At 57.9% G+C, this 56116-nt stretch carries 43 protein-coding genes and 1 pseudogene; 33 read left to right on the forward strand and 11 right to left on the reverse strand.

The features are described 5' to 3' along the window. Positions 1-206: 206 nt before the first annotated feature. The 3 genes and pseudogenes from ACSFE6_RS15195 to ACSFE6_RS15205 all read right to left on the reverse strand — a co-directional run bounded on the left by ACSFE6_RS15195 (position 207) and on the right by ACSFE6_RS15205 (position 3808). Entirely contained in the window at positions 207-1046 is an 840-nt protein-coding gene (locus tag ACSFE6_RS15195; RefSeq protein ID WP_435428418.1) for a methyl-accepting chemotaxis protein, read from the reverse strand. Positions 1047-1061: 15 nt separating this feature from the next. Beyond that, a pseudogene (locus ACSFE6_RS15200) lies at positions 1062-2333 on the reverse strand (HAMP domain-containing protein); the annotation flags it as partial. 152 nt (positions 2334-2485) lie between these two features. Continuing rightward, a complete protein-coding gene (locus ACSFE6_RS15205; RefSeq protein WP_435428377.1) occupies positions 2486-3808 on the reverse strand; it encodes a hypothetical protein in 1323 nt (440 codons plus the stop codon). A 1144-nt stretch (positions 3809-4952) separates the two neighbouring features. Between ACSFE6_RS15205 and ACSFE6_RS15210 the strand changes: the two genes are divergently transcribed. Both ACSFE6_RS15210 and ACSFE6_RS15215 read left to right on the forward strand, forming a co-directional pair. Beyond that, positions 4953-5342, forward strand: coding sequence for a c-type cytochrome (locus ACSFE6_RS15210; protein WP_435428378.1), 390 nt, complete (start codon positions 4953-4955; stop codon positions 5340-5342). 47 nt (positions 5343-5389) lie between these two features. Beyond that, positions 5390-6880: an aldehyde dehydrogenase family protein gene (locus tag ACSFE6_RS15215; protein ID WP_435428379.1), complete on the forward strand. Its 1491-nt coding sequence runs from the start codon at positions 5390-5392 to the stop codon at positions 6878-6880. A 125-nt stretch (positions 6881-7005) separates the two neighbouring features. Here the strand turns inward: ACSFE6_RS15215 and ACSFE6_RS15220 are convergent, their stop codons facing one another. Continuing rightward, positions 7006-9390: a DUF3772 domain-containing protein gene (locus ACSFE6_RS15220; protein WP_435428380.1), complete on the reverse strand. Its 2385-nt coding sequence runs from the start codon at positions 9388-9390 to the stop codon at positions 7006-7008. Positions 9391-9780: 390 nt separating this feature from the next. Here ACSFE6_RS15220 and ACSFE6_RS15225 point away from each other — a divergent pair, with 390 nt between their 5' ends. From ACSFE6_RS15225 to ACSFE6_RS15235, 3 genes are read left to right on the forward strand one after another with little or no spacing between them, the layout of a single operon-like run. After that, positions 9781-10746 (forward strand): tripartite tricarboxylate transporter substrate binding protein, encoded by a 966-nt coding sequence (locus ACSFE6_RS15225; protein WP_435428381.1) that lies wholly within the window; start codon positions 9781-9783, stop codon positions 10744-10746. Between the two features lies 1 nt (position 10747). Continuing rightward, entirely contained in the window at positions 10748-11230 is a 483-nt protein-coding gene (locus ACSFE6_RS15230) for a tripartite tricarboxylate transporter TctB family protein (RefSeq protein WP_435428382.1), read from the forward strand. Positions 11231-11254: 24 nt separating this feature from the next. Next, a complete protein-coding gene (locus tag ACSFE6_RS15235) occupies positions 11255-12763 on the forward strand; it encodes a tripartite tricarboxylate transporter permease (protein WP_435428383.1) in 1509 nt (502 codons plus the stop codon). Positions 12764-12833: 70 nt separating this feature from the next. Here the strand turns inward: ACSFE6_RS15235 and grxC are convergent, their stop codons facing one another. Further along, positions 12834-13085, reverse strand: coding sequence for a glutaredoxin 3 (gene grxC / locus ACSFE6_RS15240; protein ID WP_435428384.1), 252 nt, complete (start codon positions 13083-13085; stop codon positions 12834-12836). A gap of 53 nt (positions 13086-13138) precedes the next feature. Beyond that, a complete protein-coding gene (locus tag ACSFE6_RS15245; protein WP_435428385.1) occupies positions 13139-13657 on the reverse strand; it encodes a carboxymuconolactone decarboxylase family protein in 519 nt (172 codons plus the stop codon). Positions 13658-13791: 134 nt separating this feature from the next. On the opposite strand from ACSFE6_RS15245, the gene ACSFE6_RS15250 reads away from it, so the two are divergent. The 13 genes from ACSFE6_RS15250 to ACSFE6_RS15310 all read left to right on the forward strand — a co-directional run bounded on the left by ACSFE6_RS15250 (position 13792) and on the right by ACSFE6_RS15310 (position 31218). Next, positions 13792-14607 carry a cupin domain-containing protein gene (locus ACSFE6_RS15250; protein WP_435428386.1) on the forward strand — a complete coding sequence of 272 codons (816 nt, stop codon included), beginning with the start codon at positions 13792-13794 and terminating at the stop codon, positions 14605-14607. A 268-nt stretch (positions 14608-14875) separates the two neighbouring features. Beyond that, entirely contained in the window at positions 14876-15025 is a 150-nt protein-coding gene (locus tag ACSFE6_RS15255; protein ID WP_435428387.1) for a hypothetical protein, read from the forward strand. Between the two features lie 298 nt (positions 15026-15323). Then, a complete protein-coding gene (locus tag ACSFE6_RS15260; protein ID WP_435428388.1) occupies positions 15324-16496 on the forward strand; it encodes an EAL domain-containing protein in 1173 nt (390 codons plus the stop codon). A gap of 207 nt (positions 16497-16703) precedes the next feature. Beyond that, the gene (locus ACSFE6_RS15265) at positions 16704-18329 is read left to right on the forward strand and encodes a methyl-accepting chemotaxis protein (protein ID WP_435428389.1); all 1626 of its coding nucleotides are present in this window, start codon (positions 16704-16706) and stop codon (positions 18327-18329) included. Positions 18330-18473: 144 nt separating this feature from the next. After that, on the forward strand, positions 18474-18860 hold the full coding sequence (locus ACSFE6_RS15270) for a hypothetical protein (protein WP_435428390.1): 387 nt from the start codon (positions 18474-18476) through the stop codon (positions 18858-18860). 64 nt (positions 18861-18924) lie between these two features. After that, the gene (locus ACSFE6_RS15275) at positions 18925-19239 is read left to right on the forward strand and encodes a hypothetical protein (RefSeq protein ID WP_435428391.1); all 315 of its coding nucleotides are present in this window, start codon (positions 18925-18927) and stop codon (positions 19237-19239) included. 121 nt (positions 19240-19360) lie between these two features. Further along, entirely contained in the window at positions 19361-22177 is a 2817-nt protein-coding gene (locus ACSFE6_RS15280) for an ATP-binding protein (RefSeq protein WP_435428392.1), read from the forward strand. After that, entirely contained in the window at positions 22167-23357 is a 1191-nt protein-coding gene (locus tag ACSFE6_RS15285) for an EAL domain-containing response regulator (protein ID WP_435428393.1), read from the forward strand. Before ACSFE6_RS15280 ends, ACSFE6_RS15285 begins: the two co-directional genes overlap by 11 nt. 81 nt (positions 23358-23438) lie before the next feature. Beyond that, positions 23439-26666: an ATP-binding protein gene (locus ACSFE6_RS15290; RefSeq protein WP_435428394.1), complete on the forward strand. Its 3228-nt coding sequence runs from the start codon at positions 23439-23441 to the stop codon at positions 26664-26666. A gap of 31 nt (positions 26667-26697) precedes the next feature. Continuing rightward, on the forward strand, positions 26698-27351 hold the full coding sequence (locus ACSFE6_RS15295) for a response regulator (protein WP_435428395.1): 654 nt from the start codon (positions 26698-26700) through the stop codon (positions 27349-27351). A 335-nt stretch (positions 27352-27686) separates the two neighbouring features. After that, a complete protein-coding gene (locus tag ACSFE6_RS15300; protein WP_435428419.1) occupies positions 27687-29246 on the forward strand; it encodes a methyl-accepting chemotaxis protein in 1560 nt (519 codons plus the stop codon). Positions 29247-29295: 49 nt separating this feature from the next. Further along, a complete protein-coding gene (locus ACSFE6_RS15305) occupies positions 29296-29601 on the forward strand; it encodes a hypothetical protein (RefSeq protein ID WP_435428396.1) in 306 nt (101 codons plus the stop codon). Positions 29602-29670: 69 nt separating this feature from the next. Next, on the forward strand, positions 29671-31218 hold the full coding sequence (locus ACSFE6_RS15310) for a diguanylate cyclase domain-containing protein (RefSeq protein WP_435428397.1): 1548 nt from the start codon (positions 29671-29673) through the stop codon (positions 31216-31218). A gap of 53 nt (positions 31219-31271) precedes the next feature. Here the strand turns inward: ACSFE6_RS15310 and katG are convergent, their stop codons facing one another. Next, complete coding sequence (katG, locus tag ACSFE6_RS15315; protein ID WP_435428398.1) at positions 31272-33527, reverse strand: catalase/peroxidase HPI; 2256 nt, start codon at positions 33525-33527, stop codon at positions 31272-31274. A 400-nt stretch (positions 33528-33927) separates the two neighbouring features. Between katG and ACSFE6_RS15320 the strand changes: the two genes are divergently transcribed. Continuing rightward, positions 33928-35055, forward strand: coding sequence for a diguanylate cyclase (locus ACSFE6_RS15320; protein WP_435428399.1), 1128 nt, complete (start codon positions 33928-33930; stop codon positions 35053-35055). Positions 35056-35205: 150 nt separating this feature from the next. Here the strand turns inward: ACSFE6_RS15320 and phnE are convergent, their stop codons facing one another. The 4 genes from phnE to ACSFE6_RS15340 are packed head-to-tail and all read right to left on the reverse strand — an operon-like array spanning position 35206 to position 38436. Beyond that, positions 35206-35973 carry a phosphonate ABC transporter, permease protein PhnE gene (phnE, locus tag ACSFE6_RS15325; protein WP_435428400.1) on the reverse strand — a complete coding sequence of 256 codons (768 nt, stop codon included), beginning with the start codon at positions 35971-35973 and terminating at the stop codon, positions 35206-35208. Next, the gene (locus ACSFE6_RS15330) at positions 35970-36797 is read right to left on the reverse strand and encodes a PhnE/PtxC family ABC transporter permease (protein WP_435428401.1); all 828 of its coding nucleotides are present in this window, start codon (positions 36795-36797) and stop codon (positions 35970-35972) included. Before ACSFE6_RS15330 ends, phnE begins: the two co-directional genes overlap by 4 nt. Further along, a complete protein-coding gene (locus tag ACSFE6_RS15335; protein WP_435428402.1) occupies positions 36791-37588 on the reverse strand; it encodes a phosphonate ABC transporter ATP-binding protein in 798 nt (265 codons plus the stop codon). Before ACSFE6_RS15335 ends, ACSFE6_RS15330 begins: the two co-directional genes overlap by 7 nt. Further along, complete coding sequence (locus ACSFE6_RS15340; protein WP_435428403.1) at positions 37585-38436, reverse strand: putative selenate ABC transporter substrate-binding protein; 852 nt, start codon at positions 38434-38436, stop codon at positions 37585-37587. Before ACSFE6_RS15340 ends, ACSFE6_RS15335 begins: the two co-directional genes overlap by 4 nt. 278 nt (positions 38437-38714) lie before the next feature. On the opposite strand from ACSFE6_RS15340, the gene ACSFE6_RS15345 reads away from it, so the two are divergent. The 14 genes from ACSFE6_RS15345 to ACSFE6_RS15410 all read left to right on the forward strand — a co-directional run bounded on the left by ACSFE6_RS15345 (position 38715) and on the right by ACSFE6_RS15410 (position 55881). Continuing rightward, positions 38715-39857 (forward strand): acyl-CoA dehydrogenase family protein, encoded by a 1143-nt coding sequence (locus ACSFE6_RS15345; protein ID WP_435428404.1) that lies wholly within the window; start codon positions 38715-38717, stop codon positions 39855-39857. 351 nt (positions 39858-40208) lie between these two features. Further along, positions 40209-42890, forward strand: a complete 2682-nt coding sequence (locus ACSFE6_RS15350) for a LuxR C-terminal-related transcriptional regulator (RefSeq protein ID WP_435428405.1) — start codon at positions 40209-40211, stop codon at positions 42888-42890. A 258-nt stretch (positions 42891-43148) separates the two neighbouring features. Next, entirely contained in the window at positions 43149-43970 is an 822-nt protein-coding gene (locus ACSFE6_RS15355) for an SDR family oxidoreductase (RefSeq protein ID WP_435428406.1), read from the forward strand. Between the two features lie 618 nt (positions 43971-44588). After that, complete coding sequence (locus tag ACSFE6_RS15360; protein ID WP_435428407.1) at positions 44589-45587, forward strand: GlxA family transcriptional regulator; 999 nt, start codon at positions 44589-44591, stop codon at positions 45585-45587. Between the two features lie 160 nt (positions 45588-45747). Next, positions 45748-46890 (forward strand): aromatic ring-hydroxylating oxygenase subunit alpha, encoded by a 1143-nt coding sequence (locus tag ACSFE6_RS15365; RefSeq protein WP_435428408.1) that lies wholly within the window; start codon positions 45748-45750, stop codon positions 46888-46890. After that, positions 46887-47642: an SDR family NAD(P)-dependent oxidoreductase gene (locus ACSFE6_RS15370; protein WP_435428409.1), complete on the forward strand. Its 756-nt coding sequence runs from the start codon at positions 46887-46889 to the stop codon at positions 47640-47642. The genes ACSFE6_RS15365 and ACSFE6_RS15370 overlap by 4 nt, the downstream gene beginning before the upstream one ends. 8 nt (positions 47643-47650) lie before the next feature. Continuing rightward, the gene (locus ACSFE6_RS15375; protein ID WP_435428410.1) at positions 47651-48580 is read left to right on the forward strand and encodes a 3-keto-5-aminohexanoate cleavage protein; all 930 of its coding nucleotides are present in this window, start codon (positions 47651-47653) and stop codon (positions 48578-48580) included. 20 nt (positions 48581-48600) lie between these two features. Further along, positions 48601-50022 (forward strand): aminobutyraldehyde dehydrogenase, encoded by a 1422-nt coding sequence (locus tag ACSFE6_RS15380; protein WP_435428411.1) that lies wholly within the window; start codon positions 48601-48603, stop codon positions 50020-50022. A gap of 5 nt (positions 50023-50027) precedes the next feature. Continuing rightward, complete coding sequence (locus ACSFE6_RS15385; RefSeq protein WP_435428412.1) at positions 50028-50777, forward strand: SDR family NAD(P)-dependent oxidoreductase; 750 nt, start codon at positions 50028-50030, stop codon at positions 50775-50777. Continuing rightward, positions 50777-51709 (forward strand): 3-hydroxyacyl-CoA dehydrogenase NAD-binding domain-containing protein, encoded by a 933-nt coding sequence (locus ACSFE6_RS15390; protein ID WP_435428413.1) that lies wholly within the window; start codon positions 50777-50779, stop codon positions 51707-51709. Before ACSFE6_RS15385 ends, ACSFE6_RS15390 begins: the two co-directional genes overlap by 1 nt. Before the next feature lie 57 nt (positions 51710-51766). Continuing rightward, complete coding sequence (locus tag ACSFE6_RS15395; RefSeq protein ID WP_435428414.1) at positions 51767-52720, forward strand: PDR/VanB family oxidoreductase; 954 nt, start codon at positions 51767-51769, stop codon at positions 52718-52720. 32 nt (positions 52721-52752) lie between these two features. Next, a complete protein-coding gene (locus tag ACSFE6_RS15400) occupies positions 52753-53226 on the forward strand; it encodes a thioesterase family protein (RefSeq protein ID WP_435428415.1) in 474 nt (157 codons plus the stop codon). Between the two features lie 98 nt (positions 53227-53324). After that, a complete protein-coding gene (gene choX / locus ACSFE6_RS15405; RefSeq protein ID WP_435428416.1) occupies positions 53325-54272 on the forward strand; it encodes a choline ABC transporter substrate-binding protein in 948 nt (315 codons plus the stop codon). 199 nt (positions 54273-54471) lie between these two features. After that, on the forward strand, positions 54472-55881 hold the full coding sequence (locus ACSFE6_RS15410) for a purine-cytosine permease family protein (RefSeq protein ID WP_435428417.1): 1410 nt from the start codon (positions 54472-54474) through the stop codon (positions 55879-55881). Positions 55882-56116 lie beyond the last annotated feature (235 nt).

Genomic DNA, 56116 nt, shown 5'->3' on the forward strand with positions numbered 1-56116 from the left:
GGTGGGCAGGGACACCCTCTCTTGGTGGGATTTTGTTGCCTGGGGGTGGGGGGGTCTCGGCTCTTGTTGGTTTTATTTTCTCCCCCCCCCCCCCCCCCCCCCCCGCTCCCACAGGGATCTGCGGTGAACACACGAACTGTGTTTAATGCAGATCCATTGTGGGAGCGGGCTTGCCCGCGAAAGCGGCAGTTCAGGCGACATCAATCTTAAATGCGGAAACTCCCCACCAACTGATTCAACCGCGCCGCCTGCTGCTCAAGCTCGGTGCACGCCCGCAGGGTCGATTGCAGGTTTTCCACGCCTTGCTGGTTGAGGGTGTTGATCTGGGTGATGTCGACGTTGAGAGCTTCGACCACGGCGGTCTGTTCCTCGGTGGCGGCGGCCACCGACTGGTTGACGTTGTCGATCTCGCCGATGCGCAGGGTCACGCTGCCCAGGCGGCTGCCGGCGAGGTTGGCGATGTTGACGCTTTCCTCGCTGTGCTGCTGGCTTTCGGTCATGGTGGTGACCGAATCCCGGGCGCCGACTTGCAGCTCTTCGATCATCTGCTGAATCTCCAGCGCCGAGGTCTGGGTGCGTCCGGCCAGGCTGCGCACCTCGTCGGCCACCACGGCAAAACCGCGTCCTGCTTCACCGGCCCGCGCCGCTTCGATGGCCGCGTTGAGCGCCAACAGGTTGGTCTGCTGGGAGATGCCCTTGATCACTTCGAGGATCTGCCCGATGTTCACCGTCTTGTCGTTGAGCACTTCGATGTTGGCGCAGGACGCGCTGATCTTGCCCGACAACTCGTTCATCACCTCGATCGTGCGTTGCACCACCTGACGTCCGTCTTCGGCCTGCTGGCGGGCGTTGGACGCCTGATGGGAAGCGTCGCTGGCGTTGTGGGCAATCTCTTGGGCGGCGGCGCCCAACTGGTTGATCGCTGCGGCCACGCTGTTGGTGCGGGTGGATTGATCGTCGAAATTGCTCAGCGACGAATTGGACGCGTTCAGCACGCGACGCGCGCCTTCGTTGACGCCCAGCGCTGCCGACGACACCTCGCGCATCGACTGATGGATGCGCTCGACAAAGCGGTTGAACGCCGTCGCCAACTGGCCGATTTCATCCCGTGATTGCACTTGCAGGCGCCGCGTCAGGTCGCCTTCGCCCAGGGAGATGTCTTCCATGACCCGGGTCAGCACTTGCAATGGGCGAGTGATGCGCTGCGCCGTGTACCAGATCAACAGCAGGCCGAGCAGGGCGGAGCCGCCACCGAGCAACAGTTCCAGCGCGGTGCTTTGCACGCCTCGGGCTTCGAGTTCCTTTTGCAGGGTGGTGACCGGTGCCAGCAGCACTTCTTGTGGCACACCCACCAGCACACCCCAGGGCGCGGCACCGGCAATCGGTGCCAGGGGTTCGAGGACCTTGATCTGTTGCGGGTCGACAAACACCTTTGGCTGACCGTTACGTAGTGCATCCATCACGTCGGCGCTGTCCATCGGCTGGCCCAGGCGACTGACGTCCTGACTGTTGGCCGAAATCACGCCACGGGGGCTGACGATGCTGATCTGGCCATGGCCGTCGAAGAGTTGCTGTGCACTGGTTTCACTGCTCTTTTGCAGCGCGGCGAGGTTGATATCGAGGCCCACGATGGCGATGACCTTGCCGTTCTCCAGCAGCGGGAAGGCGACGCTGGTCACCAGTTTGCGACTGCCGGACGCCTCGTCGAAGTAGGGCTCCAGCACACAGGCCTGGCGGGTGTCGCGGGCGCAGGTGTAGAAGGCGTTGTAGGGGGCGCCGCTCGGGCCCGGCTCGGTGTTGGCGAGCAGGCCTTCGTCGCCGATCACCGCTTGCAGTTCACCGGGTTTGCTTTGCACCCAGTACAGCGAGAAACGTCCTTTTTCGTTGCTGCCCAGATCGGCCTTGTCGACGAAACCCGAATCAGCACCATCCAAAGCGTCAGGTTCAAAAATGACATAAAGCCCGAGCAGGTCGGGCTTGTCGATGAGGGCCTGATGAAGCTGGGAACTCAGCTCCTGGCGCAGTTGTTGGCGGGTCAGCGTCCCCTGATGCTGGAGTTGCCGCAGATAGAGCAGGTACCGCGATAACCCCTGGCCAAATTCATGGGTCTGCATGAAGGTGCGTTGCACCTGCATCGCCTGAACCTTGGCCAACGCTTGCATGTGCTCCTTGGCCGCGTCGGCGAGCATGTCGCTGCTGGCCTGGGCCACTTGCTGGCTGCTTTTGTGGGTCTGGTAAAGCGACAGGCCCATCAGCAACCCCACCACCAGCAACAGGCAGAGGCCGGCGAGCAGGGCGATCTTGCTCTGGATCGTCAGGAATGTCTTGCGCATTGGAAATGCCCTTTTCCTAGAAGTGAACCCGATCCCCTGTAGGAGCGAGCTTGCTCGCGATGGAGGCCGGGGCACCACGGGAGTCCAGGCACCCCGCGTTTTCGTTGACGTCCATCGCGAGCAAGCTCGCTCCTACAGGAGTTGCGTTGGGCTTAGAACGTCGTGGCGAAAATCACCTGGCTGTAGAGGTTCTTGTCGTTGTTGCCCAACTGTGTGCCGCCCTGGTCAGCGCTCTTGTCCGGCTGGAACAGGCCCACCAGCGGCATGATGCTCAGGTGGTCGTTGACGTGCCATTCGGCGTACAGGTCGGTTTCGTGGCCATCGGTATTGCCCAGGCTGCGGTCGATGGTGTCGAAGTTGAAGTGCATCACGCCGACGCTGAGGTTCTCCAGCGGCGAGACGGACAACTTGACTTGCTGTATGCGCGAGTTGGTGTTGAACGGGCCGGCATAGTTGCCCGCCACTTCGCCCTGGAACCAGGTACCGAAACCACGGCTGAAACCGTAGAATAGGGTGTCGTAGTTTTCCGAGAAGCGGCTGTAGCGGTAGCTGACGTATGGCGACCAGGTCACGTCGGAGAAGGTCCAGCCGGCTTCCAGGTACCAGGCGTCTTCGCTGTCGGTGTGAGGCTTGTCCTGCTTGGCGTATTCGCCGGAGAGGAACAGGTCCTTGACCCCGGCATTGCCGGTGGCGCGCAGGCTGTAGGTCTTCATGCCATCGCGTTCGAGCTGGATCGGCGAGGCGAATTCTTCGTTGACGTCGGTGGTGTCGATGTAGGTCAAACCGACGGTGCCGGCTTCGGCCACGTGCTCCAGGGTGCCGACGTACATCTCGGTCTTGGCCTGGGCGCGGTTGTTGGATTTGAGCCACATCAGGTCGCTGCGCCAGCCTTCCTTGCCACCAATGCGCAACACGGCGGTCTCGTCGAAGGCCTTGCGTGCCGCCAGCCAGTAAGCGCCGCCACGGTTGAACTCACCGTCGGCGATGCCTTTGCCCAGGTTCAGCGCGTCGCCATTAATCAGGAAACCATCACCGACCATAATGTTCTGGCGACCAAAGGACAGGTCGATACCGTCGCTGCCCAGCACCGGGAACAGATCGGCCGAACGCCAGCCGAGGTAGGCGTCTTCGAACTTGGTGGTGCGTTCCGAGCCGTCGCTGAAGCCGGCGGCATCGCCATCACCCCAGGTGCCGGAGCTGAGCATGTTCGCCGCACCGTAAGCGGTACCGACACCGCCCAGGCCCTGGTCGAAGGCCAGGCCGTATTTGATGTAACCCTCGCGCCACGACGACGAACCTTCGTCGAGACGACCCGACAGGGCGTAGTTTTCCTGGCTGTGGAAAATGCCGAAAACCGCTTCCAGCGTGGCGTTCAGGTGACTGTCGTCATCGGCGTAGAGTTCATAAGCTCCGGCCTGCCCGGCACTGATCATCAGCGCGAGCGTGGAAAGTCGAAGCAAGGGGGACTTGAGCATGGCATGACATCCGTTCTTGTTCTAAGGCGCAGGGTTGCGGTCTTTTTAGATACTAAGGGCCGCGTTTTTTCGGGCCTTTTGTCTGTTTGCCAATTTGTTGGTTGTGCATGCCAGATTGCATGGCAGGGTGATGGCACCTACGTCTCAGCGACGAATCCACTTTTTGTAGGAGCTGCCGAAGGCTGCTCCTACAGGGGAATGATGGTGTTGGCGGGATTACCGTTCGTCGTTTTTTATCGAGAAGAGCGCCGGTTAGAGCAAAGCGCTCTTCGGCCGTTGAAGGACCGTTCCTACTGCTTCCTACAGTTATTTGAATCGACAAATAACGTGTGCCGCGTTTTGGGTAAATAGGGCTTCCTGTTTTCCTGTGGGAGCTCTCTGTTAATGCAGAGCGAAACTTCCTACGTGTCGAAAATACCTGCTTGTGAGTTGGTGCAAAAAATAATAACCATGGGCACGGCATTTTTCTGACTGAACGGGTATTTAACAATGAAGGTTAATTTTCTACGTGACAGTTTTTTCAACTACGACGAAGAGTTGGAGATCAGCGCTTGCCCACCTCAGATTGAGGGTTTCAGAGCTGCGGGCAAGGATTCAAAGCCCATTTGGCATGGTTGTTCTGGCATTGAACAGAACAGTCGTGGAAAGGACTGTCATGAAGTTATATCCACGCAAGTACGAGGTGCTCAATCTTCCAGTTGATAGTTTCGTTGTTTCAATGCGCGAGACATCAAGAGCACAGGATTCACCTTTGTTGTCGGCAATCAATGAGCTAAGGGATTCAAAGCTATCAAGGGCTGAGTTTGACGAAGTTCTATTGTTGTACGGCTTGATTCCAGAAACTGACGATGACCTGTAGGAGCGAGCCTGCTCGCGAAAAACGCCCTGGCAACGCAGTCATTCAGATAGCCCGCGTCATCGTTGACGTCCATCGCGAGCAGGCTCGCTCCTACAAGGGACGGGCGTAACCATAAGGTTCTAGTGATCTGGCAGAACCGCCAACACAACTGGCACGCAGGGCAAATCCTGCGCGCCGCCGACCGCCGACAATCCTTTTCAACCTGCCGGGGCTCCGTTGCCCTGGCACTTTCTGTGTTGGCGTTCGTCTGCGTGACGGGCGCGTGGATTTTCAAGGTCGTTTCTTATGTTTACCGCTCTGCGTGTGTCTCTCTTTGGTTTGTTGTCCGTGACCCTGGCCCAGGCGGCCGTGGCGGCTGATTGTGCGCCGGTTCAGAGCCGTGGCGCCGAGGTGTTCGCCAATGAATGCGGGGTTTGCCATTCGGTGAGCAAGGGCATGGCCGGGATGATGGGGCCGAATCTGGCGGGTGTGGTGGGGCGCAAGTCCGGCTCGCTGGAGGGTTTCAATTACTCCCAGGCCATGCGCAGCAAGAACATCGATTGGCAGGCCGAGAACATCGAGCAATTGATCACTCAACCCCAGGCTTATGTACCGGGCACCTACATGCCGTACATGGGGCTGGCCTCCGCCGACGATCGTCAGGCGGTGGTGTGCTACCTCAAAGAACAACACTGATCGGGCCGGCTGTGCGCCTGAACAATTCGTCTGAATAAAGGTGATTTATGAGCAACGTTGAAATCCTGCCGCAGGTGGCTGCATTCCTCGAGCGCCGTCATGGCTGCTTTATCGATGGTCAGTGGGTATTTGCTGAGGGCGAGACAATCGCCGTGGTCAACCCGGCCACCGGGCAAACCTTGTGCGAAACCCTGGACGCGCCGCTGTCGATCGTCGAGCAAGCCGTGCAGTCGTCGCACAAGGCGTTCAAGTCCGGCGTCTGGTCGTCGCTGCGTCCGGCCGACCGTGAACGTATTCTGCTGAACTTCACCCGTCTGGTGGAAGAGCACGCTGAAGAGCTGGCACAGCTGGAAACCCTGAGTCAGGGCAAGTCGATCAACATGGCCCGCGCGCTGGATCTGAACGCCACCGTGGAATTCATGCGTTACATGTCCGGTTGGGCGACCAAAATCGAAGGCCAGACTTTCGACGTGTCGATCCCGCTGCCGCCAGGTGCCAAATTCACCGCGTTCACCAAGCGCGAGCCGGTGGGCGTGGTGGTCGGTATCGTGCCGTGGAACTTCCCGCTGCTGATCGCTGCCTGGAAGCTGATGCCGGCGCTGGCCACCGGTTGCACCGTGATCATCAAACCAGCAATGGAAACCCCGCTGACCGCCATGCGCCTGGCTGAACTGGCGCTCGAAGCCGGCATTCCGGCCGGCGTGTTCAACGTGGTCACCGGTGGCGGCGCTAACGTTGGCGGCGTGCTGACCTCGCACCCGCTGGTGAGCAAAGTGTCCTTCACCGGTTCCACCGCCGTGGGCAAGAGCGTCGGTGTGGCGTGCATGGAAAACATGACGCGCTTCTCCCTGGAACTGGGCGGCAAGAACCCGATGATCGTGCTCGCCGATGCCGACATCGAAAAAGCCGTGCAGGGCGCGATCCTCGGTGGCTTGCTCAACAACGGTCAGGTGTGTGCCGCTGCGTCACGTTTCTACGTGCATCGCTCGATCCATGACAAGTTCGTCGAAGCCCTGGCCGCCGCCGTCTCGGCGATGCCGATTGGCGCGGGCATGAACTGTGACGCGGCGATCAACCCGCTGGTGTCGCGCAAGCAGCAACAGAGCGTGCTCAAGCACATCGAGCTGGCTCGCCGTGAAGGCGCACGCGTTGTGACCGGTGGCGAACTGCTGGAAGGCGACGGCTTCTTCGTCCAGCCGACCATCCTGGCCGACATCGACCACAGCATGGCCGTGGCTCGCGAAGAGGTGTTCGGCCCGGTGCTGGGCGTGATGCCGTTCGACGATGAAGATGCCGTGATCGAATTGGCCAACGACAACCGCTACGGTCTGGCCGCGAGCCTGTGGACCAACGACCTGAGCAAGGCCATGAATCTGGTGCCACGCATCGAAGCCGGCACCGTGTGGGTCAACGCCCACGTGCTGCTCGACCCGGCGATGCCGTTCGGTGGCGTCAAGCAATCGGGCATGGGCCGCGAGTTCGGGCGTGCAGTGATCGAGGCTTACACCGAGCTGAAGTCGGTGTGCATCGCGCATTAACCAATGATTGACCTGTAGGAGCGAGCATGCTCGCGAAAAACGCCAGGGCACCGCGTTCATTCAGACTGCACGCGTTATCGTTGACGTCCATCGCGAGCATGCTCGCTCCTACAGGGGGATTTGCATCAGGCAGTTGGCGGTTTCGCCAATTCAATCCCAGCGGCCCCCAGCCGCTTGAGAATTTCAAACAGCAGCTCGCTCTTGATCGCCCCGACATTGCGCGGGCTGCCGACGTAACCGGTGATGGTCAAGGTGATGCCTTCGGGCTTGAGTTGGCTGAAACGCACGAACGGTGCCGGTTTATCGAGAATGGATTCGTGCTCGATGTAGGTGTCGTACAGCAGGTTGCGCACCTGTTCCGGGTCGATGTCCAGCGGGAACATCAATTCCAGTGTCGCCACCCCCTGGGCGCTGCCGCCGAGGGTGACGTTACGCAGGTTCTGCGAGATCAATTGTGAGTTGGGCACGATGACGATCGAGCGGTCGGCGAGCTGGATTTCCGTGGCCCGTACATTGATCCGGCGGATGTCGCCCTCGACGCCGCTGATGCTGATCAGGTCGCCGACTTTCACCGGGCGTTCGGTCAGCAGGATCAGGCCGGAGACGAAGTTTTTCACGATCTCCTGCAAACCGAAACCGATCCCCACCGACAGGGCACTGACGATCCAGGCCAGGTTGGTCCACTTGATCCCGAACGAAGACAGCGCGAGCAGGATGACCAGCAAGTAAGCGATATTGGAAAACAGCGTACTGAGCGAGGCACACATGCCGGGGTCCATTTCCGTTTTCGGCAGGAATTCGTTGTCCAGCCAATGGCGCAGTGTGCGGACCAGGTAGATGCCGATGACCAGGGCGAGAACGCCTTGCAGCAGGTTGCCGGGGACGATGTTCAGTTTGCGCAACCCGTCGCCGCCGAGGATGGCCAGAATGTTGGTGGCCAATTGGCCTAGCGTCGATCCCACACCACCCACCATCAGTGTGATAAACGCGATAAGCATCAATGCAGCCCGACCGAGACCGGACAGGATGGTCGATATCTGGTCCAGGCGTGCGTCGCCAATGCCCAGCAATTGTTTAAGGGTCTTGCCGGTGGAGTGCCGGGGCGAGAACAGGTATTCACAGCCGTCCTTGAGCAGCTGGATCAGCAAATAGAAACCGGCAACAATGATGAAGAGCCAGACCAGTTCGTAGGTGATGAAGCGCGACAGCGACACATAACCCAACAGCAAGGCGAGCAGGGAAATCACCACTGCGATGCTGGCGAACGCATAAATGACCCCGGCCAGTGTCGTGCCAGCTTCGGGGGTCTCGCCCGTGGCGATAAGGCCCCGGCGAATCCTGCTGACGCGCAACAGCAGCGTACCGATCATCACCGTGACGACCAATGCGACAAACCCTCTGACCGAGATCACCACTGGCGAGCTCATGCCCGTGGCGTTGGTCATTTGCGCCAGCGCAACCAGAATCAGCAGCGCCCAGGCCAGGCGAATGGGGAAGGGTTTGATCGCCAGTGCCACCGGATCGGCGATGGCCGGCAAACGCCACGAAGGGTGTTTGGTAGACAGCAAGGCGCGGCTCAGGCCGGTGATCAGCACGCAGGTGTAAACGATCTTTTCGAAATCCTGGGAAAACCCCGCCAGTTGCGGCGACAGCGGCATTTGGCGGGTGAGGGCATAAAACAGCAACTGCAAGGCAAACCACGCCGCCAGTATCGTGGCGAATACCGACGACAGCGCCAGGGCACTGCGCCGCAATCGACCTTCAGGCATACGATGAATACACAGCCACGTCAGCCCTTTGTCGGTGAGCCTGTGACCGACAAACCACAGGGCAAGGGCCAGTGCGAGTAACACGGTGGTGTAGAAGCGCTGGCCAGGTTGCCAGGCGGCATCGAGGGTGGCGCTCATTTGCTGGATAAAGTCACTCAGGCGCTGGCGGTCTTCCGCGGGCGGATTGAGCAGTGGTGCCCAGAACCAGGGGTTGAGGATGCTGTGGGTCTGCTGGGTCACTTCGGTTTCCAGCAGGCCACGACGGATGACGGCGATTTGCGTCAGCAGTTCGGCCGCGCTGGCCTTGAGTGTTGCCAGCGTTTTGAGCTTGTTATCGACCTGGGTTTTCTGTTCGGTGAGCTCAGCCCTTTGCCGGGTGATTTCAGCCTTCTCCAGCGGGGACCCGCTATCAGGTGCCGGTCCCAACACGCTCAACTGCGATTGCAGTTGAGCCTGCGCGGGTAGCAGCAGCGCCGACAGCCGGGCGATTTCCTGGATCAACGCCTGGAGCAGATCCTGGGGGGCTTCCAGTTGGCTGTAATTGCTGGCCTGGGACACCTGTTGTTTCAGGTTGTAGAGCCGAAGCTGCAAATCCTGCAGGTCGTTGTCGGAAATGCTGGCGGAGGCAGCCGTTGCAGTGGCGGCCGGCGTGTCCGACAGTGCCGCCGCCGACAACATGGCGCCACTTGCCCCGAACAGCGCGAAAACCACGACCATCATCCACTTCAAGGTATTGCGCATAGGCGTGCTCGACAGGTTGTTAGTCACCCAGCCTATGAGGTTAGGTCATGACTCGCGTTGTTGGGGGTTTATTGGTCGGATGTGGTTTTCGGGGCGCAGCCTTTGATTCCTGTGGAGGCCCCACCATCCACTGTGGGAGCGAGCCTGCTCGCGAAAAACGCCGGGACACCGCGGGCATTCAGGCCGCCGGCGTCATCGTTGACGACCATCGCGAGCGAGCTCGCTCCTACAGACGCGGCAATCTCGGGGCTCGACAGGGCCTGGATTGAAAGACCTTCAATAAGCGCAAGCATGTCCTACGCTTATGCGCAGGCCAAAGCTCATTGAGCAGGGATCGCCCCCTGATCGACGGGCGACGGCACCCATAAAAACAATCCAGGGAGAAACACCATGTCCGCTTTGTTCCATCGCTTCAGTCGCTTTCTGGCGGTTGGCATGACCGCCGCCGCACTCACCACGCCTGCGCTTGCACTGGACACCGTCAAGTTCATGGCCCCCGGCTCCGTAGGCGGCGGTTATGACCAGACCGCACGGGTCCTGGGTAAAGCCTTGGTCGAAGCCAATGCGGCCAAGTCCACCACGTTTGAGAACAAGGGCGGCGCTGGCGGAACCCTGGGGCTGGCGCAGTTCGCCAACAGCACCAAGGGTGACCCGAACGCGTTGCTGGTGGTCGGCGCGATCATGGTCGCGGGGATCGAACAGAACAAACCGCAAATCACCTTGAAGGACGTAACGCCGATTGCCCGGTTGTTCACCGAATACAACGTGATTGCCGTGCGCAAGGAATCGCCCTACAAAACCCTCAATGACCTGATCAAGGACTTCAAGGCCAAACCCACCAGTGTCACCTTTGGCGGTGGTTCCAAAGGCTCGATCGATCACATCGGCATTGCTGAGCTGGCCGGCAAGCTGGATGTGCCGGTCAACAAGGTGAATTACATCGCCACCGGTGGTGGGGGTGAAGTCGTGGCGCAGACCCTGGGCGGGCAGATCAAGGTGCTCACCGGGGGCTACGCCGAGCTGGGCCAATACATCAAGAACGGCCAGATCCGCGTGTTGGCCATCGGTGCGCCCGAGCGCGTCCCGGGGATCGATGCGCCGACCCTCAAGGAAAGCGGTTACGACATGGTTATCGGCAACTGGCGCGGTGTGTACGGCGCCGCCGGCCTCACTCCCGAACAGCGCAAGGAAGTGACCGATGCGGTGGTGGCCGCCAGCAACAGCAAAGTCTGGCAAGACAACATCCAGACCAACGCCTGGACGCCGAGCGTGCTGACCGGTGATGACTTCGGCAAATTCGTCGACGAAGAGCACGTGCGCCTGCGGGCGATGCTGGTCAAGGTCGGGCTGCTTTGAGATGGCCGGGGCACGGGCAGTTAAGCCGACGCAACTGGCGATCGGCCTTGGCCTGATCGCCCTGAGCGCACTGTTGGCGGTGGGGGCCTACCGCTTTCCACCCGAGATGGGGTTTGTGATCCTGCCGGCCTATGTCTATCCCTACCTCGTCGCCGGGTTTCTTGGCGTGGTAGGGGTGTTGCTGAGTTATCAAGCGCTCACGGGTGGATTTCGTGAACTGAACAATGATAACGGCACGATCCCTGGTGGCAAAACCGGAGCGGCCTGGGTGACGGGCGGGCTGCTGGGGGTGGCCTTGTTGATCAACCTGATCGGTTTTGTGCTGGCCGCCGGGTTGCTGTTTGCCTGTTCGGCGCGGGGCTTTGGCAGTCGTCATCCGCTGCGTGACCTGGCCATCGGCATCGCCTTGACCCTGCCGATTTACTGGCTGTTCAACGCCGGACTGGGGGTTTCCCTGCCGCCGCTGGTCAATGCCTGGATCTGATCCGGCGTTAAGGAGATCGACAGCGTGGATATTCTCTCAAACCTGATGATGGGGCTTTCTGCGGCGCTGACGCCGATCAATCTGATGTGGGGGTTCATCGGTTGTCTGTTGGGCACCGCCATCGGTGTCCTGCCCGGCATCGGGCCGGCGCTGACGGTGGCCCTGCTGCTGCCGATCACCGCCAAGGTCGATCCCACCGGGGCGTTGATCATGTTTGCCGGGATCTATTACGGCGCGCAGTTCGGCGGTTCCACCACTTCGATTCTGCTCAACACGCCAGGGGAATCGTCCTCCATGGTTACGGCCCTGGAAGGCAACCGGATGGCTCGCAACGGGCGCGCCGGACCGGCGCTGGCCACGGCGGCAATAGGTTCTTTCGTGGCCGGGACCATTGCGACGATTCTGCTGACCCTGTTTGCGCCGGTCGTGGCCAGGCTGGCGCTCAACTTCGGCCCGGCGGAGTATTTCGCGATTCTGGTGTTGTCCTTCACCACGGTGTCGGCGGTGCTCGGTGCTTCCATGCTGCGCGGTTTCGCATCGCTGGGGATCGGGTTGACGGTCGGCATGATCGGTCTGGACTCGACCTCGGGGATTGCCCGCTACACCCTAGGCGTTCCGGAGTTAGTGGACGGCATTGAAGTGGTGCTGGTGGCGGTGGGCTTGTTTGCGGTCGGGGAAGCGCTGTACAGCCTGCTCTATCAACAGGAAATAACGGAGGGCCGGCATCGCCTGTCCTCATTGTGGATGACCCGCGCGGATTGGAAGCGTTCGGTTCCGGCCTGGTTGCGCGGCACGCTGATCGGTTTTCCATTCGGTTCGATTCCGGCCGGTGGCGCGGAGATCCCGACGTTCCTGTCGTATTCCACCGAGCGCAAACTGTCCAAATACCCGAAAGATTTTTCCGCGAACAAAGGCGAGGGCGCCATCGAAGGCGTCGCAGGACCGGAAGCGGCAAACAATGCGAGCGCGACCGGGTCTTTGGTGCCATTGCTGACCCTGGGCATACCGACCTCGGCGACGGCGGCGATTTTGTTGGCGGCATTCCAGAACTACAACCTGCAACCGGGGCCGTTGCTGTTTGAAACCTCCGCCGAGCTGGTCTGGACCCTGGTGGCTTCGCTGTACATCGGCAACGTCATCCTGCTCGTGCTGAACCTGCCGTTGGTGGGGCTGTGGGTCAAGTTGCTGCAAATCCCCAGGCCCTACCTGAATGCCGGGATTCTGGTGTTCGCCACCATCGGCGTGTACGGCATGCGTCATTCCTCCTTCGATCTGCTGTTGATGTTGGCCATTGGCTGGTTCGGCGTGTTGATGCGCCGTTTCGACTTCCCGGTGGCGCCGGTGATCGTGGGCATGCTGCTGGGGCCGATGGCCGAGAAGCAATTGCGCAATGCCCTGTCCATCAGCGAGGGCGACTGGATGATCTTCCTAACGCAACCCATCTCGGCGTTTTTCATGGCGCTGACATTGCTGGTGCTGCTGGTGCCGCCGCTGCTGCATGCAAGGGGGATCAAGTTGCATGAGGATGATTGAGTATTGCGGATAGACACAGATCCTGTGGGATCGCCGCACCGCCGCTCCCACAGGGTTTTGTACAAACCTCTCAGGCCAACATCGACATCAAGCCACCCTGGCGATCCAGCTTGGCCAGGTCGTCGAAACCGCCGATGTGCACGTCGCCGATGAAGATCTGCGGCACGCTGCGCCGCCCGCTGCGCTCGAGCATTTCTTCCAGTTTGCCAGGTTCGCGCTGGACGTTGATCTCGTGCATTGCGATGCCTTTGCTGGCCAGCAGCGATTTGGCGCTATGGCAGTAAGGGCAGGTGTCGGTGGTGTACAGGGTCACGGTGTCCATTTTCAGTCTCCACATTGAGGTTAAGGCCGCCATCCCACAGAAATTGCCCGCCATCAGGCGTCGATGGCCGGGAAATCGATATCGGTCAGCGCAACGTTATTCAGGTAATTGGTCAAAGTCTGCGAGGCTACGTGGGCAACCACTTCGATGATCTTCGCGTCATTGATCCCGGCGGCGCGGGCTGCGGCAATCTGCTCGCTGTTCAAATGGCCACGGTTTTCGGTGATCTGACGGGCGAGCAGGGCGAAGGCGTCGAGCTTGCCTTCACGGGCACTGAGAATCTCCTGGCCGGACAGCCCGGCCTTGCCGGCGAACAGGGTGTGCGCCGCCAGGCAGTAGTCGCAGCCATTGACCTGCGAGGTGGCGAGGAAGATCGCTTCTTTCTCCTTGGCGCTCAGGGACGTCTTGCCCAGTGCCGCCGAGTTCTGCAGGTAAGAAGCAAGCACGGCAGGGGCGTGGGCCAGTACACGGAAGACGTTGGGCAGGAAACCGATTTTCATCTGCACGCCTTCCAGCAAAGGGCGGGTTGTGTCGGTGGCGTGTTCCAGGTCTACAGAGGTAATGCGCGTCATGGTGATTCTCCGGGGTTTAGAGCGCGACAGGCGCTGGGTTCGGAGTCCATGCTAGTGATTCGTTCTGGTCAATTGGGTGCAAATCGTCGACGATATGCGACAGATCGTCCAAATCTGTTCCCGGGAGTCGCCCCATGGATCGCTTGTCCACCTTGCTCACGCATTTCGGCGTCAACGCCGGCACCTTTCACAGCGGCACGTTTTGCGGCACGACGGCGTTTGATGGCAGTCAGACGTGTGGTCACCTGCATTTGCTGCAGGCCGGTGAAATCACTTTGAAGCTGGCCGATGAGCGAGAGTTGCACCTCGTCGAGCCGACGCTGATCTTCTTCCCTCGGCCGTACCGGCATCGCCTGTTTGCCACTGAAGCGTCGTCCACTCAATTGGTGTGTGCGTCCCTGAGCTTCGACGGCGGGTCGGGTAATGCCCTGGCCGCGGCGTTGCCGGAGTATCTGGTGCTCAAACTCGATGAAATCCCGACCCTGGCGGGCACCCTGGAATGGCTGTTCAACGAGGCCTTCGACGGCAGTTGTGGCCGTGAAGCGATGATGGACCGGCTGTTCGAGCTGTTGGTGATTCAGTTGCTGCGCTACATCCTGAGCACGGGCAATCAGCAGCCGGGGATGATGGCCGGGCTGGCCGATGCGCGTTTGGCGCGGCCCTTGAGCCAGATGCACGAGGCGCCGGCCAAGGCCTGGAGCGTGGCCGAGTTGTCGGCGCTGGCGAACATGTCCCGGGCCAGTTTTGCCGAGCACTTCAAACGCGTGGTTGGCCAGGCACCGGTGGACTATCTGGTGAGCTGGCGCATCAGCCTGGCGCAGAAACGCTTGCGTGAAGGCAAGCCGATTGCCCTGATCGCTGAAGAGGTCGGCTATGAAAGCCCGTCGGCACTGGCCCGCGCCTTTCGCCGCAAAACCGGCGTGAGTCCGCGAGAGTGGAGGGGTGAGTGATCTTGAACGTGCGTCAATTCGGTTTATCGGGGCGATCCCGCGCGCAGGTTATGCGACTGCTTCGCCACCGGGTCCAGGCTTCGCCAGCGGCTACAAGGGAGTCGCTGAGACAGCGATTTCTTGCCCAGTGGCGGGAGGAAGTTGAGCGTTACCCAGGCTCCAGTTCGCCGGTGTGTTATCGGGATGAGTTTCCAGAGTATTGAGCCGTGAGGTGGGTGCACCGGGCTAGCTCGATGTGTTCTCCCGGAACATCGGGTTCACGCCAAACATGATGTCGATGTTCGCGCAGAGCCCGATCGCGTTCAACGCTTGGGCGACACTGCTCGGTTCCCTGAGCAAGGCGCTCGATGTGAAAACCCGTGACAGCACCGGTCTTGCTGTTTCCGAAGCGAACGGCTGCAGCTACTGCCTGACGTAACGACCCTTTCTTAAGGTAGCTGTAGGAGCGAGCTTGCTCGCGATGGACTCAAGAGCGCCGCGATGAGCCAAACAATACGCGTCATCGTTAACAACCATCGCGAGCAAGCTCGCTCCTACAAACGAAACCACTACATGTTTTGCGTGCCCTCAAGCCAATACGCTGATTTTTAAGGATCCTCTTATGGATTGTGAAAAATCCATGAAAGAGAATTCATTGCATCGCACGCCCATTGCCGCAATGGCCAAACAGGGAAAGTGGAAGTGGGTCGTTGTTGCATGGGTGGGGGAAACTGTTTGTGTCTTACAGCATCCTGGTTCTCGAGGGAGGTGGACTCAAGAAGAAGTTTTTGCATGCGCTCCAGGTGAACATGGAGGGCGTGGTATTGCGGGCGGCCAAAAATAGTCATGAAGCCTTTGAGTTATTCAATGCGTATTCATTCGACATGGTGTTAAGCAGTTTGACGATGTTGGAAGTGAGTGGCGCACAACTGTTCAGGAAGGGTGTGGATTGCAGGCCACTGCCGGCATTGGCCATTCTCGATGATTCTCCCCGGCAAACAGCGGTGAATGCCTGTCTGGCGGCCAGGAACTTTGGATTCACCGTTGTCGGTCTGGTCTCCAAGCCACTGGATGTCATCGATTTACGCGCCCTGCATGGCAGGCTTATGGGGCTGAGCGCTGGCGATCCCGAGGAAAACCCGGTTCCACATCACCCACACGCACTGCTGGATCACCAGCACAAGTATCCAGTTCAAATCGGGTTCCAGGTCAGGAAAAACTTACGCTCCGGTCGTATTACAGCGGTCAAGGCGCAAGCCTTGCAGCATCATCTGCAATCGAATGCGCAGTCGTTGTTGCCTGCGAATGCAGGAAGTGAGGTCGAAGAGGCCTTTCTGGTTCATGTGGTGAGCCAGGTCATTAGCGCTCAGCGCGCCTGGCGCGAGCAGGGGTGCAGGGTGATCGTATGGATCCAGCTCTTCATGTCGGTATTGAGGCGCAGTGGCTTTGCGGAGCGGATGCACCAGTTCGTGGTCAGTCGGGAGGGTGAGCCTGAATGCATCGGATTTGAATTGGCCCGGACGTCTAAAAAAGAAAACCTGACTCACCATCTTGGATCGATTTACAAGTTGCGGCTCAAAGGCTTCGCTGTCGCCCATGATGACGTTGGTCAAGGTTATAGATATTGCTTGAATTTAAAGTTGACGCCGTTTACAGACGTCAAGATTTTTCCGCCGCTGGTACGCAGCGCGGTGAAGAATGAAAAGCTCGCTTCTTCATTGGCCTGCATTATTACGGAGAGTCAACAATTGGGGTTGACGGTGCTGGCGGAGGGGGTTTCAACACAAGAAGAATGGGCGCTGCTACAACGACTCAATTGTGATGAGGCTCAAGGTCCGTTGGTCTCGGAAACCATGCAACAAGATGAACTTGCCCGGTTATTGGTGAAAAATCGTAGGGAGTGTATTTAAGCCGCTTCAAGACCAGTCTGGCTATTTTTAAGGTTCGCCTGATGGGCTGCCGACTTTCCAGTCAATAAACTAAATGCTGATAAATGCACATGCCTGTTGTGTTCGCGCATGACGCTCCTCCTGAAGCTGTCGGTGGTCGGGAGATGGCTGTATTCAGAGTCAGTGAATTGGAAGGTCGGGCAACGGGTCTAAAGTAGGGTTTCAAATATGCTGCTCAGAAATTTCAGAATGGCGCATCGTGCGGCATTGATATTTTTAATCATTAATCTTCTGGTGGTCGCTCTCGGCGGTATTTCGCTATGGCAGATGGGGCGGGTTCGCGCTGCAGCCGTGGAAATCGAAAAGAACTGGATGGAGAGTGTGCGCCAGGCGGGCGTGATCGATGCAATGGTGCTTAAAATGCGCCTGGAAAGCTTCCGGCTGATCAATACAGTCAACGCCGATGTAAAGAAGATTTCGGCCGATACAATTGCCGATACAAGAATCAAACTAAAGCAGATGGTTGACGGGTATCAAGAGCAGGTCAGCAGCCCTGAAGAAGGGCAGATTTATAACGATGTAAAAATCGGTGTCGCTACCTATGACAGTAAACTGGATGGATTGCTGGCATTGGTTCAATCAGGTGATTTGGCGGGTGCTGCAAAATATATAGATGACAATATTCGTAAACCCACCAATGAGCTGCAGGCATCCGTTGAAAAGCTGGTCGAATTAAACCGTTTGGGTGGGCAGCAATCCGGCATCGAATCCGAAGGGATCTATCAAAGTTCAATCAAGACCGTGATCGGGATTGGCATTCTGGTCATTTCCCTGAGTTTGGTGCTCGGTACTTTGTTTTCTCGAAGCATCACGGTTCCGTTGTTGGCCGTGCTGGGGGTCAACCAGAGAATTGCCGACGGTGACCTGAGGGCTGAACTTCAGGTCGACGGCAAGGATGAATTGACGGATCTGATGAAGTCCACGGCTGCCATGCAGGCCAGTCTGCGCGACACGATTCGCCATATCGGCGACTCGTCCACGCAATTGGCGTCGGCATCGGAGCAAATGTATTCCGTGACCGAAGAGTCCAGTATCGGCATGCAGCGTCAAAACAATGAGATCGAACAAGCGGCCACGGCGGTGAACGAGATGACGGCAGCGGTGGAAGAGGTCGCGAGAAACGCGGCGTCCGCTTCGGAGTCTGCCCAAATGTCGGAACGCTCTACCCGGACAGGTTCCGATCGGGTTGCGGAAACAGTCAAGGCTATCCAGAACCTGGCATCGACCGTGGAAAAAACCAGCGATGAGGTGGAAGGGCTGGCAAGCAAGGCCCAGAACATCACTAAAGTCCTCGATGTGATTCGGTCGATTGCAGAGCAGACCAACCTGCTGGCGTTGAACGCGGCCATCGAAGCAGCGAGGGCGGGTGACCAGGGCCGAGGCTTTGCGGTGGTTGCGGACGAAGTCAGGGCGCTGGCCCATCGTACGCAGGAGTCGACCAAGGAAATCGAAAGCATGATTGCCGACATTCAGTCAGGTGCCGAGCAGGCGGTGCTGGCCATGTCGCATAGCTGTACCAATGCTCAGGATACGTTGGGGGTTGCTCAGGAGGCCGGCACCGCATTGGCGGACATTGCGAAGTCGATTACCGAGATTAACGAAAGGAATTTCCTGATTGCCACGGCTTCCGAGGAACAGGCCCAGGTGGCGCGTTCGGTCGATACCAACCTGGTCAGTATTCGGGATCTTTCGATTCAAACGTCTTCAGGTGCCAGTCAAACCGCGACAGCCAGTAATGAACTTTCGAAGTTGGCAGTTGAAATGGCGGAATTAACCCGGCGATTCCTGACCTGATGTGATGTCGGAGGGGTTTTTGTAAGTGTCGGGCAGGAATGTTTATTGTTACTTGCTTATTTGTAGTATTTCATCTGAATTAAACTCGTGACCCCAGTGCGTGATAATTATGATGAAAGTTGTGCGGTGTCTTGGAGGTGTTAAATGGAGGCGATAACAACGACTGAACCACTCATGAAGGAAACAGCACCCATTGGTGAGGAGGTGCTGGTCGAAGCCAAAAAGATTGTTACCGAAGTCAGGAAAGCGGTGGTACTTGCTGCCGCTGTCGAGAAGTCAGTCGCCACGGCCGCGACTAACCTTGGTGTAAACATGTTGTCGGCCAATGAGGAACTGGTACAGGCGCACCGTCAACTGTGCAGTGTATTGAATATTGCCGAAGTCAAACAACGCGCCGCCGTGGAGCGCCAGGAAAAGCAATCGCGAAGGGTGCTGCGGGCGGTACTCGAGCGTGTGGTGCTGATCGTAGGGGTTTCTGCTGCCATTGGCGGAGCCATCGGCGGAGGCATTGCAGCGCTGCTCCTTCGATGACAGGCGGTGAATGTTAAAGGTTAAATCGTACCGGGCCGATGGCAGGACTTGAAAAGGGGGAGCAATGAAAATAGCCGATTTGGACATGCGAGAATTGATCGACGCTATCGGCGTTGCCGTTGTTCCCGTGATTTTCAAGGATGTAAACAACGAAACGCCTCCTTACGTTTTGCGTGAGCGCTTTCGCCTCAATGCCGAAATCATGGGGCGTTTCGCCGCCGTACTCTATTGCGGCGACGAAGTGGGTCTGGAAACGCTTGATCTGATCAATCTTTTTACGACGCATATGCAGCTCGAGCATCTGCAATCGATGAATCAATTGCTGGGGCCGGAGGGGGACTTGAGCAAGTTTGGCGGTGCATCAGTCAGGTCGATCTGAGCCCGCAACGTTTCACCAGACAATGAATGCAAGCCGATACCCTTTGAAGGTGAGAATCAACTCTCCATTTTTAAGGTTTGGCTGATGGTTTGCGCCCGGGTAAGGCACTTACCCTTGTGTGATGAAGCTAAAGCAGTTTTTACAACCCGCCGACTCTTACTTTTCCACGCCTAAAGCCGCGCGCAGGTTGTTGCGTCTGTTCGCCCAGGTTCTCGTTCTGGGAACGATTGTCGGCGCGATCATTATTGTCAGCTCGATATTCAACAGTGAAATCTCTCGTCGGCAAGGTTACATGAGTGACGCGATTACCGATGCGCGCGTGTTTTTTACGCAGCGGGAAGTCTTTCTCGGGTCCCTTGTCCTCTCCGCTGTCAGCAGCCCTGACGAATTCAGCGAAAAAAAACCTGCGCCGGCAGATTCGTCAGGTGGGAACAATGCTGCGCAGAGTGAATGGGGTGTGCACCTGTCTGAGCGCATGACCGATTTTCTCCGGGACAAACGCGTCAATCTGGTTTATGTCGCGCAAAAGTCCGATGCCCGGCCTGTTTATTTGAGCAGGGCCTCCACTTGGTCGGCGCCCATCTCCGAAGACATCCTGCGAAGACTGCATGGGTTCAATGGCCAGTTGCCTGGCATCGCCCAGGAAGTCTGGCTCAGCGATCAAACCACGTCTCCCGCCCGTTTGTACCTTTTTGCGCTGGCGGATGCGCATCGACCGCAATATGGCTGGATAGGCCTGGAAATGGATGCCGCCGACGTCACCCATACGCTCCATGATGACACCGCAGGGCAGTTCGTGATGGTCAATCCGAACGGTGAGGTGATGATGAGCAGTGTCCCCATCGATCAGAATGCACCGTCGGCCATGAGACTTGAGTTGGGTCAGAATTTCGGGTTCGCCGGTGACGGTTTTTTGCCTGATCGATTGGTCATGCGCAAACAACTGGGGTATTCGAACTGGAAAATTTTCTATCGGATCGACCTTTGGTCATTGTTGAAGGTGCTGTGGTGGCCCCTGGCGATTTGTATCTTCTTGATTCTGGTCGTTGCGCTGCTGGTCTATCGCCTGGTGTCGCGAATAGAACGACGGTTGATTACCCCGGCAACGGAACGCATCGATGCATTGATAGAAAGCGAGGCATTCAGTCGGGCTGTCATTCAAACAGCCCCGGTTGCCCTGTGCGTACTGCGTCGCGCGGATGGTCAGGTCGTCCTGGAAAACAGGTTGTCGGAACAGTGGCTGGGCGAATGCAATGAGCGTGAGCGGTTGTGTCACGGCTGGATCGAAAAGGCATTCGATGACAATGAGTCGAATCAAACGGATGAGTTCCAGGCCGGCAATGGTCGTCATCTTTACCTGAGTTTTGTCCGCACCCGATACAACGGCGAAGATGTTCTGTTCTGTGCGTTCAGTGACATCAGTTCGCGCAAGCAGGTTGAAGCGGCCATGGCCATGGCCAAGCAATTGGCGGATGCCGCCAACGAGGCCAAGACGCTATTTCTGGCCACCATGAGTCATGAAATCAGGACCCCGCTCTATGGCGTGCTGGGCACTCTGGAGTTGCTGGGTAAAACCGAGCTCAAGGCTCAGCAAAAGGCTTACCTGCATGCCATCGAGAGCTCGTCTTCGGCCCTGTTGAACCTGGTGTGCGATGTGCTGGATGTGGCGAAAATCGAGGCCGGTCAATTGGCGCTTGAGTTGGGTGAGTTCTCTCCCATCGAGTTGGTCAATGGTGTTGTTCAAAGCTATCTGGGCGCGGCACGCAGCAAAGGACTGACGCTTTACTCCTATATTGATCCTGCTATCCCGGCGATGCTGCGTGGAGACCTGACCCGCATCCGGCAGATACTGAATAACCTGCTCAGTAACGCCGTGAAGTTTACGGAAAGCGGGCAAATCGTCTTGCATGTCAAGCTGGGCGCGGTGACCGCAGAGCGAGTCAACATCCAGTGGCAGGTTTCGGACAGCGGTCCGGGTATCGCCCGCGAAGCACAGGCCTTTTTGTTCGATCCGTTTTATCAAACAGGCAGTAGCGCGAATGTGATCGCTGGCACCGGTTTGGGCCTGTCGATCTGTCAGCGCCTGGCGGAGTTGATGAGCGGCAGTATTCGAGTGGTCAGCACGCCGGGGCTGGGCAGCAGCTTTACGCTGAATGTGGCCCTGGAGCCTTTGCAGCCGATGACAAATGTGACGGCCATGTCCGAGGGGTTGCACAGGACGGTGCATGTCTATTCGCCCACGCTGGAGATGGCGGAGTACCTCGCGAGCTGGTCTCGTCACTGGGGCGCGAAGACGCGGGTTGGCAAGCCGGCTGACAACGATCCTGGTCATGGTTGCGTATTGATCGAAGTTTATCCCCATGAGCGACGGCGTATTTGCCCTGAATGGAAAGGGGCGAGAATCATCGTCAGTCCACAGGGATGTCCGGAGGATCACCCCTCAGACGGTCAGTGGTGTGTCGAACTGAATGATCTTGGCAGGCTGTATGAAGCGCTTGGCCAGGCGCAAGGCGTTGTGACGTCAGCTCCAGGCCTCGCTGACGTTGAAGCCCCTGACAAGCTGGATCTGAAAGTACTGGTGGCTGAAGACAACGTGATCAATCAGTTGATTCTAAAGGACCAATTGGAAGAGTTGGGATGTGAGGTGGTGTTGGCGGGCGATGGCGCTGAAGCGTTGGCGCTCTGGGGCAAAGATGACTTTGATGTGGTGCTGACCGACATCAATATGCCAGGGATCAACGGCTATGAGTTGACCCGCAAGTTACGCAGCATTGGTTGTAATGCCCCGATTATCGGTGCGACGGCAAATGCCATGCGCGATGAGAGTGATCGTTGTCTGGGCGCCGGAATGCAACAGTTGTTGGTGAAGCCTTTCGGTTTGGGTGCGCTTTTCAACTGTCTGCAACAATACGAAAGGGTGAGCTTCGGTGGCATATAACATTTTAGTGGTCGAGGATCACCTCTTTCAGCATAAGTACCTGCTTGATTTGTTTGACTCGCTGGGAGACGTGTCGGTCAGTTCTGCATTCAACGGTCATGAAGCGCTGGCGTTGTTGAAAGAACAGCGTTTCGACCTGGTGCTAAGTGATTTGATGATGCCCAGTATGGATGGCTTGCAGCTTGTGCAAAAAATGGGTGAGTTCAGGCACAAGCCCGCCATGGCCTTTATGAGTTCGGCACCGGGGCGAATCATGGTCAGTGCCAGCCTGGCGGCAAAGAATCTCGGCTTCAGGGTGCTGGGACAAATAGCGAAACCTGTGAACCAGAGTTCACTGCGCAAGCTGCTCGATAAGTTGGTGGCGTTTGGCTCGGATGTCGTTGCAACGGTCAGGGTACCGCCGGAGCACAGTTTCGTTGACCTGAGCCATGCATTGAGTTCAGGGCAGATACAGCCGTGGTTTCAGCCGAAAAAATCCTTATCCACGGGACGAATCGTTGCCGCCGAGGCCTTGGCAAGATGGGACCATCCCCGCTTGGGCCTGCTGCTGCCCAGAGATTTTTTACCCAACATCATTCGCCATGATCTGGAAGAAACGTTGCTGATGGAGTTCGTGACCCAGACCATTTCTGCTCAGTCCTTGTGGCGCGATCAGGGATACGACATCCCCGTCACGATCAATCTGCCGACCCATCTGCTCGGCAGCGACGATTTGCCCGACCGCCTGCATGAGCGGGTCGCCAGCGTTGGAGGCCTGCATTCGAAGATCGGATTCGAATTGATGGAGAGTTCAGTTACAGAAAACCTCGGGCACTATTTTTCGGGGGTTTGCCGCCTGCGGTTCAAGGGCTTCGGTTTGGCCCAGGATGATTTCGGCAAGGGTTACAGCTCCTATTTCAATCTGGTTTCCACGCCTTTTACCGAGCTGAAGATCGATCGTTCACTGGTATATGGCTGTGTCGAGAATGAAAACCTGGAGGCCGCGCTTTCCAGCATCGTTGCGCTGGGTAAAAAGCTTGGACTCAACGTGGTCGCCGAAGGGGTCGAGACGCCAGGCGAGCTTGCGCTGCTGAGTCGACTCAATTGCGATCAGGCTCAAGGCTTCCTCATCTCGAAAGCAATAGACCCGCAGCGATTTTCTAGCCTGCTGACTGAAGACGGCCCTGCAAATTCCATTTAACCGTCAGCGCCACCTGGAACCTGAACGTTGACTATCGTTCACCCAGTACGTCGAGCGTTGTACAACCTTTCGAGACGCGTAATGAAAGCCGACTCTCTCTTCGGATCGCTGGCAAACAGCTCAATGCGCCTGAGTACCGGGCTGTTGCTGTCATTGGGTCTGGTGGTCCTGCTGATAGTGACCAATTTCAGGGCGATCGTGCTTTTACTCGACAGCGAGCAGGAAAAGGCCAATTCCCATTTCGCGCGGGTGATGGAGAATGTGCGGGAGCAGGAAGTCTTTCTGCAAGCCATCTCCGATCGACTGGCAGCACCTTCCGATCAAATTCCGATGGCGCCCGCCAGCCTCAAGCGAAAAATGCAGTTCAGTGACTTGGGCAACAGCACGTTCGATATTTCCGAGAGCGCATTTTCTCTGCCCTTTACCGTGACGGTGCCGGATGGCGAATCAGAGCAGGGGCTGAACGCGATACTGACACTGGGCTGGCATTTGACGAACTATTACAGCTGGTTTTGGGCCCAGTCCAATTACTTATCCCCGCAAGTGTTTTTGTTTAGCCCGGAAAGTACGGCCAGCGTTGCCATGCCGGCTATCGGCAAGTTTCGCAATGAAAATCTGCTGACACGCCAAAACTACAGCCTGATCTCCCGAAGCGTCGCTGGGCAAACAATGAAACAGTCTGCGCCCTTGCAGGACCGCAAGGTGCATTGGACGCAACCCGGGCCACCGTCGCAGCCGTCTGAGGACAAGATGGAGGTTGTGGCTTACATGATGGGTGAACTTCCGATCCATCCTGTTCGCGTGGATAGCGGCATGGATCATGTGGTGGTGGCTTCGTTGTTTGATCTACGCCATTTAAGCGCAAGTGCACTGGATTCCGATTTGCCGTTTCATGGCCAATTCACCTTGATTTCCCCCAAAGATGAGGTGTTGACCGGCCGTCTCGAAATGCCCGTGCAACGTCCGGGAATCTCCCTGTCGAAAAACGGCTTGCTGATTTCGACCGTGAACGTGTCCATCAAAAACGAGCGGTGGGCAGGCCAGTACTTTGTTGATTACGGAGTGCTTGCGCGATGGGCGGCGTTTCCCTTGCTTCGCCTGTTGGGGTTGTCGCTGTTGCTGTTTTTCTGTTTTCGATGGCTGTATCACTACTACCGCACGCAAATCGTCATGCCCGCCAGGCATGCGCAAGCACAATTGGTTGAAAGCCAGGCCTTCAACCAGGCCATCATCGAAAGCGCGCCTGCTGGCCTGGTGGTCATCCGGCGTTCCGACGGCAAGGTCGTGATCGAGAACCAGCGCGCGCAGACGCGTCTGGCCGTGTCTCAAGCGATCGTGAAAATGCTGCGTAAACCTGGCGTGACGCTGAGCGGGGAGGCCTGCATGGCCCTTCAGGACCGCTACTATCTTGTGAACTATGCTTCGACTCGCTATCAAGAGCAGGACGTGCTGCTGTGTGCCTTTTCAGATGTCACCGAGCACCAGCAACGCTCGGTCGCCCTGCATCAAGCCAAGCGTGAGGCAGAAAAGGCCAACGAAGCCAAAACCATCTTTCTGGCCACCATGAGCCATGAGATACGCACGCCGCTTTACGGCGTATTGGGGACGCTGGAACTCTTGGGCTTGACCCGGCTGGATAAACGACAGCATGAGTATTTGCAGACCATGCAGACGTCCTCGGCCACGGTGCTGCAAATCATCAGTGATGTATTGGATGTATCGAAGATTGAGTCCGGACAACTGGCCTTGGAGTCTGTGCCGTTCTGCCCTCTGGACCTCATTGAAAACGTGGTGTCCTCGCACATTGCCGGTGCGCGTTCCAAGGACCTGCAAATCTACGCCTGTATTGATCCTGCCATTCCGGTGGAGCTTCAGGGTGATGAAGTCAAAATCGGTCAGATTTTAAATAACCTGCTAGGCAACGCGATCAAATTCACCGCCATTGGCCGTGTCGTCGTTCGCTGCCGGGTATCGAAGGAAGAGGGGCAGGATTTGACCCTGGAGTTTCAGGTTGCCGATACGGGCATCGGAATCACTCCCGAACAACAAACCCATATCTTTCAGCCGTTTTACCAGGCGCATACCAGCAATCTGGTGAGTGGCACAGGGTTGGGTCTTTCGATTTGCAGCCGGTTTGTTGAAATGATGGGCGGGGACATTGCCGTCATCAGTGAGCAGGGATTGGGCAGCAGTTTTACGGTCAGCCTGCCCTTTAGGAGATTGGCTGCCTGTCTGCCAAAAACCGCTGATATCGAACTCAATGGCCGGCAGGTCTATGTCCGCGCGCCCGTACGGGAGCTGGCAGACAATGTCTGCGCCTGGCTGAACCGATGGGGGGGCTGCGCGGCGGTGGTTTCGGACAGGTCCAATGGAATGCTGGCCGATGCCTTGCTTGTCGATGTGCTGGGCGGGGGAGAGCGGCCTTTTACCTGGAAGGGCAAGCAGCTGATATGTGATCACAACGGACCGCAGGCCCCCGAGTTCAGTGAAACGGCCTATAGGGTCAGTGCACACCATGTCCGGGCTATTGCCGCGGGTGTATTGATGGCGACCAATGTCGCTTGCGCCAGTACCCGTCCGACGACCAACTCCTCGTTGCCGAGCCTGGACCTGCGCGTCCTGGTGGCCGAGGACAATCTGATTAATCAGGCTATTCTCAAGGAGCAACTCGAGGCCCTGGGTTGCAGTGCCGTGGTAGCGGGTAATGGCCATCAAGCGCTGCAAATCTGGGAACAGGACAAGTTTGATGTGGTGTTGAGTGATGTAAACATGCCAGTGCTCAACGGCTATGAACTCGCCCGGGCCATACGCGCAAAAAACGGCGAAATACCCATCATCGGCATTACGGCCAATGCGATGCGTGATGAAGGGGAGCGCTGTCAGTCTGCGGGAATGAACGCCTGTATGGTCAAACCGTTGAGCCTGACGGACCTGCTCGACGCCTTTGTCAGTCTGAAACTGAACAAACAAGACCCTGTGGTATCGACCACTGTCCCTGCCGTCACCGAGCCTGGCAGCATCCGTCCGACCACCCTTGCGTTGTCGGATGCAATGCGTCGTTTGTTTCATAGCACGATGGAAAAGGATATCGAGGCGATTCGCCAGGCGGTGACCACTCGAGCACAAGCCGATGCCGTGCACATCCTGCATTCGGTGAGTGGCGCGCTTTCAGTCGTGCGCGCTGATGAACTGTCAGCGGAGTTTGGGCGGCTGGAGTACAAGGTTCGTGACCAACCATTCGATTCTTTGCTGATCGCTGAAATAGACCGGGCGCTCGATAGACTGTCCGACTTGCTCAAATCAATTTAAAAGGCGTTAACCGATTCTTATGGAAACCGTAATGACCCCCCAGAAGATCACTGTCGTCATCGCTGATGATCATCCGATCGTCCTGCTTGGCGTACGCGAACTGATCGAACGTGATGACCGGTTCCAGGTGGTCGGGGAGGCCGTCAGCTCAAGCGAGCTGATTAAGTTACTGAATGACCGCGCACCGGATATCTTGATTACCGATTACAACATGCCCGAAAGTTCAGTTTATGGCGATGGGTTGAAACTCATAAAATATCTGGTACGCCATTATCCTTCCCTGCAAATACTTGTTCTGACCATGGTGTCCAATAGTCTGATTCTTTCTCGTCTTTATGATCTTGGTGTGGCAGGGGTGGTACAAAAGAGTCAGTTGCATGCCGAGATTCAAAAGGCCCTGGATGCCTTGAGTTTGAAACGGCAATATAAATGTCCGGGGTTGAAAAAAGCGTCAGTCGTTGAGGGCGCCCGTCAGGTTGATGAGCGACTGGCCCTGCTTTCCGTACGCGAACTGGAAATCTTGCGGCTGTTTGTTTCTGGAATGAGTTTGCGTGATATCGCCGTCGATCAGAACCGAAGCGCCAAAACCATCAGCACGCAAAAGGTGGCGGCCATGCGCAAGCTGGAGGTCAATAGCGATCAGGAATTGGTTGCTTATTGCCTGGCTGCGAATCTGTTTCAATAACAATTATTTTTTGATTTTTTATTTCCTCGAGTTATATGTCCGGAATTTCCTCGTTTAATGGCATTGCATTTTTCCCCCTCTCTCTCGGTTTTCAGGATTGCCTGATGGTGCGTCCTGTCGTCGCGGGGTTAATGTTCGCGAGAGTGGCGTTCATCTGATTTTATTGTGCAGCACCTTTATTCTGTCGTGGTCAATCTGATGACGAGCTGCTGGGTGTCAGATGTCGTTTGATGTGTGGTCTATCGAAACATTCGATCATGACGGTGGCGTAGATGTTTATCAGAAGTATGCGGTTGGTTCCACGAACCTTAATAAGCTTTGGTATCACCTGTTTATTGCTTCTTGCCCTGGGATGGCAATCGCTGTGGCGCATGGATAATGTGCAGTGGGCAATTAACGATTTGCAGGAAAACTGTTTGCCGAGTGTTCGACAGGCAGGGCGAATTGAAATAGCGGCTTATAAGCTTCGCGTGGCTAACTTGTATTTTGCCATGGATGACGACGTAGCGGTCAGTGAGCGGTCCGAGGCAGTAACGAAGCTGAAAGAGCAATTGAAGAAAGAGGCACTGGCTTACGTTCCTTTAATTTACGGGCCTGAAGAGCAAGCGTCTTTTGATATTGTCAATGCCAATGTTGAAACATTCGTCAAGCGCGTGGATCAGTTATTAACGCTGGGACGCAGCGCTTCGCAAAAAGAGCTGATTGGTTTCATCAAGTCGACGACAGCTCCCGCTGCAGAGGCCTTGATTAAATCCACCGGGGATTTACAGAAATTAATGACCGATCGGGCCAAGGCTTCCGGTGACAAGGCTCGTGATGAGGCACATGACAGTACCCTCGCCACGATCGTGGTTATCGTGCTCGCGCTGGCAGTGACATTATTGCTCACCCTGTTCTTCACTCGAAGCATCATCGTTCCACTGCGCCAGCTCCTGGCAGCGACAAAGAAAATTGCTGCGGGCGATCTCGTTGGAACAGTTGAAATCTCGGGCAAAGACGAACTCACCGAGCTGCAAGAATCAACGGCTGAGATGCTCGCCAGCCTGAAGAGCACCATTCACCATATTTCTGACTCGTCCTCATTGCTGGCCGCTTCGGCAGAGGAAATGAGCGCCATAACTCACGAGTCGAATGCGGGCGTTCAGCAACAAAGCATGGAAACCGAGCTGGCAGCGACGGCCGTCAATCAGATGACCGCTGCCGTCGAAGAGGTGGCGCGCAATGCCGTGGCGGCGTCCATGTCGACGCAACAATCGGAAAGTTCGGCTCGCATTGGCATGGACCGGGTGACCGAGACCATTGCTTCGATCGAGAACCTGAGCCATGCGGTTCAGGGCACGAGTGTCGAGATCGAACAGTTGGCAGCCCAAACCGAAAACATCGCCAAGGTGCTCGATGTGATCAGGGCGATTGCCGAGCAAACCAACCTGCTGGCGTTGAACGCTGCCATCGAAGCCGCGCGCGCTGGCGAACAGGGGCGAGGTTTTGCGGTGGTCGCCGACGAAGTCCGTGCCTTGGCGCATCGTACGCAGGTGTCGACTCAAGAAATCGAGCAAATGATCAAAAGTGTCCAGTCGGGCTCTGAGTCGGCCGTCTCTTCCATGAAGCAAACGGACATGGAAGCCATCGCGACATTGAAAATTGCCCGGGAGGCGGGGGTGGCCATCTCGGAAATTACCAAGGCAGTGTCGGACATCAATGAGCGTAACTGTTTGATCGCCACGGCTTCGGAAGAGCAAGCACAAGTTGCAAAATCCGTCGACGTGAACCTGGTCAGTATCAATAACCTTTCAGCACAAAGTACAGCCGCCGCGGATCAGATATTCATTGCCAGCAACGAGCTTTCCACGTTGGCCTCTGATTTGAATAAGTTGGTCGGTCGCTTCACCGTTTAACGCGTTTATGGTTGACAGTTTTACACCCCCGAATCGGTAGGAGTCGAGAATGACGCCCGAATTGAAAAGCCAGTATCCGGATTGCCTGGATACCATATTTATCTCGAAATATGAGACCTGTGATGTCAACTGGTTCATCAAGCAATATGTTGAAAGCAGAAGTCTGACCGAGCGCGCTCAGGCCGAATATGAAGTAGTGGCAGCGCTCAAGGACTATCCGGGTATGTCACCCGTACGGCTCTTTGAGCTGAATGCATGGTTGGATAAAAATTTTCGACCAAAAATTTTTTTTCGACCAGCCGCCCGAATGTTGAAGTTGATAGTCAGTAACGATCATATCCCTCAGCGAAAATAAATATAAAGTTGAGCCAGGTTTGGGGTAATTGCAGTGCGAACGTATTTAACCCGGAAAACAAACGCAAGAGTGTATGTCGTTATCGCTCTGTGCACTGTTTTGGCATCGGCGCTGATCATCGGGGGGCTGTTAACGGTCAGGAAGCTCGATAGCTACATTCGGGTTATGTATTTCGGTAATTCTGCACCGATCGGATATCTGGCTAACATTCGGGCGGAGCATGCCAATGTTCGTCGCTTGCAATGGCGGATTTTTGCGACGCGCGATCCCGCCAAAGCCGATCAATACAACAGGGAAATCAATGCATCGCTGAGTGCGATTAGCAGGGAATGGCAGCTCTACTATCCCGCAGGCATCAGTAGCTCCAGCGAAAAGCACATCGCGGAACAACTCAGGGTGGACTTGCCTCAGGCTTCGATGATTTTTGAGGAAAGCAAGCGACGACTCAAAACGGATGGTTACGATGATGTGATGCATTGGTATGAGCAGCAGATCCCGTTACTCGTTCAAATCGATCACCTGCTCTCAGAAGATATCGAGACCAACATCACCCAGGCGGCAGAGTTTGCCGCCATGAGCAATGTGATTTTCGACAGGATTCTCTGGATTGCCGTTGCGCTGTTGGCGCTGGGCGGCGTTGGCGGCATCGGCAGTGTCGTTGTGTCCTTGCGCTGGCGGCGAGAGCGCGATAACGCCGAGCTCAAGTCCCGCGAACACCTCTGGCTGGTGGATCAGGTGTTCAACAGCACCAAGGATGGCGTGATCATCACTGACCGGTCCGGTCAGATCACCAAGATCAACCCGGCGTTCACCAAAATGACCGGTTACACCGAGGCGGATGTGCTGGGGAAAAATCCGAGCCTGTGGAGTTCAGGCCGGCAGAGCACCGAGTTTTACGCCGATATGTGGCGCTGCCTTCTGGATATGGGTCACTGGGAAGGCCGGGTGTGGAACCGCAAGAAGAGTGGCGATATCTACCTGGAATCACTCTCCATTACCGCCATCCCGGGTCTGGATCAGTCCGAGCTCAACTTCGCGGCGGTGTGCAGCGATATCACCCAACAGCATGCGGAACAGGAATTCCAGGGCTACCTGGCCACCCACGATCCATTGACCGCTTTGCCGAACCGCCTGCTGTTCGTTGAGCGAATGACCCAAGCCCTCGCTCGCGGGCACCGGGCGGGCTCCAAGGTCGCCATCCTCTTTCTGGATCTGGATCACTTTAAGGAAATCAATGATCGCCTGGGCCATGGGGTAGGGGACGACACCCTGACCACGGTCGCCACGCGTTTGAAAAGCTGCCTGAGGGAAGTCGATACCGTGGCGCGGCTTGGTGGCGATGAGTTCGCCATTGTGCTGGAAGACATTCATGAGATCGGACAGATCGAGCCGATTGCCCGCAAGTTGCTGGCATCGGTAGGCGAGCCCATCGTGGTGGATGGACATCGGGTATTTGTCACGCCGAGTATCGGGGTGAGTGTCTACCCGGATCACGGCAACACGCCGAAGGTGCTGGTGAAATTGGCTGACGAGGCGATGTACGAAGCCAAGAGTGCCGGCAAGAATGCGATCAGGTTTTACAAAGCGCCCGAACAAGAGCCGATCACACACAGCTGAAAAAAAGAATGGCCGCCTCGACCGTAATAGCGTCGAAGCGGCCACCGATCACCTTACTTCAGGTCGAAGCGATCAAGGTTCATCACCTTGGTCCAGGCCGCCACGAAGTCCTTGACGAACTTCTCCTTGTTGTCCGAGCTGGCATAGAACTCCGCCAGGGCCCGCAACTGAGAGTTGGAGCCGAACACCAGGTCCACGCGGGTAGCGGTCCATTTCGGCTGGCCGGTCTTGCGATCCCGACCTTCGAATTCTTCGTTGTCCGCTGACTTGGGTTTCCATTCCGTCCCCATGTCCAGCAGGTTAACGAAAAAGTCGTTGGTCAATTCGCCTTTGCGAGTGGTGAAGACACCGTGGGCGGTTTGTCCGACGTTGGTGTCGAGCACACGCAGACCGCCAATCAGCGCGGTCATTTCCGGTGCGGTGAGGGTCAACAACTGCGCCTTGTCGATCAACAGGTGCTCGGCCGATACGCGGTACCGGGTTTTCAGGTAGTTGCGGAAGCCATCGGCGATGGGTTCGAGGAAGCCGAACGACTCGACGTCCGTTTGCGCCTGGCTCGCGTCCATCCGTCCCGGTGTGAAAGGCACCGTGACGTTTTGCCCGGCATTTTTCGCTGCCTGTTCAACGCCGGCACACCCGGCCAGCACGATCAGGTCCGCCAGCGAGATTTTCTTGCCGCCGGCATTGAACGCCTGCTGGATGCCTTCGAGTTTCGACAGCACCTCGGCCAGTTGTGCAGGCTGGTTGGCAGCCCAGGATTTCTGGGGCTCCAGGCGCAGACGTCCACCGTTGGCGCCGCCGCGCTTGTCGGAGCCACGGAAGGTGGAGGCCGCCGCCCAAGCGGTTGAGACAAGTTGCGAGACGCTCAAGCCCGAAGCCAGCACCTTGCTCTTGAGCGCGGCAACGTCACTGTCGTTGACCAAAGGATGGTCGACCTTTGGGATCGGGTCTTGCCACAGCAGTTCTTCGTTGGGCATTTCCGGGCCGAGGTAGCGCGAGAGCGGACCCATGTCACGGTGGATCAGCTTGTACCAGGCGCGGGCGAAGGCGTCGGCCAGTTGATCCGGGTTTTGCAGGAAACGCCGGGAAATCGGCTCGTAGATCGGGTCGAAACGCAGGGAGAGGTCGGTGGTCAGCATGGTTGGATCACGGCGCTTGTTCGGATCGAAAGCGTCCGGAATTGTGCCGGCACCTGCGCCGTTCTTGGGTTTCCACTGGTTTGCGCCTGCCGGGCTTTTGGTCAACTCCCACTCAAAGCCGAACAGGATTTCCAGGTATCGATTGCTCCACTTCGTCGGCGTGTCGGTCCAGGTCACTTCCAGGCCGCTGGTGATGGCGTCGGCACCCTTGCCAGTGCCGAAACTGCTTTTCCAGCCAAGGCCCTGTTGTTCCAGGCCCGCGGCTTCCGGTTCCGGGCCGACGTTGTCGGCGGGGCCGGCACCGTGGGTCTTGCCGAAGGCGTGGCCACCGGCGATCAGCGCCACGGTTTCTTCGTCATTCATCGCCATGCGGGCGAAGGTTTCGCGAATGTCCCGGCCGGCGGCGACCGGGTCCGGATTGCCTTCCGGACCTTCCGGGTTCACGTAGATCAGGCCCATCTGCACGGCGGCCAGCGGGTTTTCCAGATTGCGATCGCCTTCCTTGCGGCTCTCCTCATTTTTCCCGGGTTCGGCCACCAGTGGCACGTCGCCGGGCGCTTGCACAGGTTTTTGTCCCTTGTCGTAACGGACGTCACCACCGAGCCATTTGTTTTCCGAGCCCCAGTACACGTCTTCATCCGGTTCCCAGACGTCCGGACGGCCGCCAGAGAAACCGAAGGTCTTGAAGCCCATGGACTCCAGCGCGACGTTGCCGGTGAGCACGATCAGGTCGGCCCAGGAAATGTTGCGGCCGTATTTCTGCTTGATCGGCCACAACAGCCGACGGGCCTTGTCGAGGCTGACGTTGTCCGGCCAACTGTTGAGCGGCGCGAAGCGTTGCTGGCCGGAACCGGCGCCTCCGCGACCGTCACCGGTACGGTAGGTGCCGGCGGCGTGCCAGGCCATGCGGATAAACAGTGGGCCATAGTGACCGAAGTCGGCCGGCCACCAGTCTTGCGAGTCGGTCATCAGCGCAGTCAGGTCTCTTTTGACTGCCGCAAAGTCCAGCTTTTTATAGGCTTCGGCATACTTGAAGCCCTCGTCCGCCGGGTCGGACAGGGACGAGTGCTGGTGCAGGATCTTCAGATTCAGTTGGTTCGGCCACCAGTCGCGGTTGGTTGTGCCTCCGCCGGCGGCGTGATTGAACGGGCATTTCGATTCAGTTGCCATGTGTGAGCTACCCTCGGTCGAGTTCCTTGCGCTACCCGGCCCGGTTCGGGCCTGGAATGGAAGCGAGCGAAATCAATGACTCAGGCTGCCGGATCCGCATGTCGATCAACCGATCGTTGTGGTCACGTGGGCAGGGTTGGCAGTGGGAATCAATCTGCCATCACGACGACCCATACACGCCTGGTCAGTTTCCGGCTCATTCTTATCTTCACATCAGGTCTGTGTCGGCCAGACAAAGCCGACGCTAGTTAAAAGTAGACCCCGATTGGCAAGTCAGCTAATAGCGCGAGTATTGGTGATCGATAGGCGAAATCTTTCAAGTCCACGTAGAGAGTTGCAGGGGCCCATAGGCGATGTGCCACAATGATTGATGTCACCGCAGCATTATCAGGCGAACACAATGGATGGCCTTGGATTTCGGCACGAGCAGGAACGCTTTATCGCCCAGCAGGTGCGCACGGACCGATTGCATCAGCTGTTTCGGCAATCGGTTACCGCGGTTTTTGGCAGTTTTCTGGCATTGGTCATGCTGTGCTGGCTGTGCTGGGAGCGTTTCGATCATGGCGTGGTGGGCTGGTGGGTCGTCCTGTTGACGGCTTCGACGTTGGTGCGCATCACCATGTTCGCGGTGTATTTTCGCAGTGCGGAAACGGCGCGCACCCCTGAACGTTGGGAGCGCATCTACCTGGTCACCCTGGTATTGTCCGCCGGTATCTGGGGCGGCGGCGCACTGGCGGTCATGCCGGCCGACGACCTGTTGGCCCAGGCGCTGGTCATGCTGTTTACCGTCGGCATGTCCGTCAGCGCGGTGTCCTGTTATTCGGCCTATCGCTACATGACGGTGGTCTCCATCGCCCTGGTGTTGTTGCCCTGTACCTTTTGGCTGTTGTTCCAGCCGTCAACCCTGCAAGTCGGCATGGCCCTGGCCGTTCTGGTCTTCGCCTCTTTCGTGTGCAGCGCGACACGCAAACTCTCCGATGCGTTGGAAATGGCCTTTCGCCTGACCCGTGAAATGGAACTGGCGCACAGCATTTCCACCCGCGCCGCACAGACTGATGAACTGACTGGCCTGAAGAACCGCCGGGCGTTTTTCGAGCATGCCCAGCGGCTCTATAACCATTGCCAGAACTACCAGTTGCCGCTGTGCGCGGTGATGCTGGACATGGATCACTTCAAGCATATCAATGACACCTACGGCCATCAGGTCGGCGACCAGGTGCTGAGGCAAATGGGCGTGGTCATCTGCCGGTCATTTCGCGAAACCGATGTTTATGGGCGACTGGGCGGGGAAGAGTTTGCGGTTTTGCTGCCGGACACGTCCCTTGAAGACGCGCAAAACATTGCCGAGCAACTCGTGCATTCCATTGCCGGCCTGATGACCGGGCCGGTGCACTGCATCACGGCCAGTGTCGGGGTGGCGTCCATGGCTTCCAGTGACAAGGATCTGCACAGTTTGATGAGCAATGCCGACAAGGCGCTGTATCGGGCCAAGGCGAGGGGGCGCAATCAGGTGGTAGTGTCTGAGTAGGAGCGAGCTTGTTCGCGAAGGCTGTACATCGACCCTGTGGGAGGTTCTATGTTGCAGGTAAATCCTGCAGCCTAAGATTCGGTTGGTATTCGCTCTGATTTTTCATGAGGACGAAATATGGCCTGCGCCACTGATCGAGGTGTTCTGAAGTCAAGCCTTGACCCAACGCTGACGGCTCCAGCTGCTCAGCGAGTCGACGGCGAACACCAGCAACAGCATCGCCAGAATCACCGTACTGGCTTGGGCCTCCTGAAACAGGCTAAGGCTGACATATAACATCTGGCCCAGGCCGCCAGCACCGACGAAACCGAGAACGCTGGCCATGCGAATATTGTTTTCCCAGCGGTACAGGATGTAGGCCAGCAACTGGGGCAACAGGTTGGGCAGGGTGCCGTAGCAGAATGCCGACACGGCATTGGCGCCTTGCAGGCGGATCGCTTCGGCCGGTTGTGGCGGGGTATTTTCCAGGGCTTCGGCAAATAGCCGGCCAAGCACGCCGGTGGTGTGCAGGGCCAGCGCCAGGGTGCCGGCATTTGGCCCGAGTCCGGCGGCCAGCACCATCAGCGCGGCCCAGACCAGTTCCGGAATCGCCCGCAGCGCGTTGAGCACCAGGCGCGACGCACTCTTGAACGGCCAACCGAAACGCCCGGCCGCCGGCAGTGCCAATACCAGTCCGAACACCGCCGCGAGCAAGGTGCCCAAGGCGGACATGGCGAGGGTTTCCAGCGCACCTTGACCGATGGCTTGCAGGTGAGCCGCACTCAGGTCCGGGTTGAGAAAGCGCTGCGCGTAGGCACCCATCTGCTTGAGGTTGTCACTGTCGCCCAGCGCGCCGAGGTCGATGCCCAGGTAGCCGAACGATGCGATCACCGCGACACCGATGCACAACAGCAGGGCCAGATTGATCAGGCGATTCATTCCAGCCTCCAGCGCAGCAGGCGGCTGAGCTGATCGGCCAGCAGCACCAACACCAGAAAGGTCAGCAGCAGGCTGGCCACTTCGCCGCCGGCAAACATGCGCAGCGACAGATCCATTTGCTGACCCAGCCCCCCGGCGCCGACGAAGCCCATCACCACCGAGGCACGGATGGCGCATTCCCAGCGGTACACCGTGTACGACAGCAGCTCGGCCGCGACATTGGGCAGGACTCCATATCCAAAGGCTGCGAGCCGACCGCTACCGGACTGCAGCAGCGCGTGGGCCGGACGCTGGTCGACCGACTCGAAAATCTCCGCATACACCTTGCCCAGCATGCCGCTGTAAGTGATGGCGATGGCCAGCACGCCAGCCGTTGGGCCGAGTCCGACGGCGCGCACGAACAGCAGGGCCCAGACGATTTCCGGCACGCTGCGCAGGAAGATCAGCAAGGCGCGCACCGGCCAGCGCAGCAGCCGCCCCCACACGCTGGGGCGACCGCCGCGGGAGGCCGCCGACAGCGATAGCGCACGACTGGCCAGCAGGCTGGCGGGCACTGCTAGCAGCAACGCCAGGGTCATGCCGGCCGTGGCGATGGCCAGGGTTTGCAGGGTGGCTTGCCACAATAGCTGGAGAAATTCCTCGCCATAGGCCGGTGGCCAGAAGGTCGACACGAAGCGCCCCATTTCGCTCTGGCTGTCAGATGCCAGCAGCACGCCCAGGTTCAGTTCGCTGAAGCGGATGCCCGGCCATAGCAAGGCAAGCGCCAGCAGGCTGAGCAGCAGGCGAGGGCGGGTAGCGGGATCTCGGGAATCGCGGGTCAGCATCGGGGAATCTGCACGCTCAAGGGCGGCTGAGGCGCCGGTGGGGATTGCAGTTGCTCATTGGCGTAGAGCTTGTCGAGCAGTTCGCGGTCGACGTCGCTGGAGGGAAGGTCGAACAGGACCTGTCCGTCGCGCAGGCCGATGATCCGCGAAAAATGTGCCAGGGCCAGTTCAACCGCATGCAGGCTGGCGACCAGGGTGACGTTGTGTTCCCGCGCATGCCGGCAGAGCACCGACAGCGTGTGCCCGGCCAGCACCGGGTCCATGGCCGACACCGGCTCATCGGCCAGCAACACCTCGGGCGCCTGATACAACACGCGGGCAATGCCGACGCGCTGTAACTGGCCACCGGAGAGTTGCTGGCACTGCGCGAACAATTTGTCGCTCAGGTCCAATCGGGCCAACGCCGCACGCGCGCCCGGAATGTCCTGTGGATGCAGCAGGTTCAGCAGGCTCTTGCCCAGCCCCCACTGGCCCAGCTTGCCAGCCAGTACTGCCGTGACGACACGCTGGCGTGGGGGCAGGGGAGGCGACTGATGCACCAGGCCGATACGGGCGCGCAGGCGCTGGCGTTGGCGAGCCGACAGCTGCCAGGCGCGCTCGCCCAGCACCTGCAATTCGCCGTTGCCGGGAGGCAGGGCGGTGGCCAGCAGATTGAGCAGGCTCGATTTGCCCGCACCGGACGGGCCGATGATGGCGACCTGTTCGCTGGCACCGATGTGCAGATCCACACCCCGCAGCGCCTGGACGCCATTGGCGTGGGTGAGGCTGATCCCGGTCAACTGCAAGGTCATTTGAGCAGATCGGCGGCGCGGGCGGCTTCTTCGATACCCTTGTAGTTATCGGGGTTGGTTTCGATGAAGCGGCTGGCGGCTTGCAGGTCGAGAATTTCCTTGTCCGCAGGCTTCGCCGGATCGAGTGCCAGGAAGGCGGCCTTGATCTTGTTGGCGAGTGCCGGATCGAGGGTTCCGCGTACGGTCCAGTTGTAGTCGAAGTAGGCCGGCGTGGTGGCAAACACTTTGACTTTGTCGGTGTCGACCTTGCCGGCGGCGACCAGTTTTTCCCAGACACTGGCGTTCAATACCCCGGCATCCACCTTGCCGGCCTGTACCCAGGCGACGGTGGCGTCATGGGCGCCGGAGTAACCCACGCGGCTGAAATAGGTTTCCGGCCTGATGCCGTCCTTGAGCATGAAATAACGTGGCATCAAGCTGCCCGATGTCGAAGACACCGAGCCAAAGGCGAAGGACTTGCCTTTCAGGTCGGCGAGGGATTTGACGGCCGGGTCGGCGCTGATGAATTTGCTGGTGAACTTCGCGTCCTGTTCACGCTGCACCAACGGAATGGCATTGCCGGTTTTCAGGCGGGCCTGCACGAAGGTGAAACCGCCAAGCCAGGCCAGGTCGATGCGGTCGGTGGCCAGCGCTTCGACCACGGCGGGGTAGTCGCTCACCGGCACGAACTCGACCTTCATGCCCAATTGCTGCTCCAGGTACGCGCCCAGCGGCTTGAATTTGCGTAGCAGTTCAGTCGGCGCTTCATCAGGAATCGCGCTGACTTTCAGTGTGTCCGCGGCCTGCGCGAGCACACTGCAAACAGACAGGGTCAAACCAACGGCCAATGCCAGGGTACGCTTGAGCATGGAAGTTCTCCGTTTCGTTTGCGCAATAAGGTCGATGCACCGGGCGCCGGCAGATGGCGGCAGGGCGCATTGAGAGGTTAGTCGAAATGGCGCGAGTATAAGGTACTCAAGGTGGCCATTGCGCGCGCTTTGCCGCTTTTGCGCAATGCAGGCCAACGGTGGCGTTATCGGATTTACCCGATTCGAGGGGGCGGTGTGGGCGAGGGTCGCCTTATGGTGCGCAAAGGCGTCGGATGAAGACATCGCCGACCGAACCCATTGCAGCCAGAGGTAACTCCATGATTCCGCGCACGCTCTTCGATCATGAACTTGAAGCATTCCGCCACACCGTAAGGCGTTTTCTTGCAGAGGAATGCATGCCGTTTCACGAACAGTGGGAGCAGGATCATCGGGTTCCGCGGCAGATCTGGAAGCGCGCCGGTGAACTGGGCATGCTCAACGCCACGACACCCGAAGCCTATGGCGGCCTGGGTCTGGACCGGCGCTTTTCGATGGTCGCGGTCGAGGAAGTCGCGCGTGCGGGGCTGTCGGGCTTGAGTGGCTTCAATGTGCACGACATCTGTGCCGGTTACCTGATCAACTTCGGTACCGAGGAACAGAAACGGCAATGGCTGCCCGAAATGGCCAGCGGCGACATTATCTCCGCCGTGGCCATGACAGAACCGGACACGGGGTCCGACCTGCAGGCGGTGAAGACCCGTGCCGTGCTCGACGGCGATGAGTACGTGATCAACGGCGCCAAGACGTTCATCTCCAATGGCACCAACAGCGACATCATCGTGGTGATCGCCAAGACCGGCAACACCGGCAAAGGCTCACGGGACATATCGCTGATCCTGGTGGAGGCTGACCGCGCCGGTGTCACCAAGTCCAAACCATTGCGCAAGGTCGGCCTGCATGCCCAGGACACCACCATGCTGTTCTTCGAGGACGTGCGGGTGCCGAAGGCAAATATTCTGGGGGGCGAGCCTGGCCAGGGTTTCTATCAATTGATGAAGGAACTGGCCTGGGAGCGACTGAGTATCGGCATTCTCGCCATCGCCGCCAGCCAGGCCGTGCTGGAACAGACCATTGCCTATACCCGCGACCGCAAGGCATTCGGCACCCCGATCATCGAGTTCCAGAATTCGCGGTTCAAGCTGGCGGATCTCAAGACCGAGATCGTCCTGGGGCAGACCTACACCGATCGCTGCATGGAGCTCATCCTGCAACACGAGCTGAGTCCGGAGGCCGCGGCTGCCGCGAAGCTCTGGTGCACCGAGCTGTATTCGAAAGTGGTCGATCAGTGTGTGCAGCTCCATGGCGGCAACGGCTACATGCTGGAGTACGCGGTGGCCCGTCACTACCTGGACAGCCGCGTCAACCGGATCTACGGCGGCGCCAACGACATCATGCGCGAATTGGTGGCACGAACCCTTTGAATATGCACCCGGATTAACTGTGGGAGCGAGCCTGCTCGCGAAAGCGGTGGGTCAGTCAGCATGGATGTTGGATGGGCTGGCCTCTTCGCGAGCAGGCTCGCTCCCACGGGTATGAGTGTCTAGCTGACTGACCGGTGTCCTGGTTACCCCCCTCTAATATAGGGGGGTGAACGGTCACCGTTCCCCGTCACCATCTGTGCCAAGGCGGATCCCGAGTCACGGCTATTAGCTTCGTTCGGGAAAATAATCCTACAAAAACGCCAGAACATGGCCACACCTCGCCGATCCGTATCGTGCAGCGCCCGATTCGCTGTTTCATCGGGTTCGGCAGGATCGGAGACCAGGCACAACATGCATACCGACAAGCTGCTCGTATCGACGAAATTCGCACCGCCGCGTATCGGCACCCAGACCATCCTGCGCGAACGTTTGTTGCAGGACCTGCAGGGCATGACGCACTGCCGCGTTGGGTTGATCACCGGCAGTCCCGGTTTTGGCAAGACCACACTGCTGGCCCAGTGGCGGCAGGTGATGATGCGCGCGGGGGCCGAGGTGGCGTGGCTGTCGCTGAGCGGTGATGACCAGCATGTGCCCATCTTCTTCGCCTATCTGCGCGGCGCCTTGCAGCGCCTTGGCATTGCCCTGGACAGCGGCGTGCCGCTGGAAGGTTCGCGCCCGGAGTTCCTCGATGAGGTGGTGGCGGCCGTTGTCGAAGGTGCCGCCAGTATCAACAAAGAGCTGTTCCTGGTTATCGATGACTACCAGCACGTCACCGACCCCCGTTCCCACCAGTTGATGCAAAAGCTGCTGGATCACAGCCCCGAGAACCTGCACTTCGTCATCTCGTCCCGTGTCGGTCCGCCGCTGAGTTTCAGTCGACTGCGCCTGAGTGGTCAGTTGCTGGAGCTCGATTGCGCCTCCTTGCCCTTCGACCTGGCTGAATCCCGTGCCTTTCTGGAACAGGGCCTGGCGGCCTTGAAACTCAGTCCGGAGGAGCTGCATCAGATTCACGAACTCACCAGCGGCTGGCCGGCCACCTTGCAACTGGTGATCATCCTGCTGCGCAGCGATCCGGATTCCCGTGGCGCCCTGCGCGAAATGGGCTGGCGCTCCGACGATCTGCAGAGCTACCTGGCCGAGGACGTCATGGCCCATCTGCCGCCCGAACTGGCGCAGTTCATGGAGAGTGTGAGTATTTGCCGGCGCTTCAACGCTTCCCTTGCGCAGGCGATCACCGGCGTCAGTTCGGCGCAGGCGATGCTCAAGCGTCTGGATGAAGAGAACCTGTTGATCTTTCGCGTTGAGGCCGATGACCGCCAACCCTGGTATCGCTTTCATGCACTGTTCGGCGATTTCCTGTCCACGCGGCTCGCCCGTCGTGACAGCGCCGCGCAAACCGAACTGCACAACCGCGCCGCCCGCTGGTTCGCCGAACGCAAACTGCTGGCCGAGGCGGTACGCCACGCCACCCTGGCGGGCGACCTCGACTTCGCCGCACAACTGATCGAGCGGGCGGCACCGGCAACCTGGAGCCTGAGTCAACTGAGCCCGCTGTTGCGCCTGCTCGACCGTTTGCCACAGGACATCCTGTTCTCCCGGCCCCGGTTGTTCTTTCTCGGTTGCCTGGCCTACGCACTCACTGCACGGCCGGCCAAGGCCGAGGTCTGGCTGGAGCAATTTCACCGCAGCGGTGCGGCGCAACACGCCGACGTTGCTTATCGATTGCCGCTGGTGCAAGCGGCCATTGAACTGCAGCGTGATCGCACCGAGCCAATCATCGGCTTGCTCGAGGACTTCCAGGCGTTGCCGGACGACTACACCGTGACACGTTTCGGCGCACCGGCACTGCTGACGATTGCCTATCTGGCCGCAGGACGGATCGAGGAGGCGCTACAGTGCCTGGACGATAACCCCATCCCCGAGGCCGAGCGCAACAGCGAGATGGCGCTGGTGGCCGAAGGCGCCCGGACCCTGTGTTGCTTGCAGGCCGGCCAGATGCGTGAGGCTGAACGGGTCGGTTCAGCGCAACTGGCCCGCGCCGTGGCGGTTCACGGACACCGCGCCGCCAGTGCGTATATAGGGGCTGCGACGCTGGCGGAGGTCTATCGGGAGCTTGACCGTACCGACGAAGCACGGGAAATCCTCGCCAATCGCAACGGCCTGCTGCAATGGGCCATGCCCGACACCATGCTGCGCGCCACCCTCTGTCGAGCACGTCTGGACCTGCTTCAGGACAGCGCGTCGGTAGCCATGGCCTTTCTGGAGCGACAGGAACGGCACTTTCGCACCATCGGCCAGGATCGCGCCCTGGTTCATTGTCTGGCCGAACAGGCGCGCATTGCCTTGCTGGAAAATGACAAGTGCCATGCCGCCGAACGGGTGGCCAAACTGCAAGCGTTCGCTGAAAAACACCGGGACGCTTCGGGCTACCAGGCAGAAATCCCGGCAATCGCCGCGTTGGCACAAGCGCGCCTGCGGCTGGCCACCAACTACCCGGACAAGGCTCTGGAAGATCTGGCCCTCGTGCAGACATACGCCATCAAGTTCAGCCGCGGACAATTGCGGGTCACCGGCCAGTTGCTCGAGGCGTGTGCCAAGGCCGACCTGCTGCTGCCGGAACAGGCGCAAGCGCATTTGCTTGAAGCCTTGGCCCTGGGCCGTCGACTGGGTCTGGTGCGTACCTTCCTCGACGAAGGCGAGGGGTTGCGAAAGAGACTCGCGATGCTGGCAAGCAAGCCACTGGCTAGTGAGGAGGAAGCATACCTGGGGCAGTTGCTGGAGCGCTTCAGTGCTGGAAGTGTTGGCCGTCCCAGCGAATCGTCGGCCGATGGCGCCACTTCGATGCTCACCCCTCGGGAGCTGGCCATCCTGCAGTTGATCAGCCAGGCGATGGCCAACAAACGCGTGGCCCTGACGCTGAACATCTCGCTGGAAACGGTGAAGTGGAACCTGAAGAACATCTACGCCAAGCTGGGGGTTTCCAGTCGTTATGATGCGGTGTCGTGGGCGCGTAAGAATGGGTTGATTGAGTGAGTGCGGAACACCCATGTAGTGGAAGCACCCACACAGTGCTCAGTGCTGCTGGGGTACAAGCGCGAAACACCAGCGCAGTGAGGGAGGGGAGCATTGCGTGGACACTCCGTCCACCTCACCCGCTGGCGTTTCGCGGGCCAGTCTATACTCGGGATCGTTTTTGGTTGCCAACCCCGTTGGAGGGGGCAGCTACTGCTTTGCGAGACTTATTGGCTCATACCTCATCCGTATCAAACCAAGGGAGTCGCCACATTACTTATGGCCAACAAACTGACTTCCAGGGTTGCGATCGTTACCGGGGCGGCCCAAGGGATTGGCGAATCGATTGCGCGACTCTTCGCGCAGGAAGATTGCTTTGTCTACGTCACGGATATCAACGACGAGCTTGGCAGAACCGTTGCAGATTCACTCGGTGATTGCGCCAACTATCTGCGCCTTGATGTGCGGAGCGAAGAAGATTGGCAGCAAGTGACGGCGCAAATCCTGAAGGAGTGTGGCAGGCTGGACGTCTTGGTGAACAACGCCGGTATCACCGGATTCGAGCAAGGCTTCGTGCGGCACGACCCGGAGCATGCGCGTTTGGAGGACTGGCACGCCGTGCATCAAACCAATCTTGACGGTGTGTTCCTCGGTTGCAAATACGCCATTCGCGCCATGCGGCGTCACGGAACAGGCTCGATCATCAACATCTCGTCTCGATCCGGCCTGGTCGGCATTCCCGGCGCTGCGGCTTATGCGTCGTCCAAAGGCGCAGTACGCAATCACACCAAGACGGTGGCGCTCTACTGCGCCGAGCAAGGTCTTAAAGTCCGCTGCAACTCGATCCATCCTGCGGCCATCCTCACACCCATGTGGGAACCTATGTTGGGCACCGGCGCGGATCGTCAAGAGCGAATGGCCGCACTGGTTCAAGGTACGCCTCTGAGGCGGTTCGGGATGCCCGAAGAAGTTGCGGCTGTGGCACTGCTGCTCGCCTCGGATGACGCAACGTACATGACCGGCAGTGAGTTCAACATCGACGGCGGCCTGTTGGCAGGCACGGCCACGACGCCCACCGTAGGGGATGACAGCGGGGCCTGACTCAATGGGAAGGGCGCCCGCGCATATTCACACCTCACACTTCTCCAACTGCCCCAGGCGACTTCGTCTTGCATGGTCGCCAGCATCGCGCAGGTGTCGGGATAGTCATGCGACCAAGCCGCGCGAACAATCGAAACAGTCATAGACGTGGTTCCAGGATTTCAAGAGCGCGAGGTGCTCTGTCGAATGCAGCCGAAATGTCCTCCAGGGTTATGACCGGTTAGCCTGCATTCGATCTATTACGCTCCCCTTCGTTTTTGGGGGACTGGTCCGGTACTGAGCGACGGTGGAACGACACCTCTGCCCGGTATGGCTGAGACTTTGTCATGCCTGTACGTGTCGATAAGGTGTGCGCTTCGCTTTGTTGGTTTCGATGGAAGCCTGTGTCGACAGGCCGCAATCCACAGCCGATTGCTGCCTTTCGCATGGGGCTGCAATCGACCTGCAGAAGACGTTTGAAAGCTAGGACATAAGCGCTTAAAAATTCAGTGCAGACATGACACCAAACTTAGGATACAGGCCTTCGAGCAGAACGCATGAGTCACGCGCTGTATCCCAGGACGCAAGATTTGGCTGCGATGACGTATTATCAGTCATGCCACCAGATTGGAGATTCGCTTGTTCAAGTTTCTGGTCATCGTGTTTCCCTACTTCAATGCTGCCGCCACCACAGCCTTTGTCGACCCGTTTCGGGCCGCCAATTACTTGAGTGGGGAGAGTCGCTTCCATTGGGAGTTCGCTTCAGTGGAGGGAGGAGGCATTCGAGCCTCGAACGGTATGGACTTGTTTACCCAGTCCTTGGCGAACCTGCGAGACGAGCCTTGGGATTTGATTGTTGTCTCCTGTAGCTGGTCACCTGAACAGCACTACAGCTCATACCTGCAAGGCATGCTCAGAACTTGGGCAAGCAAAGGCTGCATGTTGGGAGCGATCGACACGGGTACGTTTCTGTTGGCCGAGGCTGGCTTGCTGTCAGGACGAAGGGCGACTGGGCATTACGAACATATCGATGCGCTCATCGAGCTCTATCCTGACGTCACCATCGTTGAGGACTTATATGTTTTCGACCAGAACCGAATCACCTGCTGCGGCGGCGCTGCCGCCACGGATACAGCCTTGCAACTGATCCGCAATATGCACGGTGAGACACTGGCCAATGAAGCTGCGCGTTATGTGTTTCATCAGGAATTTCGGCCAGCCAGCACCCAACAGAATCCCGAAAACCACCAGCCTCTGGGGCACACCATTCCACTAGTGGTGAAGCAGGCAATCAAGCTGATGGAGACTCATCTGGAGGAAGTCATCAGCATTCCGGAGATCTGTGAGCAGGTGGGTATATCACAGCGTCAGCTTGACCGATTGTTTCGTCAGGTGGTCCACAAAAGTCCGGCCCTGTACTACCGCGATATCCGCCTGGACCGCGCTCGTGGATTAGTAACGCAGACTGATTTGGCCCTGACTAAAGTCGGTGTCGCCTCCGGATTTCCCAACCAGTCTCATTTTTGCAAGATCTACCGGGAGCGCTTCGGATTGTCGCCTCGCAAGGACCGCCACGAAGGTCGCGTGCCATTCGATTATCGCGCTTGGCCAATGCATCAGATTGGCAAGGAACGTTAATCGCTGTCGTTAACTGTTTGCGCATATCTAAAAACGACAATGGCTAAAAAAGCAAAAAACTAGGCGTTTTTTGCACATTTCATTCTCTGCAGTCAGACCAATATCGACCCCACAGAACGAGCAGATCCCCAATGCTCGTCACAATAAAAGGGCCGTCGATATGTCTGAATTACTGCATCCTCGCCAATTCGAAACGATCAAGCAGGGTTACGATCCCGATCCGTTGATCTCCCAATCCCTGCGCGCCGACGCTTATGTCGAACCCGAATGGTTCCGCCTCGATCAACAGGAAATCATTGCTAAAAGCTGGCAGTGGGTATGCCACGTCGAGAAAGTGCGTGAGCCGGGCAGCTATACCACCGTTGATATCGCCGGCCGCCCGATCGCCGTGGTGCGGGATCAGGAAGGTGTACTGCGCGCCTTCTACAACGTCTGCAAGCATCGCGCTCACCCAGTGCTGCAAGGAGAAGGCAAGACTAAGCGGATTGTTTGCCCTTACCACTCCTGGTGCTACGGCCTGAACGGCAATCTGGTTGCCGCGCCACATGTTGGCGGCCTCAAGGAGTTCAATAAAGACGAGATTCACCTGAGCCCGGTTCAAGTGGAGGAGTTCTGCGGGTTCATCTACGTCAACCTCGATCCCGAGGCCGCACCTCTGCGCGAGCAGTCCGGCGATCTGGCCAAGGAAATCCAGCAATGGGCGCCGGACATCGAGAAGCTCACCTTCGCGCATCGGCTGACCTACGAGATCAAGTCGAACTGGAAAAACGTCGTCGACAACTTCCTCGAGTGCTACCACTGCCCGACCGCACATAAGGACTTCTGCACGCTTGTCGACATGGACACCTACAAGGTGAAGACCCATGGCATTTATTCGAGCCACATGGCCGAAGCTGGCAAGGGGCAAAACTCCGCCTATGACGTGTCCAAAGCCAGCGTTCGCACTCACGCTGTGTGGTGGCTGTGGCCTAACACCTGCCTGATGCGCTACCCAGGTCGCAGCTCGATGATCGTGTTGAACATCGTGCCAATGGGGCCTGATCGCACCTTCGAGACCTACGACTTTTTCCTGGAAACGCCCGAACCGGACGACATGGAAAAAGAGGCGATCCGCTACCTGGATGAAGTGCTGCAAGTCGAGGACATCTCGCTGGTGGAAAACGTCCAGCGCGGAATGCAGACCCCGGCTTTTGAACAGGGACGAATCGTCACCGACCCGAACGGTTCGGGCAAATCCGAACATGCACTGCATCACTTCCATGGTCTTGTACTCGACGCATACGCACGCAGTGTGAAGCCATGAGCAGCGGACTCGCGGGGAAGGTTGCACTGGTCACTGGGGGCACCGGCGGCATCGGGAAGGCTGTGTGCGAGCGACTGCTGAAGGAAGGGGCAGTTGTTTACGCCGCGGATCTCTCTCAAGGAGCGGGGGTGCAAGGTGCGCAATCCGTACACCTTGATGTTGGTAACGAGGAACAGGTACGAGCCGTCATGCAGCGAGTGGAGCAAAACCACGGCCGGCTGGATGTTCTTGTGAACGCGGCTGGCATTGAAGTGGAGCACACCATCGAGCACACCAGCTTGGAGGTCTGGAACCGCGTGTTCGCGGTGAATGTCACCGGGACCTTCCTGGTCAGCAAACACGCCTTGCCGCTGTTGCGCAAAAGCGCCGGAGCCAGCGTGATCAACTTCGGTTCCTACGACGGCTTCATTGCTGACCCAGGTCTGGCGGCGTATTGCGCCAGCAAGGGAGCGGTACACGCATTGACCCGTGCGATGGCCTGCGATCACGGTCCGGAAGGTATTCGTGTCAACGCGGTATGCCCCGGCTACATCGACACGCCCATGTTGCGAAGTTTTTTCCAAGGCCACGGTGACATCGCCAGCCTTGAAAACGCTGTACGAGATGTTCACCCCACCCGGCGTTACGGAACACCAGACGACGTCGCCAACCTCGTCTATTGGCTGGCCAGCGATGAAGCGCGCTATGCCAGTGGCCAGTTGTGGATTCTCGACGGTGGCCTTACCGCCCAAGTCCAACAAATGAAACTGTGAGTCTCGCCATGCCTAAGTCCGTCATTATCACCTGCGCCACCACTGGTGGCGTGCACACCCCGACCATGTCGGAATACCTGCCAATCACACCGCAGGAGATCGCCGACTCCTCCATTGAAGCGGCAAATGCCGGCGCGTCGATTATCCACCTGCATGCGCGCAATCCTGAAACCGGCAAGCCCGACCCACGCCCTGAACTGTTCCAGGATTTCATGGGGCAGATCCACCGTCAGAGCAATGCGGTACTGAACGTGTCTACCGGCGGAGGCCTGGGGATGACTCGCGAGGAGCGTCTGCGCGCAGCCCTGGCCGTCAGCCCCGAGATGGCCTCGCTGAATGTCGGTTCGATGAACTTCGGTATCTTCCCGATGAAGGCCAAGTACTCGAACTGGAAGCACGACTGGGAGCCGGCGTTCCTCGATAGCACTCGCGATTTCATCTTCCGCAACACCTTTGCCGACATCGAATACATCGTCAAGGAGCTGGGCGAAGGTCACGGCACTCGCTTCGAGTTCGAGTGCTACGACTTGGGTCACCTCTACAACCTGGCATGGGTGATTGACCAGGGTTGGGTCAAGCCTCCGTTCCTTATCCAGATCGTCTTCGGTGTGCTCGGTGGCGTCGGTGCTGACCTGGACAACCTCATGCACATGCATACCGTGGCGCAGAAGTTGTTCGGCAAGGATTACGAATGGTCCGTTCTGGCTGCCGGCAAGAATCAGATGACCTTCGCAACCCAGGCCGCAATGCTGGGCGGCAACGTACGCGTCGGTCTGGAGGACAGCCTGTTCATCGGAGCGGGCGAGAAGGCGAAGAGTAATGCCGAGCAGGTACTGAAGATTCGCTCAATCGTTGAGGGCCTGGGCTTGAAGGTAGCTACGCCAGAAGAAACGCGTGTGCGCCTCGGCCTGAAGGGGCGAGACAAGATCATCCTGTGACTCGCGATTGGGGATAAATCATGCATACGAAATTGTTAATCAACGGCGAACTCGTTGAGGGCGCAGCTGACTACCTGCCGGTCATCAATCCGTCGTCAGGTGAGGAGATCGTCAGTGTTCGCCAAGCTGATGATGCGCAATTGGCCTCTGCTGTGCGTGGCGCGCATGAAGCTTTTGAAGCGTACTCAAGAACAACCCCGGCACAGCGTGCCGGGCTCCTGATGGACATTGCGGATGTCGTCGAGAAGCATGCCGAAGCATTGGCTTCGCTCGAAAGCGACAACGTTGGCAAGCCTTGGCCATCGGCACTTGATGATGAAATGCCGCTGACCCTCGACACCTTTCGCTTCTTCGCCGGGGCAGCCCGGACCATGGCAGGTGTGGCGGCAGGGGAATATGTGCCGGGGCATACCAGCCTGATCCGACGTGATCCGATTGGCCCGGTGGCAGCTATTGCTCCCTGGAATTACCCCCTGATGATGGCCGCCTGGAAGTTGGCCGCCCCTCTGGCCGCTGGTTGCAGTGTGGTACTCAAACCTTCGGAAGTTACGCCGCTGTCAACGCTTCATCTTGCTCACCTGCTGGCTGATGTGGTGCCCAAAGGGGTCATCAACATCATCCATGGCGTAGGGAGTTCGACAGGTGACCACCTGATAAACGCCGAAGGCATTGAAGCGGTGAGCATCACCGGTTCGCCTGCTACAGGCAGCGCTGCCATGCGTGCCGCAGCACGTGATATGCGCCAGGTCCATGTGGAACTTGGAGGCAAGGCTCCCGTTATCGTCTACGAAGACGCGGACATCGATAAATTGGTGGCCACCTTGCGGGCCACGGCATTTTTCAATGCCGGCCAGGATTGCGCACAGCCCTGCAGACTTCTGGTGGCCAGCAAGATCTATGACCGCGTCGTCAGCGCCCTGGCGGAGGCCGCGTCGTCAATCAAGGTCGGAGCGCCAAAAGCGGCTGGTACGGAAATGGGGCCATTGGTAACCGAGCTTCATCGCCAACGAGTGGCCGGTTTTGTCGATCGGGCGCGGGCCTACGCCGAAGTCGTAACCGGTGGAGCTGTCCAGCCTGGCGGTGGTTACTTCTACAGCCCAACAGTCGTTGCCGATGTCGATCACCACGCCGAAATCGCAACCCAGGAAATGTTCGGTCCTGTGATCACAGTGTCGCGATTCACCGAAGATCAGGATCCGATCTCCATTGCCAACGCTACCCGCTACGGTCTGGCCTCGTCGGTGTGGACTCGTGACAGTGGTCGCGCTATGGAGGCCAGCAGCCGGCTGCGATACGGCTTCACATGGGTCAATACACATGGCGTAGCCACACCAGAGATGCCCTGGGCTGCCATGAAAGGCTCGGGCCACGGCTGTGACATGTCGGTGTTTGCGCTTGATGCTTACACCAGTGTGCGCCACGTCATGCTGGCGCACGGGTGACAACCATGAACAGACCTGTAGTTATCGTGACTGGCGGTGGTCGTGGTATCGGACGCGCGATCGTAGATATGTTCGTTGCCCAAGGCGGCCAGGTCGTCGCCTGTGGAAGGGGAACCAGGCCCCGGGATCTTGATACTGGAGTTGAGTGGGTGCAGGCGGATGTCTCCAGGTCCGAAGACGCCCGGCATATTGTCGAGCGGACGGAACAGCGCTTCGGCAAGGTGAGCGTGCTGGTGAACAACGCTGGCGTACAGCTTGAGAAAACCGTGCTTGAAAGTAGCGATGCCGATTGGGACGAGGTCATCGGCATCAACGCCCGAGGTACGTTCAACCTGTGCCGCGCTGTGCTGCCAGGCATGGTTCAGCACGGCGGCACGATCATCAATCTGGGCTCGATATCAGGGCAAACAGCCGACCCGGGCATGGCGCTTTACAACGCCTCCAAAGCATTCGTGCATGGCCTGACCCGTTCCATTGCCGTGGACCATGGTCCTCGAGTTCGCTGCAATGCGGTATGCCCAGGTTGGATCATGACCGCGATGGCCGAAGACGCTTTCGCCATGGCTGACAACCCGGAAAGAGCCAAAGCTGACGCTCTGGCTCGCCACCCCATAGGTCGCTTTGGACACCCAGACGACATTGCCGAAACGGTGGTGTGGCTGGCTTCGGACGCGGCGCGCTTCATCACCGGACAGTGCTTTGTCATCGATGGCGGCCTGACCAGTGCATCTCCATTACAACCGAGGTTCTTCTGATGAGTGAATTCCAAAATGTTGCGGTGATCGGCGCGGGAGTGATCGGTGCCAGTTGGGCCGCACTGTTCCTGGCATCCGGACGAAATGTTGCTGTGTACGACCCGTCGCCGACGATGGAGGCCGATGTACGCGCCTACATCGACAATGCGTGGCCAACCCTGTGCGAGCTGGGTTTGGCCCAATCCGAACCGGGCCAGTTGAGTTTCCACAACGATGTTGCCGGTGCCGTACAGCAGGCCGACTTCGTTCAGGAAAGCGTGCCTGAGCGGATTGCAATCAAGCACGATCTGTTCGCAAAACTTGAAGCTGCTCTCAAGCCTGGCGCGATCGTGGCGTCTTCCGCTTCCGGTTTGCGCCTGGGTGAAATGCAGGCTGGTTGGAAAAACCCTTCGCATTTCATTTTGGGACACCCATTCAACCCACCGCACCTCATTCCACTGGTCGAGGTGATGGGAAATGAAAAAACCGCTGCCGGTGTTGTCGAGCAGGCGGAGCGCTTCTACGAGCTGGTGGGCAAGGTCACGATCCGTGTCAACCGCGAAGTCCGGGGTCATGTGGCTAACCGCCTGCAAGCTGCGCTCTGGCGCGAGGCCATTCACCTGGTGAAAAGCGGTGTAGCGAGTGTCGAAGACGTCGACAAAGCCGTCTGGGCAGGTCCAGGCCTGCGTTGGGCGGCGATGGGTCCAACCATGCTATTCCACCTCGGTGGTGGGTCGGAAGGCCTGAGCTCCTTCTGCCAGAAGTACACCGAGAGCTTCCACGGCTGGTGGGACGATCTTGGTGATCCGCGACTGGATGCCGATACCGCCTCGATGTTGGTCGAGGGCGTGCACGATGAAGCAGGGAACGACAGTTGGGCAACGCTCGCGACACATCGGGATGAGCTGATCACTCACATGTTGAAGGCGACTGCGCCGCTTCGGCGCCGTTGAGTTGCGGCCGGAGGCGTAAATCGTCTCGGGCCAGTTTGCCGTTGCGTGAGGTTTGCCATGCCTGATGAAGTATTGAACCTACAAATAACTGACCTGATTGCTGAAGCCAAAGGTGTCATGGTCGTCGAGCTGCGCTCGCCCACGGGAGAAGCGCTACCACCGTTTAAACCCGGCGCCCACATCGAATTGCATTTGCCGGGGAATATCGTGCGCCAGTATTCGCTGTGCAACGATGCAAAAGAAAATCACCGCTACTGCGTGGGCGTTGGCCTGTCGCCCGTCAGCCGAGGTGGCTCGCAGCACGTTCATCAGTCCTTGCGCGTTGGCGATACCCTGAAAATCAGCCCACCGCGTAATCACTTTCCACTGGAAGAGGATGCGCCAGGTTTTGTGTTCTTTGCCGGCGGCATCGGGATCACACCAGTCTGGTCAATGATCCAGTGGTGTGAAGCCAACAAGCGCCCATGGCACCTCTACTACCTGGTTCGTAGCCGCCAACGGGCAGCCTTCCTGGAAGAACTTCGTGCCTTTGGCGATCAGGTCACCTTGCATGCCGATGATGAGGCGGGTGGATTGTTCGATATCTCTACAGCAATCAATCAGCAATCGTCGAATGCTCATTTTTACACCTGTGGGCCAACGCCTTTGATGCTCGCCGTTGAAGCTGCGGCAGCTGGCTTTCCTGAGGAACAAGTACATTTCGAGTGGTTTACCCCCAAGGAACCTAAAAGTTCCGCTACCGATAAAGCCTTCACTGTCCAGCTTGCCCGAAGCGGAAAAACTTTCGAGGTGCCAGCGGACCAAAGCATTCTTCAGGTGCTCGAAGCGAACGGTCTTCGAGTGGAAAGTTCGTGCCGTGAGGGGACATGCGCCTCATGCGAAATCTGCGTCCTGGACGGTATTCCAGACCATCGCGACAGCGTGCTGACAGCATCCGAGCGCAAGAAGAACGACGTGATGATGATCTGCGTTTCCCGCTCGCTATCAGAAAGCCTCGTTCTCGATCTCTGAAGTGTGCCCATGAATTCTGGAAGGAATTACTCATGAAAAACCTGCTGCTCGTCCACCAGGCGACGATTGTCGAGGATTGGATCGACTACAACGGCCACCTGCGCGATGCCTTTTACTTTCTACTGTTCAGTCATGCGACCGATGCGTTGATGGATCACATCGGCCTGGACGCCCACGGGCGGGCAAAGTACGGGCATACCTTGTACACGCTGGAAGCGCACATCAACTACCTGAGCGAAACCAAGCTGGGAGAACAAGTTCAGGTGTTCACTCAACTTGTGGACCATGACAGTAAGCGACTGCACATCGTCCATCACTTGTATCGGCCTACAGACGCAACACTGTTGGCAGCCAGCGAACAGATGCTCATGAACATCAGTAGCGAGGCAGGCCGCGCTGTTAAATTCGCTGGTCCCGTCGAAGAAAAAATCAGCCAGATATTCGACTCTCACCAGTCGCTGCCACGCCCAGGCTACTGCGGGCGCGTCATCGGAATACGCCGTTAGAAATCACGCTTTTGCTGCATAAAACAAGAAGACAGCTTTACCTCTGAATAACAAGAAACTGCCGCTTTCCATAGCCGCTACAGAGAGGAATTTGCGTCATGAAAAATGCACGTTGTGTCATGCTGTGCTCCGCCCTGGCACTGTCCGTAAACACCTACGCGGCTGAACCACCGCAGTGTCGACTGGTACGGATGTCCGATCCTGGCTGGACCGATATCCAGACCACCACTGCGATCGCCACCACGCTTCTGAAAGGACTCGGTTATCAAACCAAGTCAACTTTGGTCGGTGTTCCGCTGACCTTCAAGGCTTTGTCAGAAGGCAAGACCATGGATGTGTTCCTTGGCACATGGCTCCCCACCATGGACCCGGATCTCAAACCGTATCGTGACGCCGGCACGATCGACATCGTGCGTGTCAACCTTCAGCACGCCAAGTACACGCTTGCAGTCCCGCAGGCACTGTGGGACCAAGGGTTGAAGGATTTTTCCGATATCGCCAAGTTCAAGGATGCTCTGGGTGGCAAAGTTTATGGCCTGGAGCCAGGGGATGGTGGCAACAATGCTGTCCTGAAGGCAATCGATGAGAACGCTTTCGGCTTGAAGGACGCGGGTTTCAGAGTAGTTGCATCGAGTGAATCTGGAATGCTGTCACAGGTGGACCGAGCCCAACGCCGTAATGAAGCGATCGTCTATCTGGGGTGGGAACCTCATCCCATGAACACGCGCTTCAAGATGAAGTTTCTCACGGGCGGGGATTCCTATTTCGGTCCTGACTTCGGTGACGCGACGGTCTATACCAGTACCCGCAAAGGCTATGTTGACGAGTGTCCCAACGTCGGTCAGTTGTTGAAGAATCTCAACTTCACCCTGGATATGGAGAACCACATCATGGGCTCCATCCTGGATGAGAAGATGGACCCCGAAGTTGCGGCCAAAGCATGGCTGAAGCAAAACCCTGAGGTGCTAAATGGCTGGCTGACAGGCGTGACGACATGGGACGGTCAACCGGGGCTGGCGAAGGTCAGGGCGGAGTTGGCGCCATGAAAAATACAGTCCTTAAATTTCTAGCCGATTCGCGTTCAATGGCGTCGTAACAACAGACGGGAAACCGGGATTCGACGCTTTTCAGCGTTCACTCAAGAACTGAATTGGCCCAGCTTTAGGCCTATTAAACGGGTGGTTCTGAGTAGGCGAAATTCGCTTGCCCGTGGCGAAGCCTGCCTGACGACAAGGTAAAAATAAAATGAAAGTCGAGAAACGCAGTATTGAATTCGTACCGCACAACGAGCGTTACGGAAGGCCTCGGCGGCTGTTCACTGTCTGGTTCAGTTCTAACTTGCAAGTGACCGCTTTAATCATTGGCACATTAGGAATCGCCTCTGGGCTCAGCCTGATGTGGACACTACTTGGGTTGATCATTGGCAGTATGATCGGCACTGTTTTCATGGCTGCACACTCTGCTCAAGGGCCCCATCTCGGCGTGCCTCAAATGATCCAAAGCCGTGCGCAGTTTGGTGTGTTCGGTGCTGCGATTCCACTGACGGTGATGGTCACAGCGGCTGTACTGTTCATGGCCGCCAGCGGCGTATTGATGCGTGACACGCTCAAGACGTTGCTTCCAGTAACGGACAACCAGGCGATACTGATCATCGGGGCCGCAACATTCATGATCGGGGTGGTGGGCTACGAGCTCATCCATCGCCTGGGAGCGTGGATGACGTTGTTGTCGACGCTGGTGTTTGGTACCGCGCTGGTATTGATCCTGGTTCGTGCCAGCTCGCAGGGTCCCCTTCACATAGAGGCGGGGACATTTTCCATGCCGGTGTTCAATCTGGTGATTGCTCAGGCCGCGTCCTGGACTTTGGGTTACGGACCCTATGTGGCTGATTACTCCCGTTATCTACCCGCTGATGTTCGTACCCGTGACACGTTTTGGACCACGTATTTCGGTTGTGCATTGGGTTCGTTAGGGATGATGGCCCTTGGCGCGTTGCTCGCGACTGTAGTGCCCTCGGCGCTCAATCTCGATCCTGGGGCAGCTATTGCGGATCTATTCGGCCCTTGGGCTAAAGCTGCGTTGATGGTGGTAGTACTCGGTGTTATCCAATACAACGTGCTGTGCCTTTACAGCGCTTATATGTCTTCCACCACCATTTTCAGTGGTTTCGCGAAACTCCAACGTGTTCGGCCCGGCACGAAGGCTTTGGTGATGGCGATTCTTTCCATACTAGCGTGCCTCATTGCTACGCAGACCCAATATCACTTCGATACTTTCTTTGCGGATATCCTGATCGGCCAACTCTATTTGCTGATTCCGTGGAGTGCGATAAACCTCGTGGATTACTACGTGGTCCGACGGGGCGAATATCACATTGATGACCTGTATGAAGCTCATGGCAGGTATGGGCGTTGGAACAGGAAAACCATGATCGTCTATGCGGTGTCGGTGCTGGGGACTATACCGTTCATGAAGCTTTCTTTTTTTGAAGGTTTTTTTGCCAGGTTGATTGGAGCTGATATCAGCTGGATAGCAGGATTGACATTGGCAGGTCTACTTTACTACGTCATCCACTCGCCGCGAGTGCCGACAGTAGACGTTCAGTTACGAGAGCGTCAGGGCAAGATTTCACTTTTCGCCAACGCCGAAGAGTAGACGAATGACCGCTGCGACCTGCCGGCGTGACTCGTAAAGCAGCATGCCAGCAAGCTCGCATAGACAACAGACCTTGGACATGTAACCCGGATCAACGTCCGCTCTTGGCCGATTCTGTTGAAAAAGTCGGATTTTCGGCTCGCCTGAACTCACGCACGATCACCACCGAAGAATCTACTCACCACATCGAGTGGTTTTTCGGCTCTTCGTTGACCTTTGCTGCTCAGTTAGTGGG

It is taken from the genome of Pseudomonas baetica (assembly GCF_051216495.1).
In the GTDB taxonomy this organism is placed as follows: Bacteria; Pseudomonadota; Gammaproteobacteria; order Pseudomonadales; family Pseudomonadaceae; genus Aquipseudomonas; species Aquipseudomonas baetica_B.

Coding starts and splice junctions, on each gene's coding strand:
- ACSFE6_RS15395 (WP_435428414.1), top strand. CDS start 51,767: ATGCCTGATGAAGTATTGAACCTACAAATAACTGACCTGATTGCTGAA.
- ACSFE6_RS15350 (WP_435428405.1), top strand. CDS start 40,209: ATGCATACCGACAAGCTGCTCGTATCGACGAAATTCGCACCGCCGCGT.
- ACSFE6_RS15400 (WP_435428415.1), top strand. CDS start 52,753: ATGAAAAACCTGCTGCTCGTCCACCAGGCGACGATTGTCGAGGATTGG.
- ACSFE6_RS15365 (WP_435428408.1), top strand. CDS start 45,748: ATGTCTGAATTACTGCATCCTCGCCAATTCGAAACGATCAAGCAGGGT.
- ACSFE6_RS15195 (WP_435428418.1), bottom strand. CDS start 1,046: ATGCGCGAGGTGTCGTCGGCAGCGCTGGGCGTCAACGAAGGCGCGCGT.
- choX (WP_435428416.1), top strand. CDS start 53,325: ATGAAAAATGCACGTTGTGTCATGCTGTGCTCCGCCCTGGCACTGTCC.
- ACSFE6_RS15295 (WP_435428395.1), top strand. CDS start 26,698: ATGACCCCCCAGAAGATCACTGTCGTCATCGCTGATGATCATCCGATC.
- katG (WP_435428398.1), bottom strand. CDS start 33,527: ATGGCAACTGAATCGAAATGCCCGTTCAATCACGCCGCCGGCGGAGGC.
- ACSFE6_RS15225 (WP_435428381.1), top strand. CDS start 9,781: ATGTCCGCTTTGTTCCATCGCTTCAGTCGCTTTCTGGCGGTTGGCATG.
- ACSFE6_RS15410 (WP_435428417.1), top strand. CDS start 54,472: ATGAAAGTCGAGAAACGCAGTATTGAATTCGTACCGCACAACGAGCGT.
- ACSFE6_RS15290 (WP_435428394.1), top strand. CDS start 23,439: ATGAAAGCCGACTCTCTCTTCGGATCGCTGGCAAACAGCTCAATGCGC.
- ACSFE6_RS15245 (WP_435428385.1), bottom strand. CDS start 13,657: ATGACGCGCATTACCTCTGTAGACCTGGAACACGCCACCGACACAACC.
- ACSFE6_RS15335 (WP_435428402.1), bottom strand. CDS start 37,588: ATGACCTTGCAGTTGACCGGGATCAGCCTCACCCACGCCAATGGCGTC.
- ACSFE6_RS15380 (WP_435428411.1), top strand. CDS start 48,601: ATGCATACGAAATTGTTAATCAACGGCGAACTCGTTGAGGGCGCAGCT.
- ACSFE6_RS15345 (WP_435428404.1), top strand. CDS start 38,715: ATGATTCCGCGCACGCTCTTCGATCATGAACTTGAAGCATTCCGCCAC.
- phnE (WP_435428400.1), bottom strand. CDS start 35,973: ATGAATCGCCTGATCAATCTGGCCCTGCTGTTGTGCATCGGTGTCGCG.
- ACSFE6_RS15215 (WP_435428379.1), top strand. CDS start 5,390: ATGAGCAACGTTGAAATCCTGCCGCAGGTGGCTGCATTCCTCGAGCGC.
- ACSFE6_RS15205 (WP_435428377.1), bottom strand. CDS start 3,808: ATGCTCAAGTCCCCCTTGCTTCGACTTTCCACGCTCGCGCTGATGATC.
- ACSFE6_RS15265 (WP_435428389.1), top strand. CDS start 16,704: ATGCTGCTCAGAAATTTCAGAATGGCGCATCGTGCGGCATTGATATTT.
- ACSFE6_RS15355 (WP_435428406.1), top strand. CDS start 43,149: ATGGCCAACAAACTGACTTCCAGGGTTGCGATCGTTACCGGGGCGGCC.
- ACSFE6_RS15210 (WP_435428378.1), top strand. CDS start 4,953: ATGTTTACCGCTCTGCGTGTGTCTCTCTTTGGTTTGTTGTCCGTGACC.
- ACSFE6_RS15385 (WP_435428412.1), top strand. CDS start 50,028: ATGAACAGACCTGTAGTTATCGTGACTGGCGGTGGTCGTGGTATCGGA.
- ACSFE6_RS15230 (WP_435428382.1), top strand. CDS start 10,748: ATGGCCGGGGCACGGGCAGTTAAGCCGACGCAACTGGCGATCGGCCTT.
- ACSFE6_RS15370 (WP_435428409.1), top strand. CDS start 46,887: ATGAGCAGCGGACTCGCGGGGAAGGTTGCACTGGTCACTGGGGGCACC.
- ACSFE6_RS15340 (WP_435428403.1), bottom strand. CDS start 38,436: ATGCTCAAGCGTACCCTGGCATTGGCCGTTGGTTTGACCCTGTCTGTT.
- ACSFE6_RS15220 (WP_435428380.1), bottom strand. CDS start 9,390: ATGCGCAATACCTTGAAGTGGATGATGGTCGTGGTTTTCGCGCTGTTC.
- ACSFE6_RS15305 (WP_435428396.1), top strand. CDS start 29,296: ATGACGCCCGAATTGAAAAGCCAGTATCCGGATTGCCTGGATACCATA.
- ACSFE6_RS15270 (WP_435428390.1), top strand. CDS start 18,474: ATGGAGGCGATAACAACGACTGAACCACTCATGAAGGAAACAGCACCC.
- ACSFE6_RS15280 (WP_435428392.1), top strand. CDS start 19,361: ATGAAGCTAAAGCAGTTTTTACAACCCGCCGACTCTTACTTTTCCACG.
- ACSFE6_RS15275 (WP_435428391.1), top strand. CDS start 18,925: ATGAAAATAGCCGATTTGGACATGCGAGAATTGATCGACGCTATCGGC.
- ACSFE6_RS15320 (WP_435428399.1), top strand. CDS start 33,928: ATGGATGGCCTTGGATTTCGGCACGAGCAGGAACGCTTTATCGCCCAG.
- ACSFE6_RS15390 (WP_435428413.1), top strand. CDS start 50,777: ATGAGTGAATTCCAAAATGTTGCGGTGATCGGCGCGGGAGTGATCGGT.
- ACSFE6_RS15375 (WP_435428410.1), top strand. CDS start 47,651: ATGCCTAAGTCCGTCATTATCACCTGCGCCACCACTGGTGGCGTGCAC.
- ACSFE6_RS15255 (WP_435428387.1), top strand. CDS start 14,876: ATGATGTCGATGTTCGCGCAGAGCCCGATCGCGTTCAACGCTTGGGCG.
- ACSFE6_RS15250 (WP_435428386.1), top strand. CDS start 13,792: ATGGATCGCTTGTCCACCTTGCTCACGCATTTCGGCGTCAACGCCGGC.
- ACSFE6_RS15330 (WP_435428401.1), bottom strand. CDS start 36,797: ATGCTGACCCGCGATTCCCGAGATCCCGCTACCCGCCCTCGCCTGCTG.
- grxC (WP_435428384.1), bottom strand. CDS start 13,085: ATGGACACCGTGACCCTGTACACCACCGACACCTGCCCTTACTGCCAT.